The sequence below is a fragment of the Marinococcus tarijensis genome, from assembly GCF_054971385.1.
In genome coordinates this window covers 1-56,703 of sequence record NZ_JBQOJA010000012.1, presented here as the reverse complement: position 1 = coordinate 56,703, position 56,703 = coordinate 1, and the positions used below count along the sequence as shown (strand labels likewise).

The following is a 56,703-nucleotide window of genomic DNA, read 5'->3' as shown; positions in this document are numbered from 1 at the left end:
GGGACCGGGAGCCTGCGGTTGCTTTGATTGGTAAAGGAAGGGAAGGCATCCACAGCTATGAAGAAATTATCAAATGTGCTGCCGAAGTTCTGGCCCCGGGAGGATTCCTTGCCTTTGAAATCGGCTGGCAGCAGGCGAAAGTCGTGATGGAAGCAGCGGAAAAGGTGTTTCCGGGAAAAAGAATCCAGGTAATAAAGGACTTGAATGGGAACGACCGAATCGTTACAGTTGTGAATAAGTGAAAAAGTTATCCACGATTTGTGGATAACAAAATACAAACACCTCCATATATGTGGAAAACATTAAATTTTCGTAAATAATGTAAATTCGAAGACTGAATTAACAGCGGAAATTAAAGTTATCCACAGAAAATGAGCCTCTGTGAATAGTGTGAAAAACCTAAATTAATGTAAAATAAACCCTGTTGTTAAGGCATTTTAAATTTTTGGAAGGAACGAAGGCCGAATGAGTTATAAACAGACGGTTATAAAAAATGTGGATAAAATAAATGAAGCCTCTGCGAAGAACTCTGTACTAAAGGAAATGGGGCTGTGGATAACGCAGGGCAAAACAGTGGCGCTCCCGACAGAAACCGTTTACGGTCTGGGGGCAAACGCGTTATCCACGGATGCTGTCCGGGCGATTTTTGAAGCTAAAAACCGTCCGCCCGACAATCCGCTGATTGCCCATATTGCTGACCGTGCCCAGCTCACTGCGCTCGGAGTTACCTGGACAGAGAGCATGGAAAAGCTTATGGATGCGTTCTGGCCGGGCCCGTTGACGCTCATATTCCCGCTTACAGAAGAAACTCCTCTGTCGCCCCTTGTAACGGCGGGGCTGTCCACAGTGGCTGTCCGGATTCCGGAGCATGAGGTCGCGAGGGCAGTGCTGAAGCAGGCCGGTGTACCAGTCGCAGCCCCGAGTGCCAACCGGTCCGGCTCCCCGAGCCCGACCACGGCGGAGCACGTCTACAGCGACCTGCATGGGAAAATTGACGCGGTGATCGATGGCGGCCCGTGTGGATACGGAGTGGAGTCCACCGTCGTGGACTGTACGGCAGAAGTCTGCTGGATTCTGCGTCCGGGAGGAGTTACTAAAGAGCAGATTGAGCAGGTACTCGGCCCGGACACCGTCCGCTACTCGAAAGGTGCTTCTTCAGAGGAAGCACCTGCAGCACCGGGGATGAAATACCGTCACTATTCGCCGGTAACCTCCCTCTATTTAATGAAAGGACGGGAGGAAGCATGGCAGAAAAAGCTCTGGGCCTGCCAGGAGGACGGAAAGAAGGTAGCGGTGCTTGCCGTGGAAGAGAACAAATCAGCGTGGAGGCAGGCGGACGTCTTTCTTAGTTTAGGCTCGCGCCGGGCGCCAGAAGAAACGGCAGCAAAATTGTACGCTGTTCTTCGCGAATTAGATACAATGGAGGTGGACGCTGCGTTCTGTGAAGTTTTTTCAGAAGAAGGGATAGGGACCGCACTCATGAACCGTCTGGAAAAGGCATCATCTTCAGAGTAATGAAAACTTCTGCAAGGAGTCGATGACGATGAGTTATCATGTATTGTTTATTTGTACAGGGAACACGTGCCGGAGTCCGATGGCCGCTGCACTGATGAAGCATCACTATCCGGAGGTGGAGGTGGCTTCAGCCGGGGTGATGGCTACAAATGGAGAGCCGGCAGCAGCAGAAGCCGTCCGGGCGATGGATGAAAGACAGGTGGAGATGGATCATGAATCCCAGCCGCTCACGAAGGAATTAATCGACTGGGCGGACGTTATCTTTGCAATGACCCAGGGGCATAAAGATATTATGCAGCGGATGTTTCCGGCTGCGGAAACGAAAACTGTACTCTTAAAGGAATATGCCCAAAGCGATGGGGATAAGGATATTGGAGACCCTATCGGTGGAGGCCGGAAGGTGTATCATGAAACGGCCGAGGAAATGGAAGAAGCGCTTCAGGCAGCATGGGAGCGGTATAGGAAAGAAAAATCGCTGGACTGAGCCTGGAGATTTACAGGCTGATGGATACGTGAGAAACTGAAAACAGTACAATCAAACGGAGGAGAGGTTTGACATGAAAGTAGCATTGGGTGCCGATCACGGCGGATATGAATTAAAAGAGGAAATCAAAGCTGTACTGGACGAAGCAGGAGTGGAATACGAAGACCTGGGCTGTGACTGCAGTGATTCTGTGGACTATCCGGACTACGCGGTGCCGGTGGCTGAAAAAGTAATGGCCGGCGAAGTGGACCGCGGGATTCTTGTCTGCGGCACAGGCATCGGCATGTCGATTGCTGCGAATAAAGTTAACGGCATCCGCTGCGCGCTTGTCCATGATGTATTCAGTGCGAAGATGACCCGGGCGCATAACGACAGCAATGTACTGGCTATGGGCGCGAGAGTTGTTGGTTCCGGCCTCGCCGGTGAAATTGTCAAAGCATGGATCAGCACGGAACATGAAGGTGGCCGGCACGCCGACCGCATTCAAAAAGTAGCAGCTATTGAACAATAAGGAACGAAGAAAGGATGAGTTGTCATGGTGAACAAAGCAGAATGGCAGCACCCTTTACGTGAATTGTTAGCTTCATTAAAAGAACAGGCGTCGCTCCGCAGCGGCCAGGTGCTTGTGATTGGCACGAGCACAAGTGAAGTGCTCGGGGAGCATATCGGTAAGGCAGGCTCTGAGGAAGTAGCCGAAGCGCTGTTTGACGTCTTTCAGGAGTTCCGGGAAGAATCCGGCGTGCACCTTGCATTTCAGGGCTGTGAGCATATTAACCGGGCGCTCACGGTGGAAAGGGAAACGGCGGAAGCCTACGGCCTCGAAGCAGTAAGTGTGGTGCCTCACCCAAGGGCAGGCGGTTCGATGAGCTCGTATGCATATAAACACATGAGTGAGCCGGTCGTCATAGAAGCGGTAAAAGCAGATGCAGGCATTGATATCGGCTCCACCCTGATCGGTATGCACTTGAAGCCGGTGGCAGTTCCGGTGCGCGGCCCGCAGAAGCAGATTGGTTCTGCCTATGTAACGATGGCAAAAACACGGCCGAAGCTGATCGGCGGTGAGCGTGCCCGCTACGAATAGCCGCCGCTGTACGGAAAGAGGCCTGGAAAAGAATCGCATGCCGCGGTTCTTTTTTCTTCCCATGCCGGCAGAAAATAAAGAAATCCGAAAAAATTTCGAAAGGTACGGAATTTCGTAAAAAATACGTGTTACAATGAAAAACATAGTAACACGGAGAGAAAAATAACGAACGAAATATTAACGGAAAAGATAATCGTTCGCTATTGCACCGAAAGGGAAGGGAGATTTACAGATGGAAACTAAGGTAAATGCAGAAAGTGTACAAACGCAGGACCCGGCCATATTTGAGGCAATGCAGAAGGAGCTGGGGCGCCAGCGCGATAAGATTGAGCTGATCGCTTCGGAAAATTTCACGAGCCGTGCAGTAATGGAAGCGCAAGGGTCCGTGCTTACCAACAAATATGCGGAAGGCTACCCGAACCGCCGCTATTACGGCGGATGTGAGCACGTGGACACGGTCGAACAGCTCGCGATTGACCGGGCGAAGGAACTGTTTTCGGCAGAATACGCGAACGTGCAGCCTCACTCCGGCGCACAGGCAAATATGGCTGTTTACTATACGATTTTAAATCACGGCGACACAGTGCTTGGCATGAATCTTTCCCACGGCGGCCACTTAACCCACGGAAGCCCTGTCAACTTCAGCGGTGTGCAGTACAACTTCGTGGAATACGGTGTGACTAAAGAAGACCAGATGATCGATTACGATGAAGTGCTTCGCGTGGCAAAAGAAACGCAGCCGAAGTTAATCGTTGCCGGCGCAAGTGCATATCCGCGTGAAATTGACTTTAAAAAATTCCGCGAAATTGCCGATGAGGTAGATGCGTACTTAATGGTTGATATGGCACACATTGCCGGACTGGTAGCAGCAGGGGTGCACCAAAACCCGGTGCCTCATTCGCATTTTGTTACGACAACAACTCACAAAACGCTGCGCGGACCACGTGGAGGACTCGTGCTTTGTAAGGAAGAATTCGGCAAAAAGATTGATAAAGCAGTATTCCCGGGTCTTCAGGGTGGACCGCTTATGCACGTGATTGCAGCGAAAGCCGTTGCCTTCGGCGAAGCACTGCAGAAGGATTTCGTCACGTATTCCGAAAATGTTGTTAAAAACGCCCGAAGCTTAAGCGACTCGCTGCAGAGTGAAGGGATTACTGTTGTCTCGGGTGGCACCGACAACCACCTCGTGCTGATGGATACGCGCAGCCTGGAGCTGACAGGGAAAATAGCGGAAAAAGCGCTGGACGAGGTCGGCCTCACAGCGAACAAAAACGCCATTCCGTATGACCCGGAAAAGCCATTCGTTACAAGCGGTATCCGTCTGGGCTCTGCAGCCGTTACGTCCAGAGGCTTTGGCGAAGAAGAAATGAAGGAAATAGGTGCCATCATTGCCTATACGCTGAAAAACCATGAAGACGCGGAAGCATTAAAAGAAGCGGCTGAACGCGTGAAAGCTTTAACGGGCCGTTTCCCAATTTACGAATATCTGTAAGGTGGCAGGCCCCGGCCAAAAAACGGGGCATGGATACAGCTGTTCTCCTATTTAAAGGAGGCAGCTGTTTTTCTTTATAATTTCTGGAAGAATCCTTTGTTTTTCCGGGGTGAATGCAAGTGTGTTAGGGTATATGTAGATTGGGAAAAGGAGGGGTTCAAATGGTTTTTGCACTAAATGAAAAAGCGCCGATGTTCACGCTTGCTGATGTGAACGGCGAAGAATTTAAATTCGAAGAAAAAATAGGTAATGGATGGCAGCTGCTCGTGTTTTTCCGGGGCTCATGGTGTCCGGTATGTAAGGAAGAGCTGCAGGCCTGGGAAGAGCACCGCAGTTTTTTTGAAAATAATAATGTAAATATTACAGCCATCTCCACCGATAATCCCGAGGACCTGCGTACGATGACCGAAGAATACGGGCTCACGTTCCCGGTGCTCGTCGACGAAGCACTGAAGGTACTCGACGATTACGGCGTCTTTTATCACAGCTCGGAAGCGCCATATGAAGATCACGGAGCCCATGGGGAGCCGGCATATTTTCTGATCGACGAAGAAGGAAGATTTTTATACCAGCACCGCCAGACAAATCCATTCGGCCGGCCGGGCCCGAAAGAGCTGCGCAAAACGGTGAAATACATTGAAGACAATTTAAAATAAACGTTCGCAGCAGTGCATCCGGGCGCTGCTGTTATTTTCAGCAGCACGCAGAAGTTGCGGCATATTTCTGTCATTTTATATAACCTTGAATCCATCACGCTTTTTAGGTAGAATTTCTAAAGAATATGTTCGATAGGGACATGGGTTAATAAGCACCGGCTGACGCCGGGGAAAAAGGAGCCGACTATACTTATGGGAAATGTACATGTACTGGATCATCCGCTCATTCAACATAAACTTACATTCATCCGGGACGTCTCAACAGGAACGAAGGAATTCCGGGAGCTTGTCGATGAAGTGTCCACCCTGATGGCGTTTGAAATTACAAGAAACCTTCAGCTTCAGGAAGTAACGGTAGAAACTCCGGTGGGGCCGGCCAAATCCTATACGCTTGCAGGCAAAAAACTTGGAGTGGTGCCGATTTTGCGCGCAGGACTCGGCATGACCGACGGCATCATCAAATTGATTCCGGCGGCAAAGGTAGGTCACGTTGGGCTGTACCGGGATCCGGAAACGCTGCAGCCGGTGGAATATTATGTGAAGCTTCCGAGTGATGTCGAAGAGCGGGAATTTATCGTGATTGATCCGATGCTTGCGACAGGAGGTTCTGCTATTGAAGCATTGAACAGCCTGAAAAAACGCGGAGCCCAGAATATTAAGCTCATGTGTTTAATCGCAGCGCCTGAAGGAGTGGCACTCGTTCAGGAAGCACATCCGGACGTGGACATTTACCTGGCTTCGATGGATGAAAAGTTAAACGACAAAGGCTACATTGTTCCGGGTCTCGGGGACGCAGGAGACCGTTTATTCGGCACGAAATAATAGATGAGAGAGCTTTTCCTGTATGCGCGGAAAAGCTCTTTGATTTGTAAAGGCGTAGCCTGATAAAGAAGCGGGGCACTCAAATAACGTTTATGCATAGAGTGAATGCTGAATGTTCATGCTTGCTGCCCAACTTTTTCTTGACTTAAAAATAAGAAAATGTCACTTAATGGACACAAAATAAAAAATGCCTGAAACACGCGACAATAAAGGGTTTTATTAATTTTCTTGCATTGACATCGTGGGGCGGCTATTGTACGATAATGAAGAACGTATGATAAGGTTTACATATGGGAGAAATTTGGATTTCCTTCATAAACGGCAAAATTCACGCAATTGTTTCTTTTTTTTTGCCTAAAACATGTAAGGGACAACTATTGTTACGTAAAGTTGTATAAAAATTCTCTCAATGGATTTCGTAGTGTATTAACGGACTAATCAGTCTGTTCCGGAGGAAAAGGTGGCCCGCACATGAATGATACAGGCTTGTATCTCCGCTCGTTATTTATAGGATTGGCTGGAATGCTTGTATTGTACATAGCTCCGGCACTGATTCCAACGTTCCGGCAGGAAGCAGTGAGCTTATTTACAGGAGCGTGCGGAGGAGCCTTTAACATCTGGCACGCCCACCGGGAAACAAAACGAATCCAGAAGGCGGTACTCGCGGAAAAAAAGATTTTTCCGTTTGGCATGGCCACAAGGCTTGCAGTAGGAGTAGTCATTGCTATGCTCTATGCCCGGTTTCCGGAACAATTCCGTCTGCTTTACCTGGTGATTGGATTGTTCAGTCCTTATCTGCTGCTTTACGCTTTATCCATTCACTTCAGCAAAGGAAAGTAGTTTTTGGCTGCAGCGCACAATCGACTAACATAGTAAAGGGGTGACTGAGACTTGAATATAGAGCACGAATCGCCGTATATCTATGATTTGTTTGGTATACCCGGCTTCCACATTAATCTTTCCAATGTCATGATGCTGACTATTGCAGCAGTCATTGTGTTCATCATTGGGCTGGTGAGTGCGCGGACTCTCTCAATGAGACCGACTGGCATGCAGAATGTGTTTGAAATGGTGATTGAATTCGTCCGCAATATGATTGGAAGCACGATGGACTGGAAAACCGGGGAGCGTTTCTTCGGACTTGGAATTACGATTTTCCTGTTTATTCTGGTAGCGAATCTGCTCGGGATTCCGTTCATGCTGGTTAACGATGAAACCCACGTGCTTTGGTGGAAATCACCGACGGCTGATCCGGTTGTGACGATGACGCTGGCTGTAATGGTCATTGTGCTTTCGCACTTCTACGGCATCAAGATCCGCGGAGTGAAAGAGTACGGAAAGAACTACTTCCGTCCAAAGAAATTTCTCTTTCCGATTAACATTCTTGAAGAGTTTACCAACACATTGACACTCGGGGCACGGCTTTTCGGCAACCTGTATGCCAAAGAGATACTGCTTACGCTTCTGGCGACGGTAGGGACAGCTTTTCCTATCGGGACAGCACTTGGCATTATTCCAATGGTTGCCTGGCAGGGATACAGCCTGTTCATTGGTTTTATCCAGGCATTTATCTTCCTGGTACTGACCATGGTCTACATTTCGCATAAAGTGGAAACGGATCATTAATCACAGCAGCATCTGCAGAAACAACGAAACAACAATATAGTTTTAAACTAATTTAAGGAGGATTTGCACATGGGTCTTTTAGCAGCTGCAATCGCAGCAGGTTTAGCAGCAATTGGTGCAGGTATTGGCAACGCAATCGTAATCAAAGGGGCGATCGACGGTACTTCCCGTCAGCCGGAGCTTGGCGGCAGATTGCAGACACTTATGTTCATCGGTATTGGTCTTGTTGAGGCAGTTCCGATCATCGCAGTCGTTGTTGGTTTTATCACGCTTTTCCAATAAACATACGTTTTGGAAAGGGAAGCAAAATGGCGGAGTGGGGGAACTGGCTTCGCCATTCCTTTTGTATATCTAAGAAAGGAGTGAAATCTTTTGCCATCTACATTTGCGTTCGGAGATGTGCTTTTCTCACTTTTTACGTTTATCATTTTACTGCTTTTGCTTCGCCGGTTCGCCTGGGGTCCAATTGTGGAACAAATGAAAAAACGCGAAAACCACATTTCCAATGAAATAGAGACAGCGGAAAATCACCGTCAGGAAGCGGAAAAATATTTAGAAGAGCAGCGGGTGGAAATGGAGAAAGCGCGTGAAGAAGCGCAGTCCATCATTGAAACCTCCCGTAAAACGGCTCAGGAGCAGTCGAAGGAAATCATCCGGGAATCCCACGAAGAAGCCAACCGTGTGAAAGACAATGCCCTCGCAGATATTACGAGAGAGCGGGAGCAGGCAGTGGAAGCACTACGTGCCCAGGTCGGCCAGCTTTCTGTGTTAATTGCAACGAAAATTATTGAAAAAGAATTGAATGAAGAAGAACAGGAAAAACTGATTCAGGAATACGTACAGGAAAGCGGCGGTCGCTTATGAGTAATCCAACCCTGGCAAAACGCTATGCCCGCGCGCTTTTAAAAAGTGCAGAAGAGCACGGGGCTCTTGAAGAAACCAAGCAGGAATGGGAAGCGATGCTCGAAGTATTTCACGCTCACCCGGAGATTGCTCAGGTTTTCAGATACCCGTCCATCAGCCGTGAAAGAAAGCAGTCTTTCATTGCGAGTACATTTGGTTCCTGGAGTGAGCGCAGCCGTTCAATGCTGAATGTGCTGCTTGACCGGAAGCGGCTTCACCTGATTGATGAAGTGGCAGTGGAAGTGATTGCGCTGATTAACGACCGTCTCGGCATTGCCAACGCGGTCGTTTATACCGTGAAGCCATTAACGGAGGAAGAGAAGCAGGCAGTCTCCCGCAAGTTTGCCCAGCGGGTCGGAAAGCGCGAGCTTTATATTGAAAACAGAGTGGATCCTTCGCTCATTGGCGGCATGAAGGTGCACATTGGACATACAATTTTTGACGGAAGCATTCAAGGTCAGCTTGACCGCTTGCAGCGTAATATAACGCAAACGAATTTATCATGAATGGGGTGAATCCTGGTGAGTATCAAACCCGATGAAATTAGTTCTTTAATTAAACAGCAGATTGAACAGTTTGAAGCGGAAACAGAATCCAAAGAAGTCGGCATCGTCATTCAGGTAGGGGACGGTATTGCCCGCGCCTACGGCCTGGACAACGCGATGGCCGGTGAACTTCTGGAATTCGAAAACGGCGTCATGGGTATGGCGCAGAATCTTGAAGAAGGCAACGTGGGTATTATTATTCTCGGTGCCTATGAAGAAATTCGTGAAGGCGACCAGGTCAAACGGACCGGCCGCATCATGGAAGTGCCGGTCGGCGAAGAGCTGCTCGGACGTGTAGTTAACGCTCTTGGCCAGCCTGTAGACGGGCTCGGCTCCACAAACACGACCAAATCCCGTCCAATTGAAAGCGGAGCACCGGGAATTATGGACCGCCAGTCGGTATCCGAACCGCTCCAGACCGGTATTAAAGCCGTGGACACAATGATTCCTATCGGACGCGGCCAGCGTGAGCTCATTATCGGCGACCGCCAGACCGGTAAAACGGCAGTTGCGATCGATACGATTTTGAACCAGAAGGACGAAGACGTTATCTGCATTTATGTAGCTGTCGGTCAAAAAGACTCGACTGTCGCAGAGGTAGTGGATACGTTCCGCCAGAAAGGCGCTCTTGATTACACGATTGTCGTAAACGCCGGGGCTTCCGAGCCTGCACCAATGCTTTACCTGGCGCCGTATGCCGGAGCATCCATGGGCGAAGAGTTTATGTACAACGGCAAGCATGTGCTTATCGTATATGACGACTTAACTAAACAGGCGAACGCCTACCGTGAACTTTCCCTCCTTCTTCGCCGCCCGCCGGGCCGTGAAGCCTTCCCAGGGGACGTCTTTTACCTTCACTCCCGTCTGCTCGAACGTGCAGCAAAGCTGAGTGATGAGAAAGGCGCTGGTTCAATGACCGCTCTTCCAATCATTGAAACCCAGGCAGGGGACGTAGGTGCCTACATTCCAACAAACGTGATTTCCATCACCGACGGCCAGATCTTCCTGCAGGCGAACCTTTTCAACTCCGGCGTCCGTCCGGCCATCAACCCGGGTATTTCCGTATCCCGTGTCGGCGGTTCGGCTCAGACGAAGGCAATGAAAAAAGTTTCCGGTACACTCCGTCTGGATCTGGCATCGTTCCGTGAGCTTGAAGCATTCTCCCAGTTCGGTTCCGACCTGGACAAAGCGACGCAGGACAAACTGGCCCGCGGGGGAAGAACAGTAGAAGTACTCAAACAGGGACTGCACCAGCCGCTTCGTATGGAGCTGCAGGTAGCAATTGTGTTTGCCCTGACAAGAGGCTTCCTGGACAACATCCCGACAGACGATATCCGCCGTTACGAAAAAGAACTGCTTGCATATCTTGAGTCAAGTCATTCAGAGCTTTTGGCAGGTATTCGTGACACAGGAAAACTTCCGGACGAAGAAGAGTTCAAACAGGCGATTCAATCGTTTGAGAAGTCATTTAACCCTTCAAAATAAAGAGGGCCGAACGTAAAAAGGTTCAAAAGGTGGTGAACAGATGGCTTCCTTAAAAGAAATTAAAGGCCGTATCCAGTCGACGAAAAAAACGAAGCAGATTACAAGTGCCATGGAAATGGTTTCTGCGTCGAAGCTGAATAAGGCCCAGCAAAATGCTCAGCGATATGAGCCATATACGAAAAAAATTAAAGACGTTGTTTCCGGTATCGCTGCCGGCAGCAGCGGTATCTCCCACCCCATGCTTGAAGAACGGCCTGTAAAGAAGACCGGCTATATTGCCATATTTACAGATCAGGGGCTTGCAGGGGCATATAACTCGAATATTCTTCGGGACTTAATGCAAAAGCTGCGGGAGCGTCACCAGTCAAAGGACGAATACAGTGTGATTGTAATCGGCCGGACGGGACGGGACCTGTTAAAACGTTACGGCATTCCAATGTTCGATGAAATTACTGGCCTGCCGGACCAGCCGTCCTTTAACGATATTAAAAACGTTACGCGTCTTGCCGTCGATTTGTATGCAAATGAAGACGTAGACGAATTGTATATCTGGTACAACCACTTCATTAACCCGATCCAGCAGAAGGTAACAGAAAAGAAACTGCTGCCGTTGACGGAGGAAGTAAGTGAAGAGGACAGCAAAGGTACGGCCCAGTATGAATACGAGCCTTCGCCGGAAGCGATTTTAAAGCAGCTTCTTCCGCAGTATGCGGAAAGCTTAATCTACGGCGCCCTGCTTGATGCCAAAGCCAGTGAGTTCGGGGCCCGGATGACAGCGATGAGTGCAGCAACCGATAATGCCAACAACATGGTCGATGATTTAACCCTTTCCTACAACCGTGCCCGCCAGGCGGCCGTTACGCAGGAAATTACCGAAATCGTCGGCGGCGCAGCTGCGCTTGAATAGAAGAATCATTTCGTCCGGCCGAGCCGGACAGTAAGGAGGGGAACAATTACAATGAGTGAAGAAAACGGTCGAATTACTCAGATTTTGGGACCGGTTATTGATGTTCAGTTCCCAAGCGGTCAGCTTCCGGAACTAAACAACGCGCTCCGCGTATCACAGCCGGCCACCGAAAATAAGGATGCAATTGAAGTTACTCTCGAAGTTGCGCAGCATTTGGGCGACAACTCCGTGCGGACGATCGCGATGTCTTCGACAGAGGGTTTAATCCGCGGAACAGAAGTGACCAACACAGGAGAGTCTATTTCTGTTCCAGTTGGGAATGACACGCTGAGCCGCGTATTTAACGTTCTTGGTGAACCTATTGATATGAAAGAACAGGTGGAGGACAGCGTCGAACGCAAGCCGATCCACCGTAAGCCGCCGAAGTTTGACGAGCTTGCTGTGGAAACGCAGGTGCTTGAAACAGGCATTAAAGTCGTAGACCTGCTTGCCCCTTACGTAAAAGGCGGAAAAATCGGCCTGTTCGGCGGTGCCGGCGTAGGGAAAACTGTACTTATTCAGGAGCTCATCAACAACATTGCCCAGGAGCACGGCGGAATTTCCGTGTTTGCAGGGGTAGGGGAGCGTACCCGTGAAGGGAACGACCTTTACTTTGAAATGAGCGATTCCGGTGTTATTAATAAAGCAGCCATGGTGTTCGGCCAGATGAACGAGCCGCCAGGTGCCCGGATGCGCGTAGCTCTGACCGGTCTGACAATGGCAGAGCACTTCCGTGATGAAGAAGGGGCAGATGTGCTTCTCTTTATCGACAACATTTACCGTTTTACGCAGGCAGGCTCGGAAGTATCCGCCCTCCTCGGCCGGATGCCGTCCGCCGTTGGGTATCAGCCAACGCTTGCGACCGAAATGGGTCAGCTGCAGGAGCGTATCACCTCCACGAAAAAAGGATCGGTTACGTCGATTCAGGCAGTATATGTGCCGGCCGATGACTATACGGACCCGGCGCCGGCAACAACGTTTGCCCACCTTGACGCGACGACCAACCTGGAGCGCCGGCTGACGGAAATGGGTATTTATCCGGCGGTGGATCCGCTCGCTTCCACATCACGTGCGCTTGCACCGGAGGTTGTCGGTGAGGAGCATTACGATGTTGCTCAGCAGGTCAAACAAACGATCCAGAAATACAATGAACTCCAGGATATTATCGCCATCCTCGGGATGGAAGAGCTTTCCGAAGAAGACAAGCTCACGGTAAACCGTGCCCGCCGCATTCAGTTCTTCCTTTCACAGAATTTCCACGTGGCAGAGCAGTTTACCGGCCAGAAGGGTACGTACGTGTCCGTGCAGGATACAGTACGTGGATTTAAGGAAATTCTTGACGGGCAGCACGATGACGTGCCGGAAGACGCCTTCCGCCTTGTCGGCCCGATTGAAGATGTAGTGGAAAAAGCAAAATCTATGTCCTAAGGACGACACGGGGGGGGAAGAACACAGATGGCAACGATGCATCTCAGCGTAGTGACTCCGGACGGGTCCGTCTTTGATGGAGAAGTAGAGATGGTCAGTGTTCGTGCGGAAAGTGGCGAAATGGGGATTCTCCCCGGCCACGTTCCAACCGTGGCTCCTCTAAAGATTGATGCAGTCCGCATTAAGTATGACAACAAAGTAAAATTACTGGCTGTGAGTGAAGGATTCGTAGAAGTCCGCTCTGACGCCGTTAATATCTTAGCGGAATCTGCAGAAACTCCAGGAGAGATCGATCCGGAACGAGCCCGCATCGCCAAGGAGCGGGCGGAGGAACGACTGGACCGGATAAATGAAGAGGAAATTGATATCATGCGGGCGCGCCTGGCCTTAAAACGGGCCAACACCCGCCTGAAGGTTTCCGAAGGCTCATAGAAATACACCTGAAGAATCGTTTTTCCAAAAGGAGAAACGGTTCTTTTGTTTTATAGGCGTATAGTATCCGGCAGTGAATAGTGAAATCAAATAATAGCAGCACCTGCGTTTCTAAAGAAGATAGAACTATAGATGTTTGATTATGAATCCTTTATAATAAAATATGCTTATAGTTATAAAAATTTCCATAAAAATAGTACAAGACCTCGTGGGCCCAATAACCGCCGCACATAGTAGCAGAACCTTCGTCTCTTGTTTTCCCTGATGCATTTGGTTATTCTGAAACGTGGCTTAAAATTTGCAAAGAACTTTGTACAGCAACAAAGAAAGGCATGATGGCATGAATCCGGACGGCCAGGAAGCACTAATACATATCCTGCTTCATCTCTCTTTTTTTATCCTGACCTGGTGGTGTCTGCAGGCATTCCGGTTTGATGTTTTTATCCGGAGGCCGGAAAGCCTGAAGGGAAGACTTTTGATTATTTTGTTCGCTATTGCAATCAGCTACTCTGTAAGCAGCTTCTTTATCGATTATTTTGATTTTTCTTTGTATCTCCGTTACCTATTTTTCACACTTTTGGCATAAAAGATTATGAAAAAGCGGGAGCGGGTAAAGGATTCTGTATGAAATTCATCGATGCTGCCGGAATGGACACGGAAAAACTATCTCTTTACCTCTGTAACGTTTTGAGACGGGAAGCGACTAATGAAAAGGTTAGACAAATGGACGAAAGAAAAGCACAGCTCTTTTAGGTGAAGTACGCAGCACAAAAAGATAATATGCATAAGTATAGCGGAGGGAATTAAATTGGATAAAATTATTGTACAGGGAGGCAGACGCCTAAAGGGGTCCGTCAAAGCAGAAGGAGCAAAAAATGCAGTTCTGCCTGTTATTGCAGCTACTCTTTTGGCAGAAGAAGGGCAAAGTACACTTTACGATGTACCGCCGCTTGCAGATGTAGACACGATCTCCAATGTTTTGCGCCACGTCGGAACAGAAGTTAATTACGAGGATCACCGTTGGACGGCTGACGCTACGGGTGATCTTTCCACGGAAGCCCCGTTTGAGTATGTCAGCAAGATGCGGGCTTCGTTTCTCGTCATGGGTCCGCTTTTAGCAAGAAAAGGGATCGCCCATATTGCGCTTCCGGGGGGATGCGCGATTGGCTCCCGGCCGATCGATCAGCACCTTAAAGGATTTGAAGCGATGGGTGCCCACGTCGAAATCGGCAACGGTTATATTGAAGCGAAAGTAGAAGAACGCCTTCAGGGTGCCCGCATTTATCTTGATTTTCCAAGCGTCGGTGCTACTGAAAATATTATGATGGCTGCAGCTCTTGCAGAAGGCACTACTACGCTTGAAAATGTAGCAGAGGAACCGGAAATCGTGGATCTTGCCAACTTTATTAACGCCATGGGAGGCAAAGTGCGCGGCGCCGGAACCGGCACTATCCGCATCGAGGGTGTGGATAAATTAACCGGAGCGGAGCATACAATTATTCCGGACCGGATTGAAGCAGGCACCTTTATGATTGCTGCTGCGATTACCGGAGGAGAAGTATTCGTCGAAGGCGCAATGCATGAACATTTACGTCCGCTTGTAGCAAAAATGCGTGAAATGGGCGTAAAGATTGAAGAAAGCGACGGGGGCATGCTTGTCACCGGCCCGGATATTTTAAAGCCGGTTGATATTAAGACGATGCCGCATCCCGGCTTTCCAACAGACATGCAGGCGCAGTTTATGGCACTTCTAACCCAGGCAAAGGGCACCGGCCTTATTACAGAAACAGTTTTTGAAAACCGCTTTATGCACGTAGAAGAATTCCAGCGTATGAACGCAAGCATCAAGATCGAAGGACGCACTGCGATCATCAGCGGTCCGAAAAAACTGCAGGGTGCTGAAGTGTCGGCTACCGATCTCCGTGCAGGCGCCGCTTTGATTGTTGCCGGTCTCGTAGCAGAGGGTGAAACAACGGTAACAGAGCTTCGTCACCTTGACCGTGGGTACGTGGACTTTCATAAAAAGCTGCAGGGCCTTGGCGCAAATGTAACACGCGTAAATGCGGACGAGGAAGCAGACACTTCCCTGAAAACAGCCCAGCGCTCTTAAGTTTTGAATAACACAGACCATCACTATGCAGTGGTGGTCTTTTTATGCTTCGAGAGTAGGTATATAGTATCCGGTGAAATAGGATATACTTCACTAAATGCATGCCTATATTCCTCGCATCAGTCGTTTGTGGTAAAATAGAACTAATTATAAATGTGGACGATTTAAAGATGGAAGCATGCCCAGCCGGGTTTACGTTCGGCCTACATTTACGGAAACGGGGAATACAATTATGCTGAGGGGTTTTTATAATGCTGCGTCGGGAATGACAGCCCAGCAGAGAAAAACAGACATGCTGAACAATAATATCGCCAACGCCAACACGCCCGGCTACAAATCCGATCAAAGTGCGATCCGGACGTTTCCGGAGCAGCTTCTGCATGCGGAGAATGCTGGAAGAGGACCGCATACGATCGGTTCACTTGGGACGGGCGTTTACATGCAGGACCAGGCCTCTTCGTTTACCCCGGGAGAGCTGCAGGAAACGAATGCCTCATCCGATGTCGCCCTGCTTGAGGCAGAGGTGCCGGATGAAAACGGGGCAGTGCTGTTCACGGTCCAGGGAGAAGACGGAACGGCCTACACCCGCAACGGCAACTGGACAGTGGATGCACAAGGGTTTTTAACGACAGCGGACGGACAGTACATATTAAATAACGAAGGCGCTCCGGTGGAAACTGGAAATGAAAATTTTCAAATCACTGAAGATGGTACGGTGCTGATTGAAAATGGCGGGGAAGCCGGACAGCTGGGGGTGGCGTATGCACCTGATACCAATGATTTAGTTAAAACCGAAGCAGGAATTTTTGAAGCGGAAGAGGAGCTTGGCGCTGCAGCGGCCAATGAAGACGTCCGCTATCAAATGAAACAGGGGTTTCTCGAACAGTCCAATACCGATTCCACCCGGGCGATGACGGAGCTGATGGAAGCTTACCGGATGTTTGAATCCAATCAGAAGGTGATGCAGACGTATGACCGCAGCATGGAAAAGGCTGTGAATGAAGTGGGACGCCTCGGTTAAACATACTAAAAATAAAGAATTCAGGAGGAACGCAGCATGTATTCGGGATTACGCATACCATTTCAGTCCATGGGGTTGGTTCAGCAGCAGATGGACACGATCAGCAACAACCTCTCCAACGTGGAAACAGCCGGATTTAAATCCAGGCAGGCGACGTTCAGCGAAATGATGTACCAGCAGGAGGACAATATGCCGATGCCGGAAAACGGCACCGGGCGCCTTACTCCGCCCGGAATACGGACAGGCGGCGGAGCAGCGATCGGCCAGACAGCGCTTCGCATGGAGCAGGGATCGCTGAAGGAGAGCGAACGGGAACTCGATTTTGCTCTGGAAGACACGGATGCTTTTTTCCAGGTGGAGGCAGAAGACGGAGCGGTTGAATATACCAAAGACGGTCAGCTGTACTTATCAGAGAACCCGGCAGCGCCTGGCAGCTATACGCTCGTTGACCAGAACGGGGGATTTGTATTAAACGAAGCCGGAGGAAGATTTGATATTCCTGCAGGAGCGTCGGAATTTTCGATGCAGGAAAACGGGGAACTGACAGCTGTAACGGCAGCCGGTGGTACCGTGAACCTTGGGGCGTTTGGCGTGGTGCAGGTGGAGCGTCCGCAGGCATTGACATCTGTTGGAGGCAATCGGTATCGTTTTGAGGATTTAGATGGACTCGGGGCAGCGGAAAATGATATGGTTGTAGAAGCTGACCCGTCCAGCGTAAAGCAGGGAATGGTCGAGCAGTCTAATGTGGATTTATCGAATGAATTAGTAAATATGATGAATGCCCAAAGACAATACTCGTTTAATTCCCGTGCACTGACGCAGGGAGACCAGATGCTTGGATTAATTAACAGTATTCGATAAGTCTTTGTGGTTAAGGGAGCATAGATAGTACATATGAGCAATCAGGACAACCATACAAGGACGTCTAAACCGGGTAGGAAAGCACAGCTGAAAAGAGGTGCGCAGAAGGTGCGTGCGCGTCTTCAGCACCTCCACTGGTGGCACTGGCTTATTATTATTTTAATTCTGGCTTTTATCTGTTCGATTATTGGCCTGATGATTGGCTATGCGGTCGGGGGAGGCAACCCTTTTCAGGCTTTAAACCCATCGACCTGGCTGGAGATTTATCGATTAATTCAAGGAAATTAGCATAAAAAAGCGAGGAAAAAATGATGCTTTCAATAGAACAAATCAAAGAGATTATTCCCCACCGCTACCCATTTCTGCTTGTTGATAAAATTATTGAAGTAGAACCCGGGGAGCGGGCGGTAGGCATTAAAAATGTAAGCGCCAATGAAGAATTTTTCAATGGTCATTTTCCCAACTATCCAGTAATGCCGGGAGTGCTTATCATTGAAGCGATTGCCCAGGCCGGCGGCGTCGCCCTGATGCAACAGGAAGAGATGAAAGGAAAGCTTGCCCTGTTTGCAGGCATTGACGAATGCCGGTTTAAAGGCCAGGTGAAGCCAGGAGACCAGCTGCGCCTTGAAATGGAAGTCACCAAACAGAGACGATCTATTGTTAAAGGAAAAGGCACAGCTTCCGTGGACGGCAAAGTCGTTGCAGAAGCGGACCTGATGTTTGCGATTCAATAATAAAAAGCTTCAAGTTTTTAACAAGTACATTTAGACCGAAGTTGGGAATATATCCAGCTTCGGCCTTTTTTATGGTTTTTTATAAAGAATGTATAGAGGCTTACCAATTTAGGACTAAGTCTTTGAGTTGGGAAGTAGAAGGTTTAACCTCTGCTGAGGCCAAAGCTTATTTAATAATTGTTATAAAAATATATTTGATTCTAAAATTGAAGTTAAACAAGGTTATTAAATACAATTTACGGGAAAAAGGGGGATTGAACGAAATAACGAAAGGAGAGTCAATGTAATGGGATTTATACTATTTCTTATCGTCGGCGGTCTGATTGGCTGGCTTGCCGGTTTAATACTGGGCAAGGACATCCCGGGCGGCATTTTGGGTAACATTATTGCAGGTATTATCGGTGCCTGGATTGGCGGGGCCATCTTTGGTTCCTGGGGACCGGTTATCGGCAGTATCGCGATTTTCCCGGCCTTAATCGGTGCAATTATTTTCGTCGTAATTCTAAGCTTTATTTTAAAAGCGATCCGTTAACAATAAATGAAGCCGTCCTTTCACAGGGGCGGCTTCATTTTTATGACAGGGCGCGGTTTTTACTGATCTGCTGAAGAGCTGTATTGATGCCGAGCACCTCTGTTGCGATATGGCCCATGCCGGGAAACGTTTCAAGGGCAGAACGCTCGATATGGTTGGCAAGGTATACGGCGTGCCGGAGAGGGATAATTTCATCTTCCTCTCCCGCCCAGACATAAGTCGGGGTATCGATGTTTTCCAAATGGTAGGCCCACGGCGTCATCAGCGTCTGGAGGTCCCGGAGGAAGCCCTCAGCAGAATGGGCGGATTCCTGGACCGCAAATCGCCATTTATCCAGAATGAACGGTGTTACATACTGCTGTTCTTCTTTGGAAAGCTGTTCGGACTCCGTCTGGAAGATTTTATCCTCCATATTCGTCTGTTCCCACCGGCTGCGCAGCAGCTCTGGCGCTTCCTGAATCGTTTGCAGCGGTGCTTGTAAGGAGGTATCGAGCAGGCGAAACAGTTCAGGGTCCTCTGTGGGACCGAGTGATCCGACCAGATGGAGCTCGCTGATGCGTCCCTTCAAAAGACTGGTGCTGGTTGCGGCGTAAGGGCCTCCGCAGCCGACACCGATTAAGGAACAGCGCTGGATTTCAAAATGATTCATTACTTCATCGATGTCCTTGGAAAACTGCAGAAAGGTACCATGAGGATCCGGAGTGGAAAGGCCGTAGCCCGGGCGGTCAACAGAAATAATACGAAGAGAGTTGGAAGCTGCAGCTTCTTCTCCGATTGCGGCTTCAAGCCGGGAGCTTCCGACTCCGTGTACATAAAGGACAGGTGTTCCGTCCGGATCACCGAACATAGCGATACTAAGCATACGGCCATCACGTAAAGAAAGCGCTAATTGTTTCAATCGTTCCCTCCTCCTCTTTTTCGTGAGGTATCACTTGTAAATGATGTGTAGGTATATTCTAGCACACTATAAAAGAAACGAAAGAATTTCGTTCAAAATAAAACGGCCCTCCGTGATGGAGAGCCGTTGATTACTAATATTATACTGTGCGGGTCCAGTGCAGTACGTCTTCCTTATCCCCGGTCTGAATACCGGTGATGGTGTCGTACAGCTGTTTGGCAAGAGGACCGGTTTCTTCATTATTGATTTTGTAGGTCTGGGCGTCCCAGCGCAGCCTGCCTACAGGAGAAATAACCGCTGCGGTGCCGGTGCCGAAAATTTCCTCCAGGGTGCCTGCTTCATACGCAGTACGTATTTCTTCCATATCGATCCGGCGTTCTTCCACAGGAATATCCCAGTAATGCAGGAGTTCGATGACGGAGTCACGGGTAATCCCTTCAAGAATACTTCCATTCAGCGCAGGAGTTACAACCTTCCCGCTGATTTTAAAGAAAATATTCATGCTGCCAACCTCTTCAATATAGCGCTGCTCTATGCCATCCAGCCACAGCACCTGATCGTACCCGGCGCTTCCGGCCTGCTCCTGGGCTTTCAGGCTGGCCGCATAGTTACCGGCCGTTTTAGTGAAACCAACGCCGCCGCGGACACTGCGGACGAATTCGTTTTCCACATAAATACTGACCGGCTTCATAGCATCTTCGCCGCTGCCGTAGTAGGAGCCGACAGGAGTTAAAATAATCAAAAGCTTATATGAGGAGGATGGTTTCACGCTGAGACTTGCTTCTGTGGCAATCACAAATGGGCGGATGTACAACGACTGTCCCTCACCGCGGGGAATCCAGTCACGCTCAAGTGATACGAGTTCCTTTAGAGAATCTATCAATAACTGTTCATCGATTTCCGGAATACTCATCCGGCGGTTGGACTGGTTCAGGCGCTCGAAGTTTTTCTCCGGACGGAAAAGCATAATATTGCCGCCGGAATAATAGGCCTTCATTCCTTCAAAGACAGCCTGGCCATAATGAAATACAAGACTGGAAGGGTCCATCGTAAGCGGCTGGTACGGCACAATTCTTGGATCAATCCAGCCTTCTCCTTCTACATAATCCACAACAAACATATGATCGGTAAAGTTTTTCCCGAAAGCGAGCTGGGAGAAATCCGGCTTCGTTTTCGGAGATTTTGTACGTTCAATGGTCAATGACTCAGCCACAATAACATCACTCCTATGTATTTATCGTTCCGTTCATTTCTCTACTGGTAACAGCATTTAGATTGTATCATACAAAGAAAAGTTCTATCCACTTGCAAGCCGGCGACAAGCGCTGTCCGCCTTCTGGTTAGAAAAGCTTTCTCCACCTGCACATCGGCGACAGGTACAATTCAGCCTTGAGAAAAATAGCTCTTTTATTTTTGAAAGGATGAATTGTAACCCCGAGCCGGTGGTGGAGAAAGCTGGACAGCGACCTCGAGCCGACATGGGAAATAAAACGTATATTACTCTATCTGCTCTTCTTCAGCATGTGCCCGCAGCTTGCGCAATGCGGATTTCCGCCATGATTTGACGGTAGAAGCTGCTACCCCGTATTTTTCAGCAATGTCACGTATAGGAAGAGAATGTACGGCGAACTCGGTAAGCCAGGTTCGTTCCCGTTCTGAAAGAAGGGGAAAATAAGCTTCAAGCTCAAAGCGGTCCTCCATTTCCGACGACTGCTCAAAGGGCTGGTGGTCATCAAACAGCTGATGGCGCTCGGAAAAACGGACTTCTTTACGGAGCATCATCAGCATTTCTCCGCGCACAAGCATAAAAGCGTACCCCGGAAAAGCTCCTTTTTCGGGAGAAAAGGTAGAGTATGCCTTCCATAATCCTACATATCCGGCCTGCATATATTCCTCCTGCTGCTGATAAATACGGAGGCGTGTAATCATTCGTTTGACGAGCGGAGTGTATTTTTCATATGCTTCTTCAAAAGAAGCAGGTATCGTGTCAGTCAACGGTCTCTCCTGTGAAGCCGCGCGCGGTTCTTATTTATTCCATGGTAGACTCAGCATATATAAAGACTCGGAATGCTGCTGGAGGCTATGTACGGATAAACCTTGCGTAATGTGTTGTATTATAGAAAAGAACAAAGCTGCCGAAGTATAGGCAAAGCGCAGCCGGTATAAGAAAAAATAAAGCAGATCGGTTGAAAGCAGATAAAGAAAGCGTACAATTGAAATAAGAATGATTACGATCAGGCAGGTGAACAGAAATGCCAAATGAAGATAAAGAAACACAGGCAAACGTGGAGTGGATTCAGCAGCAGATTCAACAGCGGTCGCTTGATATCATGACAGACATGCTGAAGGGGCTCGCTGACGGCAAGCGGATGCAGATCGCCCAGGCGCTGGCCCTGACGCCGGAATTGAGTGTACATAGTATTGCCGAAGTGATTGACTCCTCCATTGCAACGGCGTCCCATCACCTCCGCTACATGCATAAGCTGGGACTGACGAAATTCCGGAAGGAAGGGAGAACCGTGTACTATTCCCTTGATGATGAACATGTGAGACAGGTGGTGGAGCTCGTTGTCAGCCATCAGGCAGAAATTAAAGAACGGCAGGGAAAAGAGGCGTAGCAGCGTCTCTTTTTTTATTTGCAGGAAACAAATGTCTGCCAAAAATACATCTGCAAAAACCAGCTGCATTTATGAAAGCGGAAACAACATTTTAAAATCAACGATATTTCACAAATGTTTAGTTGACGAACGAATGAAATGAAGCTATTATGTTTACAAAGGTTATAATATAGAACAAATGTAAGGAGGGCGTTATTGTGATGCAGGCAGACTGGGTGTGGGAAGAGCCAAAAGAAAAGCTGGTCGACTGGCTTGAGCAGATGTGGACCGTCCGCTGGTTCGATGAAAAAGTAGATGAATTTTTCGCCAAAGGCATGATTCACGGCACGACCCATCTATGCGTGGGACAGGAAGCTTCGGCCGTAGGTGTATGTGCGATGCTTGAAGATAAAGACAAGATTACAAGTACTCACCGGGGCCACGGGCACTGCATCGCTAAGGGGGCCGACCCGGACCGGATGATGGCAGAGCTGTTTGGCCGGGAAACCGGCTACTGCAAGGGTAAGGGCGGCTCCATGCATATTGCGGATGTTGAAAAAGGCAACCTGGGCGCCAATGGCATCGTCGGAGGCGGCATTCCTTTAGCTGTAGGAGCAGCACTCACATCAAAGATGCGCCAGGAAGGCTATATTACCGTTTGTTTCTTCGGGGACGGGGCGGCAAATGAAGGCAGTTTTCACGAAGCAGTGAACCTGGCCGCTATTTGGGATCTTCCGGTCATCTTTGTCTGCGAAAACAATCAGTACGGCATGTCAGGCCCGGTAAAGGATATGGTGAAAATCGAAAACATTGCCGATCGTGCTTCCGGCTACGGCATTCCAGGGCATGTCGTGGACGGTAATAATCTTCCCGAGGTAATGACCGTGATGAAAGAAGCCGTGGAGTATACAAGAAATGGGAGCGGCCCGGTCCTTATCGAGGCGAAAACCTACCGGTGGAAGGGCCACTCTAAAAGCGATGCTAAAAAATACCGGACAAGAGAAGAAGAAAAAGAATGGAAAGACAAAGACCCGATCCGTTTTTTCCAGGACGCCTTGATTGAACGGGGCGTCATTACCGAAGAAGAAGCAGAGACGGTGAAAAAAGACACCAAAGCCCGTATCGAACGATCAGTGGAATTTGCGGAACAGAGCCCCGAACCTTCCGAGGATACGCTGCTTGAGGATGTATACGCTTAATATAGAAAGGAGTGCCTGACGATGCAGTCGAGCGCAGTAAATTCTTCAAATGATAAGGAAACGACACGGAGCATTACCTTTGCCGAAGCCGTCCGCGAAGCATTATCGCAGGAAATGCGGGAGGATCAGGACGTTTTTATTCTCGGGGAGGATATTGGGGTCTACGGCGGTGCCTTCGGTGTTACCCGCGGTATGATTGAAGAGTTCGGCCCGGAGCGGGTACGTAATACTCCAATTTCCGAAGCGGCAATTACAGGTGCTGCGATCGGCTCGGCGCTTACAGGTATGAAGCCGGTCGTCGAGCTGCAGTTTTCGGATTTTATTACGATTGCGATGGACCAGCTGGCCAACCAGGCAGCGAAGCTCCGGTATATGTACGGCGGTAAAGGCAATGTGCCAATGGTGCTGCGGACGCCTTCTGGCTCCGGAACCGGGGCTGCGGCCCAGCATTCGCAGAGTCTTGAGGCCTGGGTAGCCCACGTTCCCGGCCTGAAGGTCGTACAGCCGTCGACAGCTTCAGACGCGAAGGGACTGCTGAAGGCTGCTATTGCTGACCCGAATCCCGTGATCTTTTACGAACACAAATTATTGTACAAAACGGAGGAGCACGTCCCGGAGGAAGCGTATACGATTCCTCTCGGAGAGGCGGATGTAAAGCGTGAAGGCACAGACGTGACGATCGTTGCGACCGCCGTGATGGTGCATAAAGCGCTCGAGGCAGCAGAGAAGCTGGCGGAGGAAGGCATTGACGTGGAAGTGATTGACCCGAGGACGCTCGTACCGCTTGATGAAAAGACGATCGTGGATTCTGTTAAAAAAACCGGAAAGGTGATCGTTGTGCATGAAGCCGTCAAAAGAGGCGGTTACGGCGGCGAAATTGCCAGCATGATCGCAGAAAGCGAAGCCTTTGATTATCTGGATGCCCCTGTTCACCGGCTCGGGGCACTGCCGATTCCTGTGCCGTACAATCCGGCACTTGAAAAAGCAATGGTTCCGCAGGTGGATGATATTATGCAGGCGGCGCGCGACAGCGTCAACCGCCGTTAAAGGAGGGCAGTATTCATGGCGAAGGAAGTATTTATGCCCAAATTAAGCAGCACGATGGAAACCGGAACGCTTCTGCAGTGGTTTAAGCAGGAGGGAGATCAGGTAGAGGTCGGAGAGCCGCTGCTTGAGGTAATGACCGATAAAATAAATATTGAAGTGGAAGCGTATGAAGAAGGCGTCCTGCTGAAACGGTACTACGATGAAGATGAAGAAGTGCCGGTAAACGGTATTGTCGGCTATATTGGCGAAGAAGGCGAGCAGGTGCCGGAGCAAAGACCGGGATCCGAAGGTAAATCAGAGCCGGAAAGCCTCCCGGAAACTCCTGCTCCAGAAGCGGCAGAGCAGACACCAGAAATTGAAAAAGAGAGAGGTGTGCGTGCTACACCGGCAGCACGGAGGCTTTCACGGGATAGCGGCGTAGAGCTGTCACTGGTGCAGGGAAGCGGAGCGAAAGGGCGTATTCACGCTGCGGATGTTCACGCGGCTGCAGACAAGCAGCACATACGAAGTACGCCGCTTGCGAAAAAAGAAGCACAGGCAAACAACGTAGACCTGTCTGTCGTGAAAGGAAGCGGCAGCTACGGCAAAATCACACGGACCGATGTCACTTCGCAGTCCGCAGAAGAGGAGCTTCGCTCCGAGCCGCTCCAGGGCATACGGAAAGTGGTAGCAGAGCGTATGCAGCAAAGCGCGGGCGAGGTGCCGCACGTGACGCTTCATACCGAAATTGATATGGAAGCTGCCATGGAATTACGCACCCAGCTGCTTCCGGTTATTGAAAAGCAGACCGGCGAGCGGCTCTCGGTAACAGAGCTGTTGATGCTTGTGAGCAGCCGGGCGCTTCAAAAGCATCCGGCCGTTCATGCCTCCATGACGGACAACCGGATCACAAAGCAGTCGTCTGTGCATATGGGGATCGCTGTAGCCACGGACAGGGGGCTGCTGGTGCCGGTAATCCGCGATACAGAAACAAAAGGACTCGCAGAATTAGTTGCTGAAACCAAACAGACAGCGGCCGCGGCCCGCAACGGTACCCTCCCCGGCAAAGAGCTTTCGGGAAGCACGTTTACGATTAGTAATTTGGGAATGTATGCGGTGGATCATTTTACACCGATTATTAACCAGCCGGAAGCAGCTATTCTTGGTGTTGGCCGCATGCAGGAAAAACCGGTGGTCATAGACGGGGAAATCGCCATGCGCCGGATGATGGCGGTAAGCCTGTCCTTTGATCACCGTATTATCGACGGAGCGCCGGCGGCTGCATTTTTAACAGAATTTAAACAAATGCTTGAACAGCCGTATCAGCTGTTTGTCTAAAAGGAGGTGAACTGATGGAAACGTTTGACCAGGTAATTGTCGGCGGCGGGCCGGCAGGCTATGTAGCTGCGCTCCGGGCGTCGGGTCTCGGCCAGTCCACTGCCCTCGTTGAGGACCGCGAGCTCGGGGGCACCTGCCTGAACCGGGGGTGCATACCGTCTAAAACGCTCCTCCAGAACGCAGAAGCAGTGAACTATGTACGAAACGCTTCAAAATACGGGATCCAGGTTGAAGGCTTTCATCTGCGCTACGAAGAGATGCTTGAGCGGAAAAACCAGGTGATTCAGCAGCTCCGCCAGGGCGTCCAGTCGCTGATGAAAAAAGGCCGCGTCCAGGTATTTCAGGGGCGCGGGGCGGTTCATTCGAACAAACAGGTGACGGTTACCGGCAGGGACGGAAAGGAAACAGTGGTGGCCGGGAGAGCGGTAATTATTGCTTCTGGCTCCGTGCCGGCGGTTCCTCCGATCCCCGGCCTTGAAGAGACCGGGTATTACACGAGTGACACTATTTATGAACGCCATTCACTTCCGGCGTCGATGACTATTGTCGGAGGAGGATTTATTGGTACTGAATATGCCTGTTTGTATCAGTCGCTTGGCGTGCAGGTGACGGTGGTCGAAGCAGCTGAACGGCTGATACCCCAGGAGGATGAAGACGCTGCAAAAATGCTGGCAGGGGCGCTCGAGGAGGCGGGGGCGACTATTCTTGCTGGTACCTCGGTTACTTCTGTCAAACAGGAGGGAGAACAGGCAGTCGTCAGTGTGCAGGACGCCTCCGGAAACAGCCGGGAGCTTACCACAGATCTGCTGCTGATCTCCACCGGACGTGCGCCGGTCATCGCTGCTGCTGAAGACCTTCATTTACGTATGGACGGCCGTTTCGTAGCGGTTGATCGTTCGATGCAGACATCGGTACCGGGAATTTATGCTGCAGGAGACATTGTCGGCGGATGGCAGCTGGCCCATGCGGCAAGTGCCGAGGGCATTATTGCAGCAGAGCATGCTGCGGGCGCGGCGGCTTCCATGGCTTTCTCCCTTGTGCCGCGGTGCATTTACACCTTTCCGGAAATAGCTTCGGTCGGCCTGTCCGAGCAGGAAGCCAAGCAGGCGTACAGCGATGTTAAAGTAAAAACGGTGCCGCTGCGGGGCAACGCCAAAGCAATGACGATGGGAGAGTCCCGGGGATTTGTTAAAATCATTTCCCGGGAAATGTTCGGCGAAATTCTCGGCGTGGTGATGGCCGGCCCGCATGTTACCGAAATGATTGGAGAGCCCGCGGCCTATATCCATCTGGAAGGCACGGCTGAAGAGTGGAGCAGCCAGGTGCATGCACATCCATCGCTGTCAGAAGCTATGTTTGAAGGAGCATCTGCGCTCGTCGGACGCCCGCTTCATCAATAAAAAGCGATGTAAGCGTATATAGTTTTTTGGCAGGGAGTGATATACTGGCATCAGATGAATTTATGGAATAGAGGGAAGAATTATGCTCAACTGGGAAGAAAAAAGAGAAACCGTAAAAGTAGCGAAGCTGTATCATTTTGACGGATGGACCCAGGCGCAGATCGCCAAAAAGCAGGGCGTCTCCCGCCCGGTCATTTCCAAAATGCTGCAGCGGGCCCGGGATGAAGGCATTGTTGAAATATATATTAAAGATGAAAGTGTGCATACTGTTGACCTGGAGCAGAAGCTTGAAAAAAAGTATGGGCTGAAAGAGGCGATAGTCGTTTCCACGACAGGGTTCACGCCTGATCTTGGCAAACGCCTGATCGGAAAAGCGGCCGCTTCTTATGTGGCTAAGAGATCCGAGCAGGTAAAGCGGATCGGTATTTCCTGGGGGACAACGCTTCGCTCACTTATTGAAGAGTATCCGTATGTCGAGCATAGAGACATTCAGATTACGCCGCTGATTGGGGGAATGGGGAACAAATACGTGCATCTGCATTCCAATCAGCTGGCGTTTCATTTTGCGCAGAAAATGAATGCCTTCTGTTCGTATCTGTATGCTCCGGCCATGGTCGAAACCGACGACTTGAAGGAGCGCCTCGTGCAGTCCAAGGACATCGCCCAGGTGCTTGAGGAAGGCAGGAATGTAGAACTTGCCCTCGTCGGCCTCGGCAACCCGCTGCAGCACTCTACCATGGAAACGATGGGGTACCTGCAGGAAGAAGATATTATCACGCTCCGAAAAGCCGGGGCAGTCGGAGACATCAGCTCGAAGTTTTTCGACGCTCTCGGCCACGGCGTGGACCACCCAATCAACAACCGGGTCATCGGCCTCACGCTCGAGGAGATCAAAAGCATTCCCGAAGTGGTCGGCGTAGCCCAGGGCTCCCACAAAGTTCTCGGTATCGAGGCCGCATTGAAGGGCGGTTATCTGGATGTGCTGATCGTGGATAATCAAATTGCAGAAGCCTTAACCGAATAATGTGCGCCTGGCTCCTTTCAAAGGGGCCTTTTTTTTATGCCAATGAAGCAATGGCACATTTTTTTAATATATAAATGAACAAATGTGTAATTAAAAACATATGTAAAATAAAAGAAATAATTGTCAATTATTCCGGGAAATCCGCGCAAAAATAAATTTTTAAAATATCTGAAAAATAGATTGACGGTTTTATGAAAACGCTTTAATATAATTACAAAGGTTACAAGTTGTTACAAATGTAAAGGAGGGGTGAGGATGTGGGGTTATTTTATCGCTGCGTTTGTCGTCATATGGCTGATTCAATTTTATCTGACCTTCCGCCAGATGAAATACTATAACAACATGATTGCTTCGATGGGCAGACGCCCTTCAGGATATCTTGGTACAGGCATTGATAAACGCCTGCTTGGCATTGGCACGGTCATTCTGCTTGTTACCAATGAAGCAGGAACGGTGATCGATGCCAGGGTTATGAGAGGAGTGACAGTGTTCGCCAGATTCGCCGAAGCGCCGGAGCTGATGGGGGAAAACATTCACGACTTAAAAAAGCAGTGGGAGGCCGAAGGCGCTGCCGGGAAAAAGAAGCATCCGAAGCGGGCTCATCTGATGGCAGCCCAGCAGATTCTTGCAGAACAAAAGCGCAAACACAAAAAGGGGGATAACAAATGGATTTCTTAGTAACGCTCGCAGAAGGCTTTATCGGCATGTTCCAGGCAGGCGGTGAAACGTTTGTCGGGCTTGTTACAGGTATTATTCCGACGCTCATATGTTTGATTCTTGCTGTGAATGCGATGATTAAATTCATCGGCGAAGAACGGATTTACTCGCTGGCCCAGAAAAGCACCAAGTATTTCTTTCTGCGCTATACACTGTTTCCGGTCCTGGCTGTGTTTTTCTTAACCAACCCGATGTGCTACACCTTTGGACGCTTCCTGCCGGAGCGGCAAAAACCGGCGTTTTACGACTCTGCCGTATCGTTTGTGCATCCAATTACCGGATTGTTTCCCCACGCGAACCCGGCCGAGCTTTTTGTCTACACAGGAATATCAGCTGGTATTACAACACTTGGCCTGTCTGCCGGCCCGCTTGCTATCCGCTTCTTTATTGTCGGTCTGATTGTTATATTAATCCGCGGCGTGGTAACCGAATGGATCACCGCCATCATGCTCAGACGTCAGGCAGCTAATACAGAAGATGGTTCCACGGAGAAAAGCGCCAGCACATAAATGAAAATTTAAAAGAAAAAGCGAGGGAAGAATAATGGCTGAATATAAACCGGTAGAGGTAACGAAGGGGAGAGGCGGCTGGGGAGGCCCGCTCGTCATTCATCCAAATGACCAGAAAAGATATATTATGTCGGTAACCGGCGGTGGTATCCATCCGGTCGCCGAACGCCTGGCGGAATTGACTGGCGGGGAGGCGGTAGACGGATTCAAAGCCTCCTATGATAAAGAAAATATCGCCGCAGCAGTTATTGACTGCGGGGGCACCGCACGCTGCGGGGTCTATCCGAAAATGGGCGTGCTGACGGTCAATATTCACGGCACGTCACCGGCCGGCCCGCTTGCGCAATATATTAACGAAGAGAATTTTGTTTCCGGTGTGGGTGAAAGAGACATGAAGGCGATCAGTGCGGATGAAGTGCCGGCGGCGGAAGCGGAAGCAGAGGATAAAGCTTCGCCGTACAACTCCCTGATGGACCGGGACGTGGCCAGGCAGGTTAAAGACGATGCGAAAATGAAAGCCAAAGGATCCGGTCCGAAAAAGGCAAACATTATCGAACGTATCGGCCGCGCTGTCGGTAATGTGGTAAGCGTTTTCTTCCAGGCGGGGCGTGAAACGATTGATACCGTTATCCGAAACATTCTCCCATTTATGGCTTTTGTTAGTACGATTATCGGGATCATCACATTCACCGGCATCGGCGACCTGATCGCAAACTTTGTATCGCCGCTTGCCAGTAATATTTTCGGGCTGCTGCTTTTATCCTTTATATGTGCGATTCCAATTTTATCTCCGCTGCTCGGTCCTGGCGCTGTTATTGCCCAGGTGGTCGGGGTGCTTATCGGTACCCAGATCGGGATGGGAAACATTCCGCCGGCGATGGCGCTTCCAGCTCTTTTCGCCATTAACCCGCAGGTGGGGGCAGACTTTGTACCTGTTGGCCTGACGCTTGGAGAGGCGGAGCCGGAGACCATTTCTGTCGGCGTGCCGGCCGTTCTGTTTTCAAGGGTTATTACCGGCCCGCTTGCCGTTGTGATCGCTTATCTTTTCAGCTTTGGCCTGTATTCATAAAAATAAACCGGCGGGTATACGCCTGCCCGCCCTGTAGTTTTTAGGAGGAGTGACCGTGCAGATGAAAACAGAAGTATTTACAGCCACCGTAGTCGGCATTGGAGAGGACGCCCAAATGCTGATGGACGACGGCATGATGATTTTATTCAATGAAACAGCTCCAAAGGATTTGTACGATATCAGCTTTGTGCATAACGCCGGAGGGTTAAATGAAGACCTGGAAGCCGGGGATGAGCTGATCATTGACGGTGAAGTGTTTTCCCTTACGTTCGTTGGCGGTAAAGCGAACGAAACGCTTCGGGATCTCGGGCATGCGACCTTTCAGTTTAATGGAGAGACAAATTCAGATCTGCCGGGGACGGTCTGTGTAGAAGCCAAACCGCTGCCTGCGATACAGGTGGGAAGCACCATCGTATTCCGTAAAAAATAAAGCTGGATAGGAGTGGAGAGCAATGATAGGAATTAACCGAAAGCTGCAGGCGCTTGAAAAGGAAGGCCGCTACATTAAAGTGGGTCTTGTGGGTGCCGGCCAGATGGGACGCGGCATGATCGCCCAGATTGAAAACATGAAGGGCATGCGGGTCGTCATAACCGCGGACATAAATGAAGATAATGTCATCAACGCGTACGGCCATGCCGGCATAGAGGGGGGAAATATTGTTTCTACTAACAATAAAGAAGAAGCCTCGCAGGCTATCCGCATGAATAAAGTGGTGGCGTCCACTAAAGCGCTGCTCGTATGCGCGCTCGACGAGGTGGACGTGGTCGTGGATGCGACCGGAGTGCCGGATATCGGCGCGGAAATTGCCTGGAACGCCATTTTGAGCCGGAAGCATATCGTCATGCTGAACGTCGAGGCGGACGTCACTGTCGGGCCGCTGCTGAAGCGGATGGCAGATGCGAGCGGCGTTGTATACACCGGGGCGGCAGGTGACGAGCCGGGAGCGATTATGGAGCTGTACGATTTTGCCGATGCGATTGGCTTTGAGATAGTGGCGCTTGGTAAAGGCAAAAACAACCCGTTAAACGTGGAAGCAAATCCCGACACCGCAGCAGCGGAAGCCAGAGAGAAGGGATCGAGTCCAAAAATGCTTGCCTCCTTCCAGGACGGCACAAAAACGATGGTGGAGATGAATGCTGTGGCGAACGCCACCGGTTTTGTGCCGGAAAAGCCGGGCATGAACGGCTTCGAAGCCGGTGTCGCCGATCTGCCGGAGCTCTTCGAGCTGCGGGAGCTGGGAGGGAAAGTTGGCAAACAGCATATTGTGGAATACATTAACGGCATCGCTCCGGGCGTGTTTGCCATCGTTGCTTCTGATATGGAGGAAGTAAACGCAGAAATGAAATATTTAAAAATGGGAGATGGACCAAACTATGTGCTGTACCGCCCGTATCACCTGACGAGCCTGGAAACGCCGCTTTCCGTAGCACGGGCGTTTCTGGACGGCCAGGCGACGATCGCTCCCGACGCCGGTCATATTGCTGAAACAGTGGCCGTGGCCAAGCGCGATCTGGAGGTGGATGAGCATCTGGATTCGATTGGCGGCTTTACCATTTACGGCACGGTAATGGAAGCCCGAGAAGCCAAAGAAAGGGAGGCACTTCCAATTGGCCTGGTGGACAAAAATGTGCGAATGACCCGCGCTGTCAAAAAAGGGGAGGTTATTACGCACCAGGACGTGGAGCAGACAGTAGAGTCAACGATCTGGCGTCTGCGGAAAATGCAGGATCACGAGTGGAAATAAAATGAGAAGGAAGCGCTGCCGAAATTAGCGGCCGCTTCTTTTTCCATCTTCAAATCGTGGTATAATAAAAGAGTAATAAGCAAAGGAGGGGCTGAAGCGATGAAAAAACGTAAGGAGCTCATTTACTTACAGTGTGCTCATTGTAAGGAAGAGACGCCCCACAACGTGGAATATATCAATGGGGATGTGTACAGCATGGAGTGCCGCACGTGCGGCCGGGAGCTCACATTGAACCGCGATATTATGAAGGAATGGTACAGCGAAGTGTATGACCGCGTGACTACGAAGCCTACTCGTTTAACAGAGGAATACAAAGAAAGCAGGACGCCGTTTGTCGTACGGATGCCGTTCCGGCTGGCAAGCAAGCCTTACCGGCTGATGCGGGATTTAAATGATACCCAGAAGACCCTGCGCTATTATAAAAACAAACAAAAGAAATCTTCCTGACCACGCGTAAGCGGGGAAGGAAGATTTTTTATAAACAGAGGTATTATCCACTGACCAGTTGTTTCCGTGGTGTGGGTGCTGCTTCGTATGTGCGGTTGAACTCCAGCAGAGGACATGCAGCGCAGGCTTCTGACACTCCGGTGCATGTGGCAACAGAGTCAAACACCCCGTCTCTATAAACGTAGGATAATTCGTGAAGCACCCTTTGTTTCGTGATCGAGCAGTAAATTACCTGACGCGACATGGAGTAATCCATCGTATTTCACTCCCTCGGCGTATAATAAATAACATGAATAAGAGCGGTATATACTAATTTACTTAAAGACTATGTACCCGCAACGGCGTTAAAGAAAACCATAGGTTGTGAGCAGATAGTCTTAAGCGATGGAAGTTTACACCGGGAGGTATGCGGGAAAATGATATTTCTGACAGCCTATCCAATCTTAAACAAACAACCAGTAATTTAAACCAGCAGCAGAAATGTGACAGTGGCGCCGTATCTGAGCAGATGAAAAACACTACGGCTGCCTAAAGAGAGGGAAGAGAAAAGGGGGAGCATCCATGAAACAAAGGTATATGCTGATTGCAGTAGACCAGGACGGCCGTGAGGTTTCACTAAAGAACTATAAAGGCCGTGAGGCGAAAGAGGAATTAATTTTAGAAGGAAAAGACTGCGCAACGACAATGTATGAGCAATTAAAGGAAGAACTGCATCCAAACTCGGTGAAAATGCTCAGTCTGTAAAGCTGATATCAGAAGTCCCCGGCGGTAAATGCCGGGGGCTTTTTACTATCTTTCAATCAGTTCGATGCGGTTGCCAAACGGGTCCTCCGTATAAAAGCGGGGGGAGCCGTTCAGCGGCTGTTCGGGCTTTACGGGCCAGTTAAACTCCTGCAGACGTTCTCTGGCAAGCTCGAGGTTATGCACGCGGAGCGCCGGATGTGCTTTTCGGGCCGGAGAAAACGGTTCTTCGACGCCGATATGGACCTCAAGGCCGCCGCAGTCAAACCACACACCGCCTCGTTTAGCCAGATCTTCGGGCTTTGGTATCTCGGGCATTCCGAGGATTGTATGAAAAAAATGGCGGGCTTGTTCTTCACTTTCCGGCGGAGCAGCAAGCTGTACGTGATCAATCCCGGTAAACAATGTCATAAGAGGGTCATCCTTTCACTTTTCGGGCTATCGTTTTTCCGATTTCAAGCGAAGCTGTTGCTGCAGGTGAAGGAGCATTTAATACGTGCAGGCTGCGGGATCCTGTAATGAAAAAGAAGTCGTCCATCAGGGTTCCGTCTTCCTGAAGGGCCTGGGCGCGTACCCCTGATTCGCCAGGGACAAGCTCATCGGCTGTAAGAGAAGGAATCAGCTGCTGCAGTTCTGCGGTAAATGCCTGCCTCGAAAACGAACGCACATATTCCCGCGCTCCTTCCTTCCAGTACCGGGAAGCAAGCTTTACCAGTCCGGGGGACCGGAGGTGCTCCCAGGCATCTGCCGGATTTACAGCCATTTTTCCGTACCCTTCCCGCTCAAAGCTTAATACGGCGTTCGGGCCGGCCTCTACGCCGCCCTGGCTCATGCGGGTGAAATGAACGCCGAGAAAAGGAAAGGCCGGGTCCGGTACTGGGTAGACGAGCCAGGAGACTTTGTGTTCAGCCTCCGGGGCAAGGGTGTAGTATTCCCCGCGGAACGGGACAATACGGACATCTGTATGGTAACCGGCCATGCGGGCAATTTTATCACTGTACAGTCCGCCGCAGTTAATGAGCTTCCGGCCGGTAAACGTCTGGTCCGGGGTAGTGACGCTCACGCTCTGTTCAGCTTCCTGAATTTTTTCAGCCTGCTGTCCGATCAGGATATCACCGCCCCGTCTGCGGATTTCGGCTGCAAGAGCCCGGGCCACCTCGCTGTAATCGACGATGCCGGTTTCGGGCACAAGCAGGGCGTGCCGGGCGCTTACGTACGGCTCTCTTTCTGCAAGCTCTTCAAGCGACAGGTAGCGCGGCTGCAGACCGTTTTGTCTGCCGCGTTCGTAGAGCTTCCGCAGCTGCAGTAATTCATTTTCATCCCTGGCGGCAATGATCTTCCCGCAAATAGTATAATCAACCCCGTGCTGGTCGCAGAAAGCCACGAGCGATTTCCGTCCCTTTTCCGTAAGAACAGCCTTCAGGCTTCCAGGGCGGTAATAGATGCCGGAATGAATAACGCCGCTGTTCCGGCCTGTCTGATGCGAGGCAAGATGGGATTCTTTTTCTAAAACGACTACTCCGGCGCCGGGCTCTTCTTCAAGCAGCGCATAAGCTGCAGCAAGTCCGACGATTCCGCCGCCGATAATGATATAATCGTACATATCGAAGCTCCTTTAAACGCCAATTTTTTAACAAAACTGCTTACGCACTGCATACCCGTTTTTTTAAAACTTACAACGGGAGCGTTTTTAAAAAAACGTGCTTCTATTATAATGAAAAAGGGATATATCCCGGAAAGAAAAATTGGAAGTTTACCGCGCTGCAGAAAAAAGGAATAGCAGATATGAGGTACATAATAAACACTCAGATTGGGAAAGGATTGCACACGCCATGGATGAGTTTAACGATGATATTTTGACAGACTCGTTAATTTTAAAAGCGATCGATCATTCGAAGGTCGGTCTGGTTATCACAGACCCGAATAAGGAGGATAACCCCATCGTTTATGTGAACCGGGGCTTTACCGATGTTACCGGCTATACGTACGAAGAAAGCGTAGGATTTAACTGTCGTTTTCTTCAAGGGGAAGACCGAAACGAGCAGGCAATAGAAAATATGAAACGGGCCGTGGCCGCCCGGGAGGAACATGTCCTTGAGCTCGAGAATTTTAAGAAGGACGGTACGCCGTTTTGGAATGAAATTTATATTGAGCCCATTTATTTGGAGAATCGTCTGTATTTTCTAGGTGTCCAGCGTGACATTACCCGGCAGAAAAAATACGAGGATGACCTGGATAAAAGCGAGCGTCAGGTGAACCGGCTCTCAACGCCAATTGTGCCGATCACAGAAAAAATATCTGTGCTTCCGGTGGTCGGGGATTTATCCTATGAACGTTTTGAAATGATCTTTCATAAAATTTCCGAAACGCACGGGAACGTTCATTATGAAAAACTGATTCTTGATCTCTCCGGCATGGACGACTATGACGAGCAGGTGGCCGACGGCATTATGAACCTGCATCATCTGCTCCGCCTGCTCGGATCAGAGCTGATTGTAACCGGGGTCAGGCCGGAGCTTTCGATGGCGTTCACGTCGCAGAACATTTCGCTTTCCTATCTGCGCACCGCAGCCACGGTGAAAGAAATGCTGCAGGAGCTCGGAATATCGTAAAAAGCCGGAATGCTAAGGATTCCGGCTTTACCAATGTTGCTTATTTTTCCTCGTCCTGTCTTTTAGCGTCGCCGGCTTTGTTCTGTACTTCGCCTTTTACTTTATCCTTCTTGGCGTCGCGCTGCATTTTCGGATCGTCCTTGGCATTGCCTGCCTGATCCTTCGCTTCGCCCTTTACTTTATTAACAGCGCCCTTTACTTTATCGCTGAAGCCCTTTTTATCTGCCATAAATGAATACCTCCTGTATTAGGTTCGTACTGGGAATATTCCCGGTGAAGCCTGGGATAAAACAAATGATTCCACAAAAATACGTACGCAAAGGAGCACACCTGTATGTCTGTTATTATTGCCTATACGAATCCGCCGGAGCATGTCCGGGAGTACCTCGAAGGAGAGGCGGAGCTTTATGTGATCCGTCCAAATAAAGAACGGGAAAAATTCATGGAGGTGCTGCCGAGCGCGGAGGCGCTTATTGGAGCAGGACTGCCTGTCGATCAGGAGCTGTTGGATAAAGCGCCGGAACTTCGGGTAGTAAGCAACGCTTCAGCCGGGGTGGATAACCTTGACGTCAGTCTGCTGACAGACCGGGGTATTGTAGCTACAAACACTCCGTCGGCAGTTATCGATACGATGGCGGACACGATGTTTGGTCTGATGATCGGCGCTTCGAGGCGTCTGATGGAGATGCATGAGCTTGTTAAAAACGGAGAGTGGGACCGGAATGCGCCGAAGGAATGGTTCGGCCTGAACGTTCATCATAAAAAGCTCGGCATCATTGGCATGGGAGGCATAGGGAAGGAGGTCGCCCGCCGGGCAAAGGAAGGCTTCCGGATGGAGGTCAGCTACTATAACCGTTCACGGCACGAACAGGCGGAAAAAGAAACCGGAGCCGTCTATGAGCAGCTCGATGATCTGCTCGCTTCGTCGGACGTGGTAATGGTACTGCTGCCGTTAACAAGGGAAACAAAGCATATGATCGGTGCAGAGGCCTTCCGGAAAATGAAGTCAACAGCGGTATTTCTAAACGGCGGGCGCGGGTCTGTGGTGGATGAACAGGCGCTGATCACAGCAACTCGGGAAAAAGAGATTTTCGCGGCAGGACTCGATGTGTTTGAAGAGGAGCCGCTGCCATCGGATCACCCGTTTTTCACCATGCCCGAAGTGACGCTACTTCCTCATATCGGCACCGGTACGACAGAAACCCGGGAAGCGATGTACATGGAGGCAGCCGAGCAGTGCATAAAAGCCCTCAAGGGAGAAAAGCCGGAAGCCCTCGTCAATGAACAGGCATGGGGCAAGGGCAGAAAGTAGGCGTCCCTGAAGCAGACAGGAGGCGGTTTTGGACATAAGAAAAACCGCCCTCTGTATGCGAGAACGGCTGTCTTTTTCAGCTTTTATATGAGCGCTTCATGATTTCAGCGCCTTTGTTTGCGGTTTTTCCACCATTTTCGTACATACGGATAAACAAAAGGTCCAACTTTGACAGCCATTTTAATTAATTTTCTCATAGTAGATAACGTCCTCCATCTTCAAATTCTTATTTAACGAATACCCTGTTGAAGGACGTTGTAATCATGAAGTTCGGTTTCAGCTGCTTTTGCGTTTACGGAATTTCCGCTTCGCAGCCTGCTTTGGCTGTTTGACCTGCTGTTCCCCGTTTTTGATAAGATCTTCCTGCATGCGTTTGCGGGCTTCAATAAATAACATGAAAATGCCCCTTTCTTTTGAATATTGTACAGGGACTATTCCCAGAATGAAACGGAGATAAAACATCGTTTTTAAAGAAAATGAGCTTATAAAGGAGCTATCAGTGAACAAACAGTGAAAATCACTGAAAATGGGACGAAAGGAGATTATTTATGGAAAAACCATTAGTCGCTGCCTACAACCGGGTCAGCAGAGAGGCCCGTGAAAAACTGGCGGAAACGTGTGAGGTCCGGTACTTTGAACGCAGCGAAACGCTCGAAGATCCGGCGTTTCGCGAAGCGATGGCTGAGGCTGCAGCCATTATCGGTATCGAATATGAAATCGATGAAGCTTTTCTGAAACAGGCTCCCGGCCTCCGTATTGCCGCCAACGTTTCTGTTGGCTATGACAATCTGGATCTGGAGGCTTTAAAAGCCCGGGGCGTATATGCTTCCAACACACCGGAAGTGTTGAACGATACGACGGCAGACGCTATTTTCGGTCTGCTGCTGGCGGCGGCCAGACGCATTCCGGAGACTGACCGCTATGTTAAAGACGGAAGGTGGCAGAATACACTTCCGGATGATTATTTCGGTGTGGATGTGCACCACCGGACGCTCGGAATAATCGGCATGGGGCGGATCGGGGAAGCAATTGCCAAACGGGCCCGCTTTGGCTTTGATATGAACGTTTTATATTACAACCGCTCGCGAAAGCAAGAAGCGGAGGAAAAATACGATGCCTCGTGGACAGCACTTGAGCCGCTGCTCGAACAATCGGATTTTGTCTGTACGATGACGCCGCTCACCAAAGAAACGCATCATTTAATGAACGAAGCAGCTTTTCAACGGATGAAGTCGTCTGCTGTATTTATTAACGGCTCACGGGGAGGCGTCGTGGATGAAGAGGCGCTTGTCAAAGCGCTCCAGAATCGGTGGATACGAAGTGCCGGTCTGGATGTATTTTCGGAGGAGCCGGTGCCTGCCGACCATCCGCTGCTTTCGTTTCCGCACGTGGTGACGCTTCCGCATATCGGCTCCTTCACCGAAGAAAATGAAAACAATATGTCGCTGCGGGCGGCGGAAAATGTGCTGCAGGTATTGAACGGCCAGGAGCCTCAGGATCGGCTGTGAAACAGGAGGGAGCCTCCTGTTTTTTTAGCATAATTGGTATAGACAACTATATTTTATACTGGTACGATATAGAAAAGGAGGGACTCGTAGTGGAAGATACTATTATATATTCAGCGACTATTGTAAACGCAGACCGTACCTCAACCGATCAGTTCATCTGGATCCGCGGGCAGGCAATCCACCGGACAGGAAGCATGGACCGCCTGCGGGAGGTGCCGGAGGAAACGCGTCGAAAGGCAACGATGGTGGACGGCTCCCAGGGCTTCTTTATACCGGGAATGATTGATATGCATATTCACGGCGTCCAGGGAGCAGACGCGATGGATGGTACCGTGGAGGCCCTGGAAACAATGGCCCGGGTGCTGCCGGCTGAAGGTACAACAGCGTTTCTTCCAACTACGATTACCCAGAAGAGTGGGAAGATTACAAAAGCCCTGGAAGCGGTGGCCGAACACCGGAAAGCCAAGCTGGGAGAAGGCCGGGCGGAGATTGCAGGCGCACACGTGGAAGGCCCATTTTTTGAACCTTCCAAGGCCGGTGCCCAGCCGGCTGAATTCATGGTCCCGGCTTCGGTGGATTTGTTTGAAGCGTGGCGTCGTGCTTCCGGAAACGCGATCCGGATTGTCTCACTGGCTCCGGAGCATGATCCGGACTTTGCGCTGACCGCTCACCTGCAAAGCATCGGAGTTATTGCCTCCGCTGCACATTCGAACGCCTCCAAAGCGCTCGTGGACGAAGCAGTGGAGAATGGGCTTTCACACATTACCCATTTGTACAACGGTATGAGCGGGCTGCATCACCGGGAGCCCGGCGTTGCTGCCGCAGCGCTTTTAAATCCCGGACTTACCATTGAAATTATCGCAGACGGCGTCCACAGCCATCCGGACATGGTCAGGCTTGCCTATCAGGCAGCCGGGCCCGGGCGCCTCTGCGTTATTACTGATTCCCTGAGAGCTAAAAATCTGCCGGACGGTTCGTACGATCTCGGCGGCCAACAGGTAACGGTGGCCGGAGACAAGCCGTATTTGGCAGACGGCACGATCGCCGGAAGCATGCTCGCGATGGACCAGGGCTTCCGCAATATTCAGGCGTTTACAGGCTGCAGCCGCGAGGAAGCGGTGCGCATGACCTCCTGGAACGCCGCGCATGAAATAGGACTCGCAGAGCGGAAGGGCAGCATTCAGGCTGGGAAGGATGCTGATATCGTCTGGATGGATGACAGTATGCAGGTGCAGAAGGTCTGGTGCCGCGGAAGCGTCGCTGCGCCCGAACAGAAAGGGGAAGTGAAGCCGTGAAGCTTATCCGTGTGACTGACAGAGAAGCATTAAGCGTACATGCAGCAGAAATGATCGCCGAAAGGGTGCAGGAGAAACCCGACTGTGTGCTGGGTCTTGCTACCGGTGGGACGCCGGAGGGGACGTATCAGCAGCTGAAGAAAATCTATGACCGGGGAGGCATCGACCTTTCCCGCGTTACGACATTTAACCTTGATGAATATGCCGGCATGCCAAAAGACCATCCGCAAAGCTATCACGCGTACATGCAGCACAAGGTCTTTCAGCCGCTGCAGCTGCAGCCGGAACAGACGCATCTTCCGGACGGTACAGCCGTTGACCTGGAGCAGGAATGCGTTCGTTATGAAAAGCGGATTGCAGAGGCCGGAGGTATAGACATGCAGCTTCTCGGCATTGGCGAAAACGGTCATATCGGGTTTAATGAACCCGGCACCTCCTTTTCGAGCCGGACGCATGTGATACAATTGAAGCCGTCAACCAGAGAAGCCAACGCCAGGTACTTTAAGAGTATCGAAGACGTACCGAAGCAGGCGGTAACCATGGGAATTGAAACCATTATGGAAAGCCGCGGGATTCTTTTGCTCGTATTTGGCAAACGTAAAAAGGAAGCGCTTCTTCGTCTGCTTGAAGGAGAGGTGCAGGAAGACTTCCCGGCTTCCGTACTGAAAAAGCACTCCAGCGTTACGGTGATTGCTGATGAAGAAGCGCTGGCGGATGTCCCCGCAGAGGTAATGCGGCGCTTTGCCGGGTGAAAACGTGAAAACGGGAGGATGCCGTATATGAAAATTAATAAAAAATCTCCGCTGCCGATTTATTATCAAATACAGGAAATGATCCGTGGAAAGCTTGAGAGCGGCGAATGGCCTCCGGGCTATATGCTTCCGTCCGAGCGTATTTTTGCTGAAGAATTTGATGTGAGCCGTATGACAGTCCGGCAGGCGGTGACGGAGCTCGTAAGCGAGCAGCTGCTGACGAGGGAAAAGGGCAAAGGAACATTTGTGGCTGAACCTAAGATTGAACAGATGCTCCAGGGCCTCACGAGCTTTACCGAGGATATGAAAGCGCGCGGCATGAAAGCAAGCAGCGAGCTGCAGCTGTTTCAACTGGAGGAAGCGGACGCGGCAACAGCGAGGCTGCTTCAGCTGAAAGGCGGGTCGGTCTACCGGATGGAGCGGCTGAGGCTTGCGGATAATAAGCCGATGGCGCTTGAAAATTCCTATCTGCATGCAGAGATGTTTCCCGGCCTTGGCGAAGATTCGGCCTCAGGCTCTATTTATAACCGGCTCGAGCAGGATTACGGTATTACGATCGGCTCCGCCGACCAGTCTCTTGAGGCCTCTCTTGCGTCGGAGCGCGAAGCAGAGCTTCTTGGCATTGCGCCGGGAGCCCCCGTTCTTTTAATTTCCCGGACGACGTATACTGCGGAAGGGGAGCCGTTTGAACACGTTATTTCCTCCTACCGCGGGGATCGGTACAAGTTCCGTATTCATATGCCGCGGTAGGAGCGGCCGAAGCGGCTTTCCTGGTTTTCTGGGCTGATTTACGTTAAAATGCTCGCAGGATAACGATTAGCTGATAATGAGGGAGGCCGCACAAATGGATGATCGATTGTTTAAAGCAGCCATGGGCAAATTTACGACCGGTGTTACAGTACTTACGACGGAGCTTGAAGGAACAATTCATGGCATGACGGCAAACGCGTTCATGTCTGTTTCACTTGAGCCAAAGCTGATTCTCATTTCCGTTGCAAAAACGGCATCGATGCACGAATATATGCAGGAGGCAGATCAGTTTGCCATCAGCGTTCTCGGCAACGGCCAGGAGGCAGTATCGCGCTACTTTGCCCGCCAGACAGAAGACGACACAGAGGTGAGCTTTGAGCGGTTTGAAGACCGTCCGGTCATTGAAGGCGCCATCACGCAGCTTGCCTGCACGAAATATAACGAAGCCGACGCCGGGGACCACACACTGTTTATCGGTTCCGTGGAAAATGTGACGGTCCAGGACGAAGCACCGCTCGTTTATTTTGAAGGCAAATACCGCTATATGGAATAACTCATCCGGCTTTCGGCCGGGTGTTTTTTTATGTTACGGCTCTTTTTTCTCCAGGCACGGCGTGCTACATTATATATAAGAAAACGCTTTCAAAAGAGAGGTGCGAGTCGTGAATAAAGCGGAATGGAACCGGTGGTCGGAGACGGGAATACTGGACCGGAAACGGATGGAAAAGCGGATCGCAGAGTCATGGCATACATGCGCACGGGAGGGAGTCGATCCAGCTGGAGGCATCGGCCAGCTGCCGGAACGAACAGAATGGATGGTCTACAAAAAAGAACGGGAGATGTACTTGGAAGCGGCAGACCCAATGCTCCGGCAGCTGCAGGGATTTTGTGAGGATATGAAGCTTTTGCTTCTGCTTACGGATGAACAAGGCAAAGTGCTGTACATCAACGGTCATCGGGATGCCCTTGCTCATGCCTCGAGCATTCATTTTGGAGAGGGAGTCACCTGGACCGACCGGGCGGTAGGGACGAATGCCATCGGTACCAGTCTTTCTACAGGAGAACCGATTGCAGTCGTAAAAGAAGAGCATTACGCAAAAGCCTCCAAAAGCTGGGAATGCGCAGCTGTACCGGTATACGACGATAAAGGGGGGATCCTCGGTGTACTTGATATGTCGAGTCCCTTTGGTTTTGAGCAGAGAGAACAAATCATGGGCACGGTCGTTTCAGCGGCATTTGCGATTGAGCGCTCCTGGCAGGAAAAGCTCCGCCAGCAGGAAATTGAGCTGCTTCAATACGCTCTCGCAGGTGACCATACGTTCACGCCGTATTTGCTGACAAATGCTTATGGAACCGAAGTGTACCGTCATCCGGAATGGAAGGAAGACGAGCAGGGGAACGATCTGGCCATCAGCCGACTGGCAGTCCCAATCTATTCTACAGCCACCCGCCGGCTGCTCGGCTACCGGTATCAGCCGGTGCGTACGGAGGCGGAAAAAAAGAAGATTCCACCAGCCCGTCCTTTCTCCCGGGGGGAGGCCGTAGGGGTAAGCCCGGCATTTGATCAAACAATCGCAGAAGTGAAAAAGGCTGCCAAACAATCGGTGTCCGTTCATCTTTTCGGCGAGACCGGTACGGGCAAGGAAGTGATGGCAAGACTCGTGCATGACAATAGTGAATACCGAAATGGTCCGTTTATCGCAGTCAACTGCGGAGCGATTCCGGAAAGCCTGCTCGAAAGCGAACTGTTCGGCTACGATGGCGGCGCGTTTACCGGGGCGAAGAGGGGAGGCACCGCGGGGAAAATCCGGGAAGCGAAAAACGGCACCCTCTTTTTAGACGAAATATCTGAAATTTCTCCGGCAGCCCAGGTGGCACTTTTACGGGTGCTGCAGGAAAAACGGATCACGCCGGTTGGAAGCAGAGACTCCATCCCGGTTAATTTCCGGCTTATTACGGCAAGCAATAAAAATATTACCGGACTCGTTCAGGAAGGAAGCTTCCGGGAGGATTTGTATTACCGTATTTATGTGTACCCGCTCACCCTGCCGCCGCTCAGAGAGCGGATGGAGGACCTGCCGGAGCTGATCCGCTACATTTCGGAAAAGCAGGGGTGGAGTACCATCTGGCCGAAACAGCTGCTCGCCCAGATGGCCGGCTACGAATGGCCGGGCAACATCCGGGAGCTCTTTAATGTACTGGAGCGCATGTATACGTACTATGAAGGGAGTGTGCCGGTGGACGTGCTCCTTGATCCTTTTCTTTCTGCCCCGGAAGCCCGGAAGATCACGCCGAGCCGGTTTACGTACCGGGAGCAGATAGAGTACGAGCGGATCGAGCAGGCGCTTGAGGCCTGCAGCGGCCGGGTGGCTGCTTCGGCCAAGCTGCTCGGAATGGCGAGAAGCACGCTTTACCGGAAGCTGAAAAAATACGGTCTGGAATAATTGCGACAAAATGAGACAAACCGGAGCATGGTGCTTCAGTTTGTCTCATTTTTTGTGGAGCAAAAGGCTGAAACCTCAAGCAATTGCCTGAATATAACGCAGATATTGTTGGCACAAAACTTGCAAGTGTGTAGGACAAGAACGCCCGCAGGCTTCTTTTGCCTGCAATAAATGAATATTAAAGGAGGATCAGTATGGAAGCGTCCAACACAAGAACGCAGACGATGGATTCCCATCAGGCCATGTGGATGTATCAGAAAATGTCTGAAATCCGGTATTTTGAGGATACTGTCCATGAAACGTTCAGCAAGGGAGTGCTGCCGGGATTTGTTCATTTGTATGCAGGAGAAGAAGCGGTGGCAGTCGGCGTATGCGCGCACCTGAATGACAAAGACAGCATCACAAGCACTCACCGCGGACACGGTCACTGTATTGCGAAGGGCTGTGACCTGAACGGTATGATGGCGGAGATTTATGGTAAAGAAACCGGGCTTTGCAACGGTAAAGGCGGCTCGATGCACATTGCTGACGTCAGTAAAGGCATGCTCGGGGCAAACGGTATTGTCGGCGGCGGCTTTCCGCTCGCGACGGGCGCCGGCCTGACAGCGAAGCTTCAGAACACCGGAGGCGTGGCGGTCTGCTTTTTTGGCGACGGGGCCAATAACCACGGCACGTTCCACGAGGGTATTAATATGGCGGCTATCTGGAATCTGCCAGTTGTCTTTGTAGCCGAAAACAACGGCTATGCCGAAGCAACACCGTTTTCCTACGCCTCAAGCTGCGAGAATATTGCCGACCGGGCAGCCTCCTACGGGATACCGGGAGAAATTGTTGAAGGGAAGGATGCAATGGCTGTATACGCAGCAGCAGAACGGGCAGTCACGCGGGCAAGAAACGGGGAAGGTCCTTCTCTGATTGAATGCAAAACGTACAGGAACTACGGGCACTTCGAAGGCGATGCCCAGAAATATAAAGGCTCCAGGGAACGTGAAGAGCATTTGAAGGACAAAGATGCGATTTTACAGTTCCGCCAGTATATGCTCCAGCACAACCTTTCCAATGAAGAAGGGCTGAACAAGCTGGATGAACAGGTGAAAGCCTCCATCCAGGCCGCCGTCGAATTTGCCGAAAGCAGTGATTACCCGGATGCCGGCAGCTTAATAACGGATGTGTATGTGAATTACACGAACACAGGGAGGGAGTCGTAATGGGACGGACTATAAGCTTTTCCGATGCGATTAATGAAGCACTTACCGAAACGATGCGCAGGGATAAAAACGTTATTTTAATGGGCGAAGACGTAGCTGGCGGCGCGGCCGTCGATCATCTGCAGGACGAGGAAGCCTGGGGCGGGGTCATGGGTGTAACGCAGGGACTGGTACAGGAATTCGGAAGAGACCGGATTCTCGATACCCCGATTGCAGAAGCCGGCTATGTCGGGGCGGCCGTCAGTGCAGCAGCAACTGGCATGCGCCCGGTGGCGGAGCTGATGTTTAACGACTTTATTGGCAGCTGCCTCGATGAAGTCATGAACCAGGGGGCCAAGCTGCGCTACATGTTCGGCGGCAAAGCGAAGGTGCCGCTGACGATCCGGACGATGCACGGAGCGGGATTCCGGGCAGCAGCCCAGCATTCGCAGAGCCTGTACGGGATGTTTACCGCAATCCCGGGGCTTAAAACGGTCGTTCCCTCTACGCCGGCAGAAGCCAAGGGGCTTCTGATCACAGCGATTGAGGATGACGATCTGGTCGTCTTTTTTGAAGATAAAACGCTGTACAATATGAAAGGTGAGGTTCCGGAGGGCTACTACACAACCGACCTCGGCAAAGCGGACATTAAGCGCGAAGGAAGTGATGTCACGATTGTTGCCATCGGCAAGCAGGTGCACACCGCGCTTGAGGCGGCGGAGCAGCTGGCAGCTAAAGGCATCCAGGCGGAAATTGTCGATCCGCGCAGCCTGTCACCGCTGGATGAAGATACGATTTTAGCTTCGGTGGATAAAACCAATCATTTAATTGTCGTGGACGAAGCGACCCCGCGCTGCAACGTAGCGACCGATATTGCTGCGATGGTGGCAGATAAAGGGTTTGATTCGCTCGATGCGCCGATCAAACGAATTACCGCCCCGCATTCACCGGTACCGTTTTCTCCGGTCCTTGAGGATCTGTATCTGCCGTCTGCAGACACGATTGTCCGGACCGCCATGGAGCTTACCGGTGAAGATACCGCAATGACTACGTAAACGAAAGGAGGGACAGTATGGCCACAGAGATCGTCATGCCAAAGTTTGGAATGAGTATGAACGAAGGAACCATTGCCGAATGGCTGAAAAAGGAAGGAGACGATATTAAAAAGGGGGAGCCGGTTGTCACGGTCAGCTCGGATAAAATCACCAATGAAGTGGAGGCGCCTGCAGATGGCCGGATGCTAAAAATTGCCGCCGCAGAAGACGAAACGCTGGCGGTCGGCCAGGTGATTGCCTACATGGGAGAGCCCGGCGAACAAATAACAGAAAGCACCGCAGCCGAAGAAGGCACAGCGCCGGCTGCCCCGGAACCGGCAGAAGCGGTCGCAGAGGAGCCGGCTATTTCCCGGGAAATAACGCATGCACCCCAGGCTGAATCGCGTGTGCGGGTCTCTCCGGCAGCCAAAAAGCTGGCCTCGGCGCACGGGATTTCGGTGGAAACGATCGAAGGGACCGGGCCGAAAGGGCGGATTACGAAGAAGGATGTGGAGATGCTAATAGAGTCAGGCGGCGGGGAAGAAAGCACCGCTCCGCCGCAGAATGAGCCGGCCTCAGCTAATCCATCGCTCGACACCACTCAGGTGACGGCTGTTAAAGGAATGCGTAAAGTCATTGCCGAGCATATGCAGCAGAGCCTGCAGGAAAGCGCCCAGCTTACGCTGATGAGAAAGGCGGATATTACCGGGCTTCTGCAGATGCAGAAGCAGGCGAATGCCGAGCTTGAACAGCAAGGGGAAGCGAAAACAATGACACTGACGGCATTCATGGCCAAAGCAGCGGTACTGGCTCTCCAGAAGCATCCGGCAGCGAACGCTTCGTTTCAGGACGGTACGCTTTACCGCTATGATCACGTGCATTTGGGGATAGCAGCCGCGTTAACAGAGGGTCTCGTGGTGCCGGTAATCTTCCATGCCGAAGCCAAGTCGGTACGGGAGATTGGAGAGAACATCCGCCTGCTCGGACACGGGGCGAGGGAAAACCAGCTGGCGTCTGAAGATATGCAGGGGTCCACGTTTACGATTACGAACCTGGGCGCTACCGGAGTTGAATACTTCACCCCAATTTTAAATACGCCTGAAGCGGCTATACTGGGCATCGGGGCTGTGCAGGATGGGGTACAGTTTCACGAAGGAATGCCGATGGAACGAAAGCTGCTGCCGCTCAGCCTGACATTTGACCACCGGGCGCTTGACGGCGAACCGGCCGGCCGGTTTCTCGCAGAGCTCACCGGTATTTTAGAAAATCCGCACCGGTTGTTTTTCTAATACGTTTCACCCCGTACAGGGTTAAGCCGTTTCCATAATGGGAACGGCTTTTGTATGACCAAGGAGGGAGTTTATGACGGGAATCACTCACATCGGTTTAACCGTGCCGGATATTGATGCAACTGTCGAATGGTACACGCGGGTGCTGGATTTTGAGCTTCTGGCCGGTCCGTTTACGGCGAAGGCGGAGGATTCGGATGATGCTTCCACGAATATGACGATGGATCTTCTCGGCGAAGAGGTGAAAGAAATGCGTAACGCCCATCTGACTACGGGCAACCAGGTGGGACTCGAGCTGTTTGAATTTGTTGACCCGAAGCCTGATTTGAAACAGAGCCCGCCGTGGCAGCAGCGCTTTTTTCACCTGTGTCTGCTCGTCTCTGACATTGAAGAAACGGCTGTACAAATTGAATCGGAGGGAGGAAAACGGCGAAGCAGGATATGGCACCCGAGACCAGAAAAGCCGTACCGGCTTGTGTACATGGAGGACCCGTTCGGCAATATCATCGAGCTGTATTCCCACAGCACCGAACTCACCTACGGAAACATGAACAGCAGTTAAGGCGCCTGCGTGAGGTGCCCTTTCCGGCTGATCAATGTTATTCTATACAGATGAACAGAACGGACGGGAAAAGTCAGCAGGAGGCAGAGCATGTATCACGCACAAACGATAAAAGAGAAGCTGCGGCTATTTATGGTTATTTTAGTACCCATTCTGATTACGCAGCTGAGCTATTTTGGCATGAATTTAATAGACACAATTATGTCCGGACGGGCCGGGACAGACGATCTGGCGGGTGTGGCGATTGGAGCGAACCTGTGGATGCCGGTATTTACAGCGGTGAACGGCATCCTGCTAGCTATCACACCGATCGTCTCCCAGCAGCTAGGGGCCGGGGAAGGAAGAAGGATTGCGGGCACGATTACGCAGGGACTTTACCTTGGAATACTTTTCGGGTTTCTTGTTATTGCGCTCGGAGCGGCGGCGTTAAGCCCGGCTCTTTCTTTTATGTCGCTCGAGCCGGGCGTTGAACGGATTGCGGCTCATTATTTGATTGGTCTCGCCTTTGGAATTATTCCATTCTTTTTATCGATCGTGCTCCGGAACTTTTTTGACGCTCAGGGCCATACACGGATTACGATGGTGATCATGCTCGGGACGCTTCCGTTTAATGCGTTCTTTAATTACGTATTAATCTTTGGCAAATTTGGCTTTCCGGAGCTTGGCGGTATCGGCGCAGGCTATGCCACGGCGATTTCCTACTGGATTATTTTTGCGTTCAGCATCATAATGACGTTCCGGATTCCGGCGATGAGACGGTTCCGCATCTTTCTGGATTGGTACAGGCCCTCCTGGCAGGCGTGGAAGGAGCAGCTGCGGATCGGCGTACCGATGGGGATGTCGCTGTTTTTTGAATCGAGTATTTTTTCGGCAGTAAGTTTATTGATGGCGTCGCTGTTCAGCACCATTACGGTCGCTGCCCACCAGGTGGCGCTCAGCTTTACCTCCCTGATATTCATGGTGCCGTTAAGCATTTCCATTGCACTGACGATTGTGGTCGCATTTGAAGTCGGCGGCGGGTATCTGGAAGGGGCCAAATCCTATACGCGTCTCGGAGTGGCAGCAGCCATGGGCATACTGGGCGTGGCGTCTATAGGAATATTTCTATTGCGCGAGCCTATTGCCTACATTTACACCACCAATGAAGAAGTAGTGCAGCTTGCTGCCCAGTTTTTCCTGTTTGCGATTGTCTATCAGATTTCAGACGCTGCCCAGGCCTCGCTTCAGGGCGTGCTCCGGGGCTATAAAGACGTGACCGTGCCATTTTTTACAGCGCTTGTGTCCTACTGGGCGCTTGGTCTGCCGGCGGGATACCTGCTTGCTGTTGCGACACCGCTTGGGCCGTTTGGTCTCTGGCTCGGTATCACTGTCGGTCTTACAAGTGCCGCTATCGGGTTTTTCATCCGGCTGAGGATTGTGGTGAAAAGGCAGGAGGGAGGCAGCGGCGTCTCTTAGGCCTGACAGCCTTTAAAACCCAAGCCGGTCCTGGTACTTCTGCAGCCACTGCTCGTTTTGGGCATCCCCGCCATCAGCATTGCCGCTCGCAAAAATAGGCGGTGTTTTTCCACGGTCCGCCGTTAGCTCGATTGCACGGGCAATAGCTGCCTGAAGCATAGCCGTACCTACTGCTGTAGAGCTGGAAGCAAAAGGGGTCGTAAGCCCCGGGTGCGTCAGCAGGGCGTCGCCGGGCGGCGCATGGTTATCGAGGACAATGTCGACCACATCCATCAGCCTGAAGCCGTCTTTATGGCGGGAGGGCTGGGACGAAGAATAAGCAACTGAGGTCAGGCCGGCAACCACAGCGCCGGCTTTTTTGGCGTAGAGAGCGGCATCGACCGGTACAGGGTTTCTTCCGGAGGTGGAAATAACGATTACGGTGTCCTCCGGCTGGATATTTTCGTTCGCTAAAAACGTAGAGGCGTAATCGTTGGTCCGTTCAAGCTCGGAGGAGCGCAGAGCTCCTTCGTGGAGCATCACCGGCTCGTGAAGAATGGGGTGGATCGGAACGAGGCCGCCGGCCCGGTAATAGACTTCAAGCGAAAGAAGATGCGAGTGCCCGCATCCGAATAAATGAATGACGCCGTCCTGCCCCAGTGTATTTGCGACCGCTTCGGCGCAGGCCTCCATCTGACTGTTTTCCTGTGCTTCCACCGCGCTCAGTTGGTCATGAATTTGGGAAAAACAGTTCTCTATCATCTATATATCATCCTTTCTTTACGGTAAAATTATACCTGTTTTCCGGCAGAGAAAAAGCCCCCGCCTTTAAAACGGGGGCCGTGATTATTCACCTGGGGAATCAGGGTGCTGGGTACGCATGGCGTCTGCGACAAATTCCACCTCAGTGCCAATAATGACCTGCAGGTTGGTTTTATCTACCTTTACGACGCCGCGTGCTCCGTTTTGCTTCAGGCTGTCCTCGTCGACTTCGTCCATGTCATTCATTTGAAGGCGCAGCCTCGTCACGCAGTTATCGATTGATTGAATATTGGAATATCCGCCGAGGGCGGCCACATAATTTTTGGCGAGCGATTCATATTTGTCATCGCCGCTGAAGGTATTTGCTGTGGTAACCGTTTCTTCATCCTCGCGGCCCGGGGTTTTAATGTTCAGCAGCCGGATCAGCGCCGAGAATACAATGAAATAAAGGACACCGAATATCAACCCTATTCCGAGCAGCAGCACCGGCTTGGTCGCAATGCCGAAATTAAGCAAGTAGTCTATGAAGCCAGCGGAAAAACCAAAGGCGTCCAATATTCCCAGCTGGAATGTTACTACCATCGCAAGTCCGGTCATGAGCGCGTGTACGACATAAAGCAGCGGGGAAAGGAACATGAATGTAAATTCAATTGGTTCCGTAATGCCGGTTAAAAAAGAAGTGAGTGCCAGGCTGCCGAGCATGCCGGCAACTTCTTTGCGGCGCTCCGGCTTTGCGGCCATAATCATCGCAAGACACGCACCCGGAAGACCAAACATCATGATCGGGAAGAAACCGGCTGTATAGGCACCAGCGTCCGGATCACCGTTTAAGAAACGGGTGATCTCTCCGTTATAGCCCTGGAAGGAACCAAAATCAAACCATATATACACGTTGATAATATGATGAAGACCGGTTGGAATCAAAAGCCGGTTCAAAAACCCATACAGTCCAGCCCCGGCTGCTCCAGTTCCTGTAATTACATTGGTAACCTGGTCGATACCGGTCTGCACCGGCGGCCACACATAGCCGAATATAAATGCAAATATGAGCATCGTAACGGCCGTGATAATAGGCACAAACCGCCTGCCTCCGAAAAACCCGAGAAACTGCGGCAGCTGAATGTTATAAAAGCGATTATATAAAAGTCCGGCTGTAATACCTGCGATTATGCCGCCAAACACTCCCATGTTAATATCTTCGTTTATCCCTTCGAGCCCCCCGGTTAAAATTAAATAGCCGACAACGCCCGCAAGTGCAGCGGCACCGCTGCCGTCTTTGGAAAAACCAATCGCCAGCCCGACTGCAAACAACAGGGCCAGATTGTCGAAAATAAACTGGCCGGCATTGGCGACAAAGGCAATATCGAGCAGGTCCTCCTGCCCGAAGCGCAGAATAAGAGCGGCAGCCGGCAGGACTGCGATCGGAAGCATCAGCGAACGCCCGAGCTTCTGGAACTTGCCCATAATTTGAATATTTCCAAGCATAAGTAGATCCCCCTTTAATAGAATGTATGATGAAAATGTACCTTATTTTAGTTATAGATGTCTATACCAATTTTCTTAAAAATTTAAAAACTCTGTCAAAGAATCTGACGGCATCTATAAGTTAACGCTTACAAACATAGTAACATATTATATATAGATGTCTATACCATTTTCGTGATAGATTTTTAACATAAAGATGATACGATAAAAAGAAAAAGAAAGGTGATCAACATGAAATTTGATTTGCATAACCATCATGACCGCTGCGGACATGCGGAAGGAACGATCGAGGATTATATTCAGGCAGCGATCCAGGAAAAGCTCGACGTGATTGGTATTTCCGACCATTCCCCGTTCTTTGCAAGCGACGAAGAGCAGCCGTACCCCCGCATTACGATGGCTAAAAGGGAATTCCCGGCTTATATTGAAGAGATCCGGCAGCTGAAGGAAAAATACATAAACGATATTGAAGTGCTGATCGGGGTCGAATCCGACTATTTTCCGGACCAGGAAGCACCCTACCGTAAGCAGTATGATAAATACCCGATGGATTACGTGATCGGTTCAGTTCATTTTGTAAACGGCATCAATATTTTCGATACGTCCAGATGGGAAGGCATGGATGATGCGGATATCCGCCAGGTAAAGGAAGAGTATTACCGTCAAATTGCGCTGTCTGCTAAAAGCGGCATGTTTGATATTCTCGGCCATATCGATGCCTTGAAAGGATATTTTCCCTACGCGGCAGAGGTCGATACCCCGGAGGTGGATAAGACGCTCCGAGTAATCGGGGAGGAAGGCACAGCCATTGAAATTAACACCTCCGGCAAAACCAAATACTGCGGAGGCTGGTATCCATCGGATGATCTGCTTGAACGCGCCCTGCATTACAACGTTCCAGTGACGTTTGGCTCCGATGCGCACGTACCGGAGAGGATCGGGGATGATCTGGAAGAAGTACGGGAGCGTCTGAAGCAGATCGGCTACCGCTCCTGGAGATTTTTCCGGAAGCGTCGCCCGGTGGATGTTAAACTATAAGCTGCATATTTTATATATAAGCTGGAAAATAGCAGATTCACGCTTTTTTCCGGCTTTTTTGCGTTCATATAAAATAATTAATAAAGCTGTAAATATCGAGAATGAAGACCGATGAAAGTAGTAGAAGAATAACGTAAGATAGAAGAGGATCCGTGTGAAATTTATAATTATACAGTAGTAAAGTATAGACGCCGGAATGCCAATATGAAAAAATATATTAAGTATAATTTAAATGTTTAATTATTTTTGCATCTGTGCAGCTAAATGAATCAATATCTATACAGGCGCAAAAATGATTAATATTACGGAGTCCGTCACTGAAGAAAGGAGATTTACCCTTAATGGCAGCAAAATATGAAGAACAGTTACAGGAAATTCTGCACGAGGCGATCCAGGAGCATAACTACGACCGGGCAGAGCGGGCCGTACACCATATGCGTAACCTAGAGCGGATGGAGGCCTTTATCGCAGGGGAGGACGTCAGTTATCCGGAGCGAAACGGCCCGGAGGCTGTAGTTTCTGGAGAAAACGGACTAGTCGACTTATCAGCTCCAACAGTTTCCTTCAGAGAGCAGCCCCGGGTGAACGGAAACACCATTTCTGCAGGACGGGGGAGGGAAACGCTCCTTTTATACTATATTGAGGAAGAAGGACTGCTGAAATTTAAAAAAGCACCGCAGACATATGCCGTAAGCGTTGATTTTTTTAGAATGTTTTTGCAGAACCTGATCTCCTGGGAAAATAAGTCTCCTTTTTCCTCCAAGGATTACTTTGAAGCCTTCGGTGATTCACTGAAAGAGAAATCCACCTACCAGGCCTCGACGCTGCGCCAGTTTATAACACTTTTGTTCCGCTATTGCGTAAAGCTTAATATTCTTGAAAAGCCGGAAGTGCATCAGCGCAGCAGATACATTCTGGCAGACGATATCAGCGTTGAAGAGGTCATTGACTATATTAAAGAACATAGAATACTGCAGATGTAATATAAAAATAAAGCAGAGCTTCTTCCGCCGGGCTGCAGGTGGAAGAAGCTCTTTTTAATTTAATGAGTATATTATAACGGGTATAAAGTTTTAAGTAGGTCTAACATCACCAATAAAGTTACGTATTTGTGTGCAAAATTACAGTTGTGTAACAAAAGTGCTCGTTCTATTGAATTAGTTGTACCTCCAACATATAATACGAGTAGCTTATAAAAACGGAAAAAACATATTAAATAATTAAAAATTAAAATAACAGGAGGTGTAATCGTCTTAAACTCTTAATAATAAAAAATACCCCTTTTATTACATATATTTCTATTCAGATGCTTCGTTCTGAAACTTTAGAATCACAACATACACTCTCCGGATATTAAGAGATCTTACAGACGAAAACATAATGAAAAAATTCTTATTCAGTGCTGCACTCGCAGCAGGACTTCTCGCCACGCCGACAGTCGCAGATGCAGCGCTCGGAGATCAGACGTTAAAGGCAGGCCACCGGAATTCCGATGTGAAAGAACTGCAGGAATACCTAAAAAACGAAGGTCACCACAACGGAGCCATTGACGGCGTATTCGGCCCGGTAACAGCGAGTTCCCTGAAATCATTCCAGCGTGCAAAGAGCATTGGCGTGGATGGTGTGGCCGGTCCAATTACGTTCAGTAAAATGAACCTTGGCGGCGGCAGCTCTTCCTCCACCGTTTCCTCAAATTCTTCGGGTTCCCCAAGCTCCAGCGTATCTTCAAGACTCCGCCAGGGCGACCATGGCAGTGAAGTGAGCAGCCTGCAGAGTACACTCAAAAGCAAAGGATTTTATAGCAGCTCTGTGGACGGGGTGTTCGGTCCAGTGACGGCAGCCGCCGTTAAAGACTTCCAGCGCGCAGCCGGTATCGGTGTGGACGGAGTGGTCGGACCGGTTACACGAAAAGCATTAAACAGCAGTGTAACAGCTTCATCGGGAAGCTCTAACTCCTCGTCAAGCACGGGCAGTACGGTAGCAGGTGTATCCACAGGTTCCTCTTCAGCAGTGGTGGAAACAGGTAAGAAATATATTGGAACTCCATACGTGTGGGGCGGCACCTCTACGAGTGGTTTTGACTGCAGCGGCTTCGTGCAGTACGTCATGAAGCAGCACGGCGTAACAACGAAACGGACAGTCGCACAGATGTGGACGCAGGTGTCGAAGGTGTCGAGCCCGAGCGTAGGCGATGCAGTTTTTTATGAAACAAGAACCGGCCCATCGCACATGGGCTTCTACGTTGGAAACGGCAAGTTTCTCCATGCGGGCGCTTCGACCGGCGTTACTATTTCCGACATGAACAGCTCCTATTGGAAATCCCGTTATATTGGCGCAGGCCGCTTCTAAATAAAATAAATGTCCGAGAGGCTGAAAAGCAGAGTAGTTGCTTTCAGTCTCTTTTTTGTGATAAAAGTTGCTGTTGGCAGGGAAGATGAAACTAAGACATTTTCACTTTTTTGAGAGACTGTGTGCTATACTTAGATGACTTAGTCGTTTTCCATGCCGAAGGAACAAAACGGACAAAAAGCCAAGCCAAAGGAGTGGAAGAATTGATTGACATTAACGGCTACATCTTAAACGATGAAGATGAAACAGCGGAGAAAGAGAACAATGTCAGGCAATTACTTGCAGATTACAATAAGGCAGGAATAACAGACATTATTGCTGCTCCGAAACAATGGCACGGTAATGACAAACATCCGGGAGACACGATCCCATTTTTAATTGAGCAGTTCCAGAAGCAGTGGCGCAGTGAATTAGGCGCTGTCCGTATTTATCCAGGGCAGTGCGTACGGCTGACAGAGACACTGGTAGATGAATTAAAAACGCAAGAAGCATTAACGCTGAACGGCAGCCGGTACGTGCTGGTAGACTGGAGTGAAGAACTATCCTACCAGCAGATGCACGCGCATTTACACGAGTTGCGCATGGAAGGATACATGCCGATCCTGACAGAGCCGGAGAAAGATTCCAATTTCCAACAGCATCCCGAAGAACTGTACCGGCTAATTAAAAATGGGTCGCTCGCGCAGTTGAATGCGAGTAGCTTCAGCAAATCCGCGACGAAGCCGCAGAGGCAGCTGGCTGAAAAAATGGTTCAGAACCGGTGGGTAAATATTATGGCGAATGTAACCATTGATTCCGTTGAAGGGTCTCCTTCCATGGAAACTGGTTTCGACAGTATTGAAAAGCTTGCCGGCAGGGAGTATGCCCAAATGCTGAAAGACAATGCAGTATGCGTACTGGAGAACCGCTACGTCAGTACTGAAGAGCCGCTTCCCTTAAAAGAAAAGCGGAAATGGTTTATGCCAAACCGCTCTAAAGCTAAATAAGTAGAGCTTCAGTGTAAGTAATTTATATTGAGTAATCGAGTTAGAAATCTTAAAAATTTTAAAATGCTTTTCGAAAACCTGAATAGTCACTATGATTTGCTGGGAAAGGTTAATTCTCAGCATTTTTTTGTAAAAGTCATTTTTTTAATGACTTTTGGCTTGGGCACTAGTTACTTAATTTCATCTTTTACATGGTATAATATATGGTAGAACTGTTTATCATTTAATTTTCTATAGTACTTACAGTTTGTGGAACTTATTAGAAATTATAAATAGTAATTAATTAAATGTATTTCTATAGGTTAAAATTAAATAGGAATTAAAGAGAGCGTAAAATATTTTGTGTAAACGAGCGAAGACGAAAAAAGGAAGTCCTTTTCTAGTAGAATGAAGTTAGCCGACCACATTCACAGAAAAGAGGACTTCCCTATGAATGATTTTACTACAGATATTGCTCACGCTCTAGTCCAACATCAGGATATCAACGAGATCTTCCGATCTCATCTGGAACATGCCGTCAA

At 50.2% G+C, this 56,703-nt stretch carries 62 protein-coding genes (1 of these 62 only partly in view); 54 read left to right on the top strand and 8 right to left on the bottom strand.

From position 1 onward, the window contains the following. From prmC to ACTTK7_RS08600, 24 genes are all read left to right on the top strand, one after another. Positions 1–242, top strand: the 3' end of a protein-coding gene (gene prmC / locus ACTTK7_RS08715; RefSeq protein WP_462867468.1) for a peptide chain release factor N(5)-glutamine methyltransferase. 625 nt of this gene lie to the left of the window's left edge; 242 of the gene's 867 nt are visible here — the last part of the coding sequence; its start codon lies beyond the left edge, outside the window; the stop codon is at positions 240–242. Positions 243–465: 223 nt separating this feature from the next. Further along, entirely contained in the window at positions 466–1,515 is a 1,050-nt protein-coding gene (locus ACTTK7_RS08710; protein ID WP_462867466.1) for an L-threonylcarbamoyladenylate synthase, read from the top strand. Positions 1,516–1,543: 28 nt separating this feature from the next. Continuing rightward, positions 1,544–1,999, top strand: a complete 456-nt coding sequence (locus tag ACTTK7_RS08705) for a low molecular weight protein arginine phosphatase (RefSeq protein ID WP_462867464.1) — start codon at positions 1,544–1,546, stop codon at positions 1,997–1,999. Between the two features lie 73 nt (positions 2,000–2,072). Then, positions 2,073–2,510: a ribose 5-phosphate isomerase B gene (gene rpiB / locus ACTTK7_RS08700; protein ID WP_462867462.1), complete on the top strand. Its 438-nt coding sequence runs from the start codon at positions 2,073–2,075 to the stop codon at positions 2,508–2,510. Between the two features lie 24 nt (positions 2,511–2,534). Beyond that, positions 2,535–3,080: a TIGR01440 family protein gene (locus tag ACTTK7_RS08695; protein ID WP_462867460.1), complete on the top strand. Its 546-nt coding sequence runs from the start codon at positions 2,535–2,537 to the stop codon at positions 3,078–3,080. Between the two features lie 232 nt (positions 3,081–3,312). Further along, positions 3,313–4,572 carry a serine hydroxymethyltransferase gene (glyA, locus tag ACTTK7_RS08690; protein ID WP_462867458.1) on the top strand — a complete coding sequence of 420 codons (1,260 nt, stop codon included), beginning with the start codon at positions 3,313–3,315 and terminating at the stop codon, positions 4,570–4,572. 161 nt (positions 4,573–4,733) lie between these two features. After that, a complete protein-coding gene (locus ACTTK7_RS08685; RefSeq protein ID WP_462867456.1) occupies positions 4,734–5,228 on the top strand; it encodes a peroxiredoxin family protein in 495 nt (164 codons plus the stop codon). A gap of 192 nt (positions 5,229–5,420) precedes the next feature. Continuing rightward, complete coding sequence (gene upp / locus ACTTK7_RS08680) at positions 5,421–6,050, top strand: uracil phosphoribosyltransferase (protein WP_091613161.1); 630 nt, start codon at positions 5,421–5,423, stop codon at positions 6,048–6,050. A 471-nt stretch (positions 6,051–6,521) separates the two neighbouring features. Further along, positions 6,522–6,890 carry an ATP synthase subunit I gene (locus tag ACTTK7_RS08675; protein ID WP_462867454.1) on the top strand — a complete coding sequence of 123 codons (369 nt, stop codon included), beginning with the start codon at positions 6,522–6,524 and terminating at the stop codon, positions 6,888–6,890. Positions 6,891–6,947: 57 nt separating this feature from the next. Continuing rightward, positions 6,948–7,676: a F0F1 ATP synthase subunit A gene (gene atpB, locus ACTTK7_RS08670; RefSeq protein ID WP_462867516.1), complete on the top strand. Its 729-nt coding sequence runs from the start codon at positions 6,948–6,950 to the stop codon at positions 7,674–7,676. Between the two features lie 69 nt (positions 7,677–7,745). After that, positions 7,746–7,958, top strand: a complete 213-nt coding sequence (atpE, locus tag ACTTK7_RS08665) for a F0F1 ATP synthase subunit C (RefSeq protein WP_022794575.1) — start codon at positions 7,746–7,748, stop codon at positions 7,956–7,958. A gap of 90 nt (positions 7,959–8,048) precedes the next feature. After that, positions 8,049–8,540: a F0F1 ATP synthase subunit B gene (gene atpF / locus ACTTK7_RS08660; protein ID WP_462867452.1), complete on the top strand. Its 492-nt coding sequence runs from the start codon at positions 8,049–8,051 to the stop codon at positions 8,538–8,540. After that, on the top strand, positions 8,537–9,085 hold the full coding sequence (locus ACTTK7_RS08655; protein ID WP_462867451.1) for a F0F1 ATP synthase subunit delta: 549 nt from the start codon (positions 8,537–8,539) through the stop codon (positions 9,083–9,085). Before atpF ends, ACTTK7_RS08655 begins: the two co-directional genes overlap by 4 nt. A gap of 15 nt (positions 9,086–9,100) precedes the next feature. After that, positions 9,101–10,609, top strand: a complete 1,509-nt coding sequence (gene atpA, locus ACTTK7_RS08650; RefSeq protein ID WP_462867449.1) for a F0F1 ATP synthase subunit alpha — start codon at positions 9,101–9,103, stop codon at positions 10,607–10,609. Positions 10,610–10,649: 40 nt separating this feature from the next. Continuing rightward, on the top strand, positions 10,650–11,516 hold the full coding sequence (gene atpG, locus ACTTK7_RS08645) for an ATP synthase F1 subunit gamma (RefSeq protein ID WP_022794571.1): 867 nt from the start codon (positions 10,650–10,652) through the stop codon (positions 11,514–11,516). Positions 11,517–11,567: 51 nt separating this feature from the next. Beyond that, entirely contained in the window at positions 11,568–12,983 is a 1,416-nt protein-coding gene (gene atpD / locus ACTTK7_RS08640; RefSeq protein WP_462867446.1) for a F0F1 ATP synthase subunit beta, read from the top strand. Positions 12,984–13,010: 27 nt separating this feature from the next. Continuing rightward, a complete protein-coding gene (locus tag ACTTK7_RS08635) occupies positions 13,011–13,415 on the top strand; it encodes a F0F1 ATP synthase subunit epsilon (RefSeq protein WP_462867445.1) in 405 nt (134 codons plus the stop codon). A gap of 298 nt (positions 13,416–13,713) precedes the next feature. Then, positions 13,714–14,001, top strand: a complete 288-nt coding sequence (locus ACTTK7_RS08630; protein WP_462867443.1) for a DUF1146 family protein — start codon at positions 13,714–13,716, stop codon at positions 13,999–14,001. Positions 14,002–14,223: 222 nt separating this feature from the next. Beyond that, positions 14,224–15,525 (top strand): UDP-N-acetylglucosamine 1-carboxyvinyltransferase, encoded by a 1,302-nt coding sequence (gene murA, locus ACTTK7_RS08625; protein WP_462867441.1) that lies wholly within the window; start codon positions 14,224–14,226, stop codon positions 15,523–15,525. Between the two features lie 232 nt (positions 15,526–15,757). Continuing rightward, positions 15,758–16,546: a flagellar hook-basal body protein gene (locus ACTTK7_RS08620; RefSeq protein ID WP_462867439.1), complete on the top strand. Its 789-nt coding sequence runs from the start codon at positions 15,758–15,760 to the stop codon at positions 16,544–16,546. A 36-nt stretch (positions 16,547–16,582) separates the two neighbouring features. Beyond that, on the top strand, positions 16,583–17,407 hold the full coding sequence (locus ACTTK7_RS08615) for a flagellar hook-basal body protein (protein ID WP_462867437.1): 825 nt from the start codon (positions 16,583–16,585) through the stop codon (positions 17,405–17,407). A gap of 33 nt (positions 17,408–17,440) precedes the next feature. After that, positions 17,441–17,695 carry a DNA-directed RNA polymerase subunit beta gene (locus ACTTK7_RS08610; protein ID WP_462867435.1) on the top strand — a complete coding sequence of 85 codons (255 nt, stop codon included), beginning with the start codon at positions 17,441–17,443 and terminating at the stop codon, positions 17,693–17,695. 23 nt (positions 17,696–17,718) lie between these two features. Next, entirely contained in the window at positions 17,719–18,141 is a 423-nt protein-coding gene (gene fabZ / locus ACTTK7_RS08605) for a 3-hydroxyacyl-ACP dehydratase FabZ (RefSeq protein WP_462867434.1), read from the top strand. Positions 18,142–18,427: 286 nt separating this feature from the next. Continuing rightward, positions 18,428–18,673 (top strand): GlsB/YeaQ/YmgE family stress response membrane protein, encoded by a 246-nt coding sequence (locus ACTTK7_RS08600; protein WP_022793506.1) that lies wholly within the window; start codon positions 18,428–18,430, stop codon positions 18,671–18,673. 40 nt (positions 18,674–18,713) lie between these two features. On the opposite strand, the gene ACTTK7_RS08595 is transcribed toward ACTTK7_RS08600, so the two are convergent. The 3 genes from ACTTK7_RS08595 to ACTTK7_RS08585 all read right to left on the bottom strand — a co-directional run bounded on the left by ACTTK7_RS08595 (position 18,714) and on the right by ACTTK7_RS08585 (position 21,566). Continuing rightward, positions 18,714–19,571 carry an alpha/beta fold hydrolase gene (locus ACTTK7_RS08595; protein WP_462867432.1) on the bottom strand — a complete coding sequence of 286 codons (858 nt, stop codon included), beginning with the start codon at positions 19,569–19,571 and terminating at the stop codon, positions 18,714–18,716. Between the two features lie 139 nt (positions 19,572–19,710). After that, positions 19,711–20,787 (bottom strand): branched-chain amino acid aminotransferase, encoded by a 1,077-nt coding sequence (locus ACTTK7_RS08590; protein ID WP_462867514.1) that lies wholly within the window; start codon positions 20,785–20,787, stop codon positions 19,711–19,713. A 281-nt stretch (positions 20,788–21,068) separates the two neighbouring features. Further along, positions 21,069–21,566, bottom strand: coding sequence for a sigma-70 family RNA polymerase sigma factor (locus ACTTK7_RS08585; protein WP_462867430.1), 498 nt, complete (start codon positions 21,564–21,566; stop codon positions 21,069–21,071). A 257-nt stretch (positions 21,567–21,823) separates the two neighbouring features. On the opposite strand from ACTTK7_RS08585, the gene ACTTK7_RS08580 reads away from it, so the two are divergent. The 13 genes from ACTTK7_RS08580 (at position 21,824) to ACTTK7_RS08520 (ending at position 33,386) form a co-directional block, all read left to right on the top strand. After that, on the top strand, positions 21,824–22,189 hold the full coding sequence (locus ACTTK7_RS08580; protein WP_462867429.1) for an ArsR/SmtB family transcription factor: 366 nt from the start codon (positions 21,824–21,826) through the stop codon (positions 22,187–22,189). A 200-nt stretch (positions 22,190–22,389) separates the two neighbouring features. Then, on the top strand, positions 22,390–23,367 hold the full coding sequence (locus ACTTK7_RS08575; RefSeq protein ID WP_462867428.1) for a thiamine pyrophosphate-dependent dehydrogenase E1 component subunit alpha: 978 nt from the start codon (positions 22,390–22,392) through the stop codon (positions 23,365–23,367). Between the two features lie 21 nt (positions 23,368–23,388). Further along, positions 23,389–24,414 carry an alpha-ketoacid dehydrogenase subunit beta gene (locus tag ACTTK7_RS08570; RefSeq protein ID WP_462867426.1) on the top strand — a complete coding sequence of 342 codons (1,026 nt, stop codon included), beginning with the start codon at positions 23,389–23,391 and terminating at the stop codon, positions 24,412–24,414. A 15-nt stretch (positions 24,415–24,429) separates the two neighbouring features. Then, a complete protein-coding gene (locus tag ACTTK7_RS08565; protein ID WP_462867423.1) occupies positions 24,430–25,731 on the top strand; it encodes a dihydrolipoamide acetyltransferase family protein in 1,302 nt (433 codons plus the stop codon). Between the two features lie 14 nt (positions 25,732–25,745). Then, positions 25,746–27,131 carry a dihydrolipoyl dehydrogenase gene (gene lpdA / locus ACTTK7_RS08560; RefSeq protein ID WP_462867422.1) on the top strand — a complete coding sequence of 462 codons (1,386 nt, stop codon included), beginning with the start codon at positions 25,746–25,748 and terminating at the stop codon, positions 27,129–27,131. Between the two features lie 82 nt (positions 27,132–27,213). Next, positions 27,214–28,155 (top strand): sugar-binding transcriptional regulator, encoded by a 942-nt coding sequence (locus ACTTK7_RS08555; protein ID WP_462867420.1) that lies wholly within the window; start codon positions 27,214–27,216, stop codon positions 28,153–28,155. Between the two features lie 255 nt (positions 28,156–28,410). Next, positions 28,411–28,833 (top strand): transcriptional regulator GutM, encoded by a 423-nt coding sequence (locus ACTTK7_RS08550; RefSeq protein WP_462867418.1) that lies wholly within the window; start codon positions 28,411–28,413, stop codon positions 28,831–28,833. Then, complete coding sequence (srlA, locus tag ACTTK7_RS08545) at positions 28,821–29,381, top strand: PTS glucitol/sorbitol transporter subunit IIC (protein ID WP_462867416.1); 561 nt, start codon at positions 28,821–28,823, stop codon at positions 29,379–29,381. The genes ACTTK7_RS08550 and srlA overlap by 13 nt, the downstream gene beginning before the upstream one ends. 34 nt (positions 29,382–29,415) lie before the next feature. Then, positions 29,416–30,450 carry a PTS glucitol/sorbitol transporter subunit IIB gene (srlE, locus tag ACTTK7_RS08540; RefSeq protein ID WP_462867415.1) on the top strand — a complete coding sequence of 345 codons (1,035 nt, stop codon included), beginning with the start codon at positions 29,416–29,418 and terminating at the stop codon, positions 30,448–30,450. A 61-nt stretch (positions 30,451–30,511) separates the two neighbouring features. Beyond that, positions 30,512–30,880 (top strand): PTS glucitol/sorbitol transporter subunit IIA, encoded by a 369-nt coding sequence (locus ACTTK7_RS08535; RefSeq protein ID WP_462867512.1) that lies wholly within the window; start codon positions 30,512–30,514, stop codon positions 30,878–30,880. 22 nt (positions 30,881–30,902) lie between these two features. After that, the gene (locus ACTTK7_RS08530; protein WP_462867413.1) at positions 30,903–32,195 is read left to right on the top strand and encodes an NAD(P)H-dependent oxidoreductase; all 1,293 of its coding nucleotides are present in this window, start codon (positions 30,903–30,905) and stop codon (positions 32,193–32,195) included. 99 nt (positions 32,196–32,294) lie between these two features. After that, a complete protein-coding gene (locus ACTTK7_RS08525) occupies positions 32,295–32,642 on the top strand; it encodes a hypothetical protein (protein ID WP_022793490.1) in 348 nt (115 codons plus the stop codon). Positions 32,643–33,203: 561 nt separating this feature from the next. Further along, positions 33,204–33,386 carry a hypothetical protein gene (locus ACTTK7_RS08520; protein ID WP_462867411.1) on the top strand — a complete coding sequence of 61 codons (183 nt, stop codon included), beginning with the start codon at positions 33,204–33,206 and terminating at the stop codon, positions 33,384–33,386. Between the two features lie 45 nt (positions 33,387–33,431). Here the strand turns inward: ACTTK7_RS08520 and ACTTK7_RS08515 are convergent, their stop codons facing one another. Both ACTTK7_RS08515 and lhgO read right to left on the bottom strand, forming a co-directional pair. Further along, entirely contained in the window at positions 33,432–33,794 is a 363-nt protein-coding gene (locus ACTTK7_RS08515; protein WP_462867409.1) for a VOC family protein, read from the bottom strand. Between the two features lie 7 nt (positions 33,795–33,801). Beyond that, the gene (gene lhgO / locus ACTTK7_RS08510) at positions 33,802–34,986 is read right to left on the bottom strand and encodes an L-2-hydroxyglutarate oxidase (RefSeq protein ID WP_462867408.1); all 1,185 of its coding nucleotides are present in this window, start codon (positions 34,984–34,986) and stop codon (positions 33,802–33,804) included. A gap of 229 nt (positions 34,987–35,215) precedes the next feature. On the opposite strand from lhgO, the gene ytvA reads away from it, so the two are divergent. Further along, positions 35,216–35,995: a YtvA family blue-light photoreceptor gene (ytvA, locus tag ACTTK7_RS08505; RefSeq protein WP_462867406.1), complete on the top strand. Its 780-nt coding sequence runs from the start codon at positions 35,216–35,218 to the stop codon at positions 35,993–35,995. A gap of 40 nt (positions 35,996–36,035) precedes the next feature. Here the strand turns inward: ytvA and ACTTK7_RS08500 are convergent, their stop codons facing one another. Further along, positions 36,036–36,224, bottom strand: a complete 189-nt coding sequence (locus tag ACTTK7_RS08500) for a CsbD family protein (protein ID WP_298786233.1) — start codon at positions 36,222–36,224, stop codon at positions 36,036–36,038. Between the two features lie 105 nt (positions 36,225–36,329). On the opposite strand from ACTTK7_RS08500, the gene ACTTK7_RS08495 reads away from it, so the two are divergent. The 12 genes from ACTTK7_RS08495 to ACTTK7_RS08440 all read left to right on the top strand — a co-directional run bounded on the left by ACTTK7_RS08495 (position 36,330) and on the right by ACTTK7_RS08440 (position 49,583). Continuing rightward, on the top strand, positions 36,330–37,307 hold the full coding sequence (locus tag ACTTK7_RS08495) for a 2-hydroxyacid dehydrogenase (RefSeq protein ID WP_462867404.1): 978 nt from the start codon (positions 36,330–36,332) through the stop codon (positions 37,305–37,307). A gap of 548 nt (positions 37,308–37,855) precedes the next feature. Continuing rightward, positions 37,856–38,815, top strand: coding sequence for a 2-hydroxyacid dehydrogenase (locus ACTTK7_RS08490; RefSeq protein ID WP_462867403.1), 960 nt, complete (start codon positions 37,856–37,858; stop codon positions 38,813–38,815). An 89-nt stretch (positions 38,816–38,904) separates the two neighbouring features. Beyond that, positions 38,905–40,110, top strand: coding sequence for an N-acetylglucosamine-6-phosphate deacetylase (nagA, locus tag ACTTK7_RS08485; RefSeq protein WP_462867401.1), 1,206 nt, complete (start codon positions 38,905–38,907; stop codon positions 40,108–40,110). Next, positions 40,107–40,862 (top strand): glucosamine-6-phosphate deaminase, encoded by a 756-nt coding sequence (gene nagB / locus ACTTK7_RS08480; protein ID WP_462867399.1) that lies wholly within the window; start codon positions 40,107–40,109, stop codon positions 40,860–40,862. The genes nagA and nagB overlap by 4 nt, the downstream gene beginning before the upstream one ends. 27 nt (positions 40,863–40,889) lie before the next feature. Further along, complete coding sequence (locus tag ACTTK7_RS08475; protein WP_462867397.1) at positions 40,890–41,612, top strand: GntR family transcriptional regulator; 723 nt, start codon at positions 40,890–40,892, stop codon at positions 41,610–41,612. A gap of 94 nt (positions 41,613–41,706) precedes the next feature. Further along, the gene (locus tag ACTTK7_RS08470; RefSeq protein ID WP_462867395.1) at positions 41,707–42,165 is read left to right on the top strand and encodes a flavin reductase family protein; all 459 of its coding nucleotides are present in this window, start codon (positions 41,707–41,709) and stop codon (positions 42,163–42,165) included. A 109-nt stretch (positions 42,166–42,274) separates the two neighbouring features. Continuing rightward, positions 42,275–44,056: a sigma-54-dependent Fis family transcriptional regulator gene (locus tag ACTTK7_RS08465; RefSeq protein ID WP_462867393.1), complete on the top strand. Its 1,782-nt coding sequence runs from the start codon at positions 42,275–42,277 to the stop codon at positions 44,054–44,056. A 194-nt stretch (positions 44,057–44,250) separates the two neighbouring features. After that, positions 44,251–45,264, top strand: coding sequence for a thiamine pyrophosphate-dependent dehydrogenase E1 component subunit alpha (locus ACTTK7_RS08460; RefSeq protein ID WP_462867391.1), 1,014 nt, complete (start codon positions 44,251–44,253; stop codon positions 45,262–45,264). Then, positions 45,264–46,298 (top strand): alpha-ketoacid dehydrogenase subunit beta, encoded by a 1,035-nt coding sequence (locus ACTTK7_RS08455; RefSeq protein WP_462867390.1) that lies wholly within the window; start codon positions 45,264–45,266, stop codon positions 46,296–46,298. Before ACTTK7_RS08460 ends, ACTTK7_RS08455 begins: the two co-directional genes overlap by 1 nt. 17 nt (positions 46,299–46,315) lie before the next feature. After that, positions 46,316–47,566, top strand: a complete 1,251-nt coding sequence (locus ACTTK7_RS08450; RefSeq protein ID WP_462867388.1) for a dihydrolipoamide acetyltransferase family protein — start codon at positions 46,316–46,318, stop codon at positions 47,564–47,566. Positions 47,567–47,639: 73 nt separating this feature from the next. Beyond that, on the top strand, positions 47,640–48,128 hold the full coding sequence (locus ACTTK7_RS08445; RefSeq protein ID WP_462867386.1) for a VOC family protein: 489 nt from the start codon (positions 47,640–47,642) through the stop codon (positions 48,126–48,128). A gap of 90 nt (positions 48,129–48,218) precedes the next feature. Beyond that, positions 48,219–49,583 (top strand): MATE family efflux transporter, encoded by a 1,365-nt coding sequence (locus tag ACTTK7_RS08440; protein WP_462867384.1) that lies wholly within the window; start codon positions 48,219–48,221, stop codon positions 49,581–49,583. A gap of 12 nt (positions 49,584–49,595) precedes the next feature. Here ACTTK7_RS08440 and ACTTK7_RS08435 read toward each other — a convergent pair whose 3' ends face one another. Together ACTTK7_RS08435 and nagE are read right to left on the bottom strand one after the other, a co-directional pair. After that, positions 49,596–50,324 carry an SIS domain-containing protein gene (locus ACTTK7_RS08435; protein WP_462867382.1) on the bottom strand — a complete coding sequence of 243 codons (729 nt, stop codon included), beginning with the start codon at positions 50,322–50,324 and terminating at the stop codon, positions 49,596–49,598. 84 nt (positions 50,325–50,408) lie between these two features. Next, positions 50,409–51,791 carry an N-acetylglucosamine-specific PTS transporter subunit IIBC gene (gene nagE / locus ACTTK7_RS08430; RefSeq protein ID WP_462867511.1) on the bottom strand — a complete coding sequence of 461 codons (1,383 nt, stop codon included), beginning with the start codon at positions 51,789–51,791 and terminating at the stop codon, positions 50,409–50,411. Positions 51,792–52,040: 249 nt separating this feature from the next. Between nagE and ACTTK7_RS08425 the strand changes: the two genes are divergently transcribed. From ACTTK7_RS08425 to ACTTK7_RS08410, 4 genes are all read left to right on the top strand, one after another. After that, positions 52,041–52,847 carry a histidinol-phosphatase gene (locus ACTTK7_RS08425; RefSeq protein ID WP_462867381.1) on the top strand — a complete coding sequence of 269 codons (807 nt, stop codon included), beginning with the start codon at positions 52,041–52,043 and terminating at the stop codon, positions 52,845–52,847. A 341-nt stretch (positions 52,848–53,188) separates the two neighbouring features. Beyond that, positions 53,189–53,830, top strand: a complete 642-nt coding sequence (locus tag ACTTK7_RS08420; RefSeq protein WP_462867379.1) for a hypothetical protein — start codon at positions 53,189–53,191, stop codon at positions 53,828–53,830. Between the two features lie 397 nt (positions 53,831–54,227). After that, positions 54,228–55,196 carry a C40 family peptidase gene (locus ACTTK7_RS08415; protein WP_462867377.1) on the top strand — a complete coding sequence of 323 codons (969 nt, stop codon included), beginning with the start codon at positions 54,228–54,230 and terminating at the stop codon, positions 55,194–55,196. A gap of 122 nt (positions 55,197–55,318) precedes the next feature. Beyond that, entirely contained in the window at positions 55,319–56,182 is an 864-nt protein-coding gene (locus tag ACTTK7_RS08410) for a CpsB/CapC family capsule biosynthesis tyrosine phosphatase (protein ID WP_462867376.1), read from the top strand. Positions 56,183–56,703 lie beyond the last annotated feature (521 nt).

Bases quoted from the DNA above. Each gene is read 5' to 3' on its own strand.
- ACTTK7_RS08710 (WP_462867466.1), top strand. From the start codon at position 466: ATGAGTTATAAACAGACGGTTATAAAAAATGTGGATAAAATAAATGAA.
- ACTTK7_RS08535 (WP_462867512.1), top strand. From the start codon at position 30,512: ATGAAAACAGAAGTATTTACAGCCACCGTAGTCGGCATTGGAGAGGAC.
- ACTTK7_RS08635 (WP_462867445.1), top strand. From the start codon at position 13,011: ATGGCAACGATGCATCTCAGCGTAGTGACTCCGGACGGGTCCGTCTTT.
- ACTTK7_RS08445 (WP_462867386.1), top strand. From the start codon at position 47,640: ATGACGGGAATCACTCACATCGGTTTAACCGTGCCGGATATTGATGCA.
- ACTTK7_RS08575 (WP_462867428.1), top strand. From the start codon at position 22,390: ATGCAGGCAGACTGGGTGTGGGAAGAGCCAAAAGAAAAGCTGGTCGAC.
- ytvA (WP_462867406.1), top strand. From the start codon at position 35,216: ATGGATGAGTTTAACGATGATATTTTGACAGACTCGTTAATTTTAAAA.
- ACTTK7_RS08655 (WP_462867451.1), top strand. From the start codon at position 8,537: ATGAGTAATCCAACCCTGGCAAAACGCTATGCCCGCGCGCTTTTAAAA.
- ACTTK7_RS08570 (WP_462867426.1), top strand. From the start codon at position 23,389: ATGCAGTCGAGCGCAGTAAATTCTTCAAATGATAAGGAAACGACACGG.
- ACTTK7_RS08530 (WP_462867413.1), top strand. From the start codon at position 30,903: ATGATAGGAATTAACCGAAAGCTGCAGGCGCTTGAAAAGGAAGGCCGC.
- ACTTK7_RS08515 (WP_462867409.1), bottom strand. From the start codon at position 33,794: ATGACATTGTTTACCGGGATTGATCACGTACAGCTTGCTGCTCCGCCG.
- srlE (WP_462867415.1), top strand. From the start codon at position 29,416: ATGGCTGAATATAAACCGGTAGAGGTAACGAAGGGGAGAGGCGGCTGG.
- ACTTK7_RS08425 (WP_462867381.1), top strand. From the start codon at position 52,041: ATGAAATTTGATTTGCATAACCATCATGACCGCTGCGGACATGCGGAA.
- ACTTK7_RS08685 (WP_462867456.1), top strand. From the start codon at position 4,734: ATGGTTTTTGCACTAAATGAAAAAGCGCCGATGTTCACGCTTGCTGAT.
- rpiB (WP_462867462.1), top strand. From the start codon at position 2,073: ATGAAAGTAGCATTGGGTGCCGATCACGGCGGATATGAATTAAAAGAG.
- ACTTK7_RS08450 (WP_462867388.1), top strand. From the start codon at position 46,316: ATGGCCACAGAGATCGTCATGCCAAAGTTTGGAATGAGTATGAACGAA.
- ACTTK7_RS08470 (WP_462867395.1), top strand. From the start codon at position 41,707: ATGGATGATCGATTGTTTAAAGCAGCCATGGGCAAATTTACGACCGGT.
- ACTTK7_RS08610 (WP_462867435.1), top strand. From the start codon at position 17,441: ATGAGCAATCAGGACAACCATACAAGGACGTCTAAACCGGGTAGGAAA.
- fabZ (WP_462867434.1), top strand. From the start codon at position 17,719: ATGCTTTCAATAGAACAAATCAAAGAGATTATTCCCCACCGCTACCCA.
- ACTTK7_RS08705 (WP_462867464.1), top strand. From the start codon at position 1,544: ATGAGTTATCATGTATTGTTTATTTGTACAGGGAACACGTGCCGGAGT.
- ACTTK7_RS08580 (WP_462867429.1), top strand. From the start codon at position 21,824: ATGCCAAATGAAGATAAAGAAACACAGGCAAACGTGGAGTGGATTCAG.
- ACTTK7_RS08620 (WP_462867439.1), top strand. From the start codon at position 15,758: ATGCTGAGGGGTTTTTATAATGCTGCGTCGGGAATGACAGCCCAGCAG.
- ACTTK7_RS08600 (WP_022793506.1), top strand. From the start codon at position 18,428: ATGGGATTTATACTATTTCTTATCGTCGGCGGTCTGATTGGCTGGCTT.
- ACTTK7_RS08420 (WP_462867379.1), top strand. From the start codon at position 53,189: ATGGCAGCAAAATATGAAGAACAGTTACAGGAAATTCTGCACGAGGCG.
- ACTTK7_RS08495 (WP_462867404.1), top strand. From the start codon at position 36,330: ATGTCTGTTATTATTGCCTATACGAATCCGCCGGAGCATGTCCGGGAG.
- glyA (WP_462867458.1), top strand. From the start codon at position 3,313: ATGGAAACTAAGGTAAATGCAGAAAGTGTACAAACGCAGGACCCGGCC.
- ACTTK7_RS08525 (WP_022793490.1), top strand. From the start codon at position 32,295: ATGAAAAAACGTAAGGAGCTCATTTACTTACAGTGTGCTCATTGTAAG.
- srlA (WP_462867416.1), top strand. From the start codon at position 28,821: ATGGATTTCTTAGTAACGCTCGCAGAAGGCTTTATCGGCATGTTCCAG.
- upp (WP_091613161.1), top strand. From the start codon at position 5,421: ATGGGAAATGTACATGTACTGGATCATCCGCTCATTCAACATAAACTT.
- atpD (WP_462867446.1), top strand. From the start codon at position 11,568: ATGAGTGAAGAAAACGGTCGAATTACTCAGATTTTGGGACCGGTTATT.
- ACTTK7_RS08695 (WP_462867460.1), top strand. From the start codon at position 2,535: ATGGTGAACAAAGCAGAATGGCAGCACCCTTTACGTGAATTGTTAGCT.
- ACTTK7_RS08435 (WP_462867382.1), bottom strand. From the start codon at position 50,324: ATGATAGAGAACTGTTTTTCCCAAATTCATGACCAACTGAGCGCGGTG.
- ACTTK7_RS08415 (WP_462867377.1), top strand. From the start codon at position 54,228: ATGAAAAAATTCTTATTCAGTGCTGCACTCGCAGCAGGACTTCTCGCC.
- lhgO (WP_462867408.1), bottom strand. From the start codon at position 34,986: ATGTACGATTATATCATTATCGGCGGCGGAATCGTCGGACTTGCTGCA.
- ACTTK7_RS08455 (WP_462867390.1), top strand. From the start codon at position 45,264: ATGGGACGGACTATAAGCTTTTCCGATGCGATTAATGAAGCACTTACC.
- ACTTK7_RS08615 (WP_462867437.1), top strand. From the start codon at position 16,583: ATGTATTCGGGATTACGCATACCATTTCAGTCCATGGGGTTGGTTCAG.
- ACTTK7_RS08440 (WP_462867384.1), top strand. From the start codon at position 48,219: ATGTATCACGCACAAACGATAAAAGAGAAGCTGCGGCTATTTATGGTT.
- ACTTK7_RS08500 (WP_298786233.1), bottom strand. From the start codon at position 36,224: ATGGCAGATAAAAAGGGCTTCAGCGATAAAGTAAAGGGCGCTGTTAAT.
- ACTTK7_RS08565 (WP_462867423.1), top strand. From the start codon at position 24,430: ATGGCGAAGGAAGTATTTATGCCCAAATTAAGCAGCACGATGGAAACC.
- ACTTK7_RS08675 (WP_462867454.1), top strand. From the start codon at position 6,522: ATGAATGATACAGGCTTGTATCTCCGCTCGTTATTTATAGGATTGGCT.
- ACTTK7_RS08555 (WP_462867420.1), top strand. From the start codon at position 27,214: ATGCTCAACTGGGAAGAAAAAAGAGAAACCGTAAAAGTAGCGAAGCTG.
- atpE (WP_022794575.1), top strand. From the start codon at position 7,746: ATGGGTCTTTTAGCAGCTGCAATCGCAGCAGGTTTAGCAGCAATTGGT.
- atpG (WP_022794571.1), top strand. From the start codon at position 10,650: ATGGCTTCCTTAAAAGAAATTAAAGGCCGTATCCAGTCGACGAAAAAA.
- ACTTK7_RS08475 (WP_462867397.1), top strand. From the start codon at position 40,890: ATGAAAATTAATAAAAAATCTCCGCTGCCGATTTATTATCAAATACAG.
- ACTTK7_RS08550 (WP_462867418.1), top strand. From the start codon at position 28,411: ATGTGGGGTTATTTTATCGCTGCGTTTGTCGTCATATGGCTGATTCAA.
- ACTTK7_RS08460 (WP_462867391.1), top strand. From the start codon at position 44,251: ATGGAAGCGTCCAACACAAGAACGCAGACGATGGATTCCCATCAGGCC.
- lpdA (WP_462867422.1), top strand. From the start codon at position 25,746: ATGGAAACGTTTGACCAGGTAATTGTCGGCGGCGGGCCGGCAGGCTAT.
- ACTTK7_RS08490 (WP_462867403.1), top strand. From the start codon at position 37,856: ATGGAAAAACCATTAGTCGCTGCCTACAACCGGGTCAGCAGAGAGGCC.
- ACTTK7_RS08520 (WP_462867411.1), top strand. From the start codon at position 33,204: ATGAAACAAAGGTATATGCTGATTGCAGTAGACCAGGACGGCCGTGAG.